At 69.7% G+C, this 45,157-nt stretch carries 38 protein-coding genes and 7 pseudogenes; 28 read left to right on the plus strand and 17 right to left on the minus strand.

The window, feature by feature from the left end:
* From ACFWVV_RS33250 to ACFWVV_RS33260, 3 genes and pseudogenes are all read left to right on the plus strand, one after another.
* Positions 1–197: pseudogene (locus ACFWVV_RS33250) on the plus strand (TetR/AcrR family transcriptional regulator); the annotation flags it as partial.
* 188 nt (positions 198–385) lie between these two features.
* Complete coding sequence (locus tag ACFWVV_RS33255) at positions 386–1,153, plus strand: MerR family transcriptional regulator (protein WP_384356835.1); 768 nt, start codon at positions 386–388, stop codon at positions 1,151–1,153.
* 211 nt (positions 1,154–1,364) lie between these two features.
* On the plus strand, positions 1,365–1,655 hold the full coding sequence (locus ACFWVV_RS33260; RefSeq protein WP_384356832.1) for a hypothetical protein: 291 nt from the start codon (positions 1,365–1,367) through the stop codon (positions 1,653–1,655).
* Positions 1,656–1,755: 100 nt separating this feature from the next.
* Here the strand turns inward: ACFWVV_RS33260 and ACFWVV_RS33265 are convergent, their stop codons facing one another.
* Positions 1,756–2,352 carry a TetR/AcrR family transcriptional regulator gene (locus ACFWVV_RS33265; RefSeq protein WP_384356829.1) on the minus strand — a complete coding sequence of 199 codons (597 nt, stop codon included), beginning with the start codon at positions 2,350–2,352 and terminating at the stop codon, positions 1,756–1,758.
* A gap of 175 nt (positions 2,353–2,527) precedes the next feature.
* On the opposite strand from ACFWVV_RS33265, the gene ACFWVV_RS33270 reads away from it, so the two are divergent.
* Entirely contained in the window at positions 2,528–3,490 is a 963-nt protein-coding gene (locus tag ACFWVV_RS33270; protein WP_384356826.1) for an alpha/beta hydrolase family protein, read from the plus strand.
* A gap of 406 nt (positions 3,491–3,896) precedes the next feature.
* Positions 3,897–4,418, plus strand: a complete 522-nt coding sequence (locus tag ACFWVV_RS33275; protein WP_384356823.1) for a hypothetical protein — start codon at positions 3,897–3,899, stop codon at positions 4,416–4,418.
* Positions 4,419–4,514: 96 nt separating this feature from the next.
* Here ACFWVV_RS33275 and ACFWVV_RS33280 read toward each other — a convergent pair whose 3' ends face one another.
* Positions 4,515–5,129, minus strand: coding sequence for an SMI1/KNR4 family protein (locus tag ACFWVV_RS33280; protein ID WP_384356820.1), 615 nt, complete (start codon positions 5,127–5,129; stop codon positions 4,515–4,517).
* A 442-nt stretch (positions 5,130–5,571) separates the two neighbouring features.
* On the opposite strand from ACFWVV_RS33280, the gene ACFWVV_RS33285 reads away from it, so the two are divergent.
* The 7 genes and pseudogenes from ACFWVV_RS33285 (at position 5,572) to ACFWVV_RS33315 (ending at position 12,843) form a co-directional block, all read left to right on the plus strand.
* Positions 5,572–5,889: a hypothetical protein gene (locus ACFWVV_RS33285; RefSeq protein ID WP_384356817.1), complete on the plus strand. Its 318-nt coding sequence runs from the start codon at positions 5,572–5,574 to the stop codon at positions 5,887–5,889.
* Between the two features lie 118 nt (positions 5,890–6,007).
* Positions 6,008–6,450 (plus strand): annotated as a pseudogene (locus tag ACFWVV_RS33290) (transposase family protein); the annotation flags it as partial.
* A gap of 286 nt (positions 6,451–6,736) precedes the next feature.
* Entirely contained in the window at positions 6,737–6,925 is a 189-nt protein-coding gene (locus ACFWVV_RS33295) for a hypothetical protein (protein ID WP_384356814.1), read from the plus strand.
* A 725-nt stretch (positions 6,926–7,650) separates the two neighbouring features.
* Positions 7,651–9,981, plus strand: a complete 2,331-nt coding sequence (locus ACFWVV_RS33300) for an ATP-binding cassette domain-containing protein (RefSeq protein ID WP_384356811.1) — start codon at positions 7,651–7,653, stop codon at positions 9,979–9,981.
* A 584-nt stretch (positions 9,982–10,565) separates the two neighbouring features.
* Entirely contained in the window at positions 10,566–10,901 is a 336-nt protein-coding gene (locus ACFWVV_RS33305; protein WP_384356808.1) for an ArsR/SmtB family transcription factor, read from the plus strand.
* Positions 10,901–11,689 (plus strand): cation transporter, encoded by a 789-nt coding sequence (locus ACFWVV_RS33310; RefSeq protein ID WP_384356805.1) that lies wholly within the window; start codon positions 10,901–10,903, stop codon positions 11,687–11,689. Before ACFWVV_RS33305 ends, ACFWVV_RS33310 begins: the two co-directional genes overlap by 1 nt.
* A 419-nt stretch (positions 11,690–12,108) precedes the next feature.
* Positions 12,109–12,843: a dienelactone hydrolase family protein gene (locus ACFWVV_RS33315; protein ID WP_384356802.1), complete on the plus strand. Its 735-nt coding sequence runs from the start codon at positions 12,109–12,111 to the stop codon at positions 12,841–12,843.
* 142 nt (positions 12,844–12,985) lie between these two features.
* Here ACFWVV_RS33315 and ACFWVV_RS33320 read toward each other — a convergent pair whose 3' ends face one another.
* A complete protein-coding gene (locus ACFWVV_RS33320) occupies positions 12,986–13,348 on the minus strand; it encodes a hypothetical protein (RefSeq protein ID WP_384356799.1) in 363 nt (120 codons plus the stop codon).
* A 219-nt stretch (positions 13,349–13,567) separates the two neighbouring features.
* Here ACFWVV_RS33320 and ACFWVV_RS33325 point away from each other — a divergent pair, with 219 nt between their 5' ends.
* Positions 13,568–14,434, plus strand: coding sequence for a GNAT family N-acetyltransferase (locus ACFWVV_RS33325; protein WP_384356796.1), 867 nt, complete (start codon positions 13,568–13,570; stop codon positions 14,432–14,434).
* 321 nt (positions 14,435–14,755) lie between these two features.
* Positions 14,756–15,715 carry an ATP-dependent DNA ligase gene (locus tag ACFWVV_RS33330; RefSeq protein WP_384356838.1) on the plus strand — a complete coding sequence of 320 codons (960 nt, stop codon included), beginning with the start codon at positions 14,756–14,758 and terminating at the stop codon, positions 15,713–15,715.
* Between the two features lie 185 nt (positions 15,716–15,900).
* Here ACFWVV_RS33330 and ACFWVV_RS33335 read toward each other — a convergent pair whose 3' ends face one another.
* On the minus strand, positions 15,901–16,701 hold the full coding sequence (locus ACFWVV_RS33335; RefSeq protein WP_384356793.1) for a DUF6585 family protein: 801 nt from the start codon (positions 16,699–16,701) through the stop codon (positions 15,901–15,903).
* Between the two features lie 314 nt (positions 16,702–17,015).
* Between ACFWVV_RS33335 and ACFWVV_RS33340 the strand changes: the two genes are divergently transcribed.
* Complete coding sequence (locus ACFWVV_RS33340) at positions 17,016–17,774, plus strand: MerR family transcriptional regulator (protein ID WP_384356790.1); 759 nt, start codon at positions 17,016–17,018, stop codon at positions 17,772–17,774.
* A 202-nt stretch (positions 17,775–17,976) separates the two neighbouring features.
* Positions 17,977–18,273, plus strand: a complete 297-nt coding sequence (locus tag ACFWVV_RS33345) for a hypothetical protein (protein WP_384356787.1) — start codon at positions 17,977–17,979, stop codon at positions 18,271–18,273.
* A gap of 491 nt (positions 18,274–18,764) precedes the next feature.
* Here the strand turns inward: ACFWVV_RS33345 and ACFWVV_RS33350 are convergent.
* From ACFWVV_RS33350 to ACFWVV_RS33360, 3 genes and pseudogenes are all read right to left on the minus strand, one after another.
* A pseudogene (locus ACFWVV_RS33350) lies at positions 18,765–18,959 on the minus strand (ATP-binding protein); the annotation flags it as partial.
* A 330-nt stretch (positions 18,960–19,289) separates the two neighbouring features.
* Positions 19,290–19,985 carry a DUF998 domain-containing protein gene (locus tag ACFWVV_RS33355; protein WP_384356784.1) on the minus strand — a complete coding sequence of 232 codons (696 nt, stop codon included), beginning with the start codon at positions 19,983–19,985 and terminating at the stop codon, positions 19,290–19,292.
* A gap of 521 nt (positions 19,986–20,506) precedes the next feature.
* Positions 20,507–21,271, minus strand: a complete 765-nt coding sequence (locus tag ACFWVV_RS33360; RefSeq protein WP_384356781.1) for a hypothetical protein — start codon at positions 21,269–21,271, stop codon at positions 20,507–20,509.
* A gap of 774 nt (positions 21,272–22,045) precedes the next feature.
* Here ACFWVV_RS33360 and ACFWVV_RS33365 point away from each other — a divergent pair.
* Positions 22,046–22,588, plus strand: coding sequence for a VOC family protein (locus ACFWVV_RS33365; protein WP_384356778.1), 543 nt, complete (start codon positions 22,046–22,048; stop codon positions 22,586–22,588).
* A 449-nt stretch (positions 22,589–23,037) separates the two neighbouring features.
* Complete coding sequence (locus ACFWVV_RS33370; RefSeq protein ID WP_384356775.1) at positions 23,038–23,904, plus strand: universal stress protein; 867 nt, start codon at positions 23,038–23,040, stop codon at positions 23,902–23,904.
* A 119-nt stretch (positions 23,905–24,023) separates the two neighbouring features.
* Here the strand turns inward: ACFWVV_RS33370 and ACFWVV_RS33375 are convergent, their stop codons facing one another.
* Entirely contained in the window at positions 24,024–26,408 is a 2,385-nt protein-coding gene (locus ACFWVV_RS33375; protein WP_384356772.1) for a phosphoketolase, read from the minus strand.
* A gap of 198 nt (positions 26,409–26,606) precedes the next feature.
* Positions 26,607–27,524, minus strand: a complete 918-nt coding sequence (locus ACFWVV_RS33380; RefSeq protein ID WP_384356769.1) for a universal stress protein — start codon at positions 27,522–27,524, stop codon at positions 26,607–26,609.
* Positions 27,525–27,903: 379 nt separating this feature from the next.
* Here ACFWVV_RS33380 and ACFWVV_RS33385 point away from each other — a divergent pair, with 379 nt between their 5' ends.
* Positions 27,904–29,649 (plus strand): GAF domain-containing protein, encoded by a 1,746-nt coding sequence (locus ACFWVV_RS33385; RefSeq protein WP_384356765.1) that lies wholly within the window; start codon positions 27,904–27,906, stop codon positions 29,647–29,649.
* A gap of 56 nt (positions 29,650–29,705) precedes the next feature.
* Here ACFWVV_RS33385 and ACFWVV_RS33390 read toward each other — a convergent pair whose 3' ends face one another.
* Together ACFWVV_RS33390 and ACFWVV_RS33395 are read right to left on the minus strand one after the other, a co-directional pair.
* Positions 29,706–30,404, minus strand: coding sequence for a response regulator (locus ACFWVV_RS33390; protein ID WP_384356762.1), 699 nt, complete (start codon positions 30,402–30,404; stop codon positions 29,706–29,708).
* A 409-nt stretch (positions 30,405–30,813) separates the two neighbouring features.
* The gene (locus tag ACFWVV_RS33395) at positions 30,814–31,434 is read right to left on the minus strand and encodes a hypothetical protein (RefSeq protein WP_384356759.1); all 621 of its coding nucleotides are present in this window, start codon (positions 31,432–31,434) and stop codon (positions 30,814–30,816) included.
* 819 nt (positions 31,435–32,253) lie between these two features.
* On the opposite strand from ACFWVV_RS33395, the gene ACFWVV_RS33400 reads away from it, so the two are divergent.
* The 6 genes from ACFWVV_RS33400 to ACFWVV_RS33425 all read left to right on the plus strand — a co-directional run bounded on the left by ACFWVV_RS33400 (position 32,254) and on the right by ACFWVV_RS33425 (position 38,640).
* The gene (locus ACFWVV_RS33400; RefSeq protein WP_384356756.1) at positions 32,254–32,442 is read left to right on the plus strand and encodes a hypothetical protein; all 189 of its coding nucleotides are present in this window, start codon (positions 32,254–32,256) and stop codon (positions 32,440–32,442) included.
* An 818-nt stretch (positions 32,443–33,260) separates the two neighbouring features.
* Positions 33,261–33,686 carry a hypothetical protein gene (locus tag ACFWVV_RS33405; RefSeq protein ID WP_384356753.1) on the plus strand — a complete coding sequence of 142 codons (426 nt, stop codon included), beginning with the start codon at positions 33,261–33,263 and terminating at the stop codon, positions 33,684–33,686.
* A gap of 549 nt (positions 33,687–34,235) precedes the next feature.
* Positions 34,236–34,688, plus strand: a complete 453-nt coding sequence (locus ACFWVV_RS33410) for a hypothetical protein (protein ID WP_384356750.1) — start codon at positions 34,236–34,238, stop codon at positions 34,686–34,688.
* Positions 34,689–34,951: 263 nt separating this feature from the next.
* Positions 34,952–35,488, plus strand: a complete 537-nt coding sequence (locus ACFWVV_RS33415; protein WP_384356747.1) for a hypothetical protein — start codon at positions 34,952–34,954, stop codon at positions 35,486–35,488.
* Between the two features lie 403 nt (positions 35,489–35,891).
* Positions 35,892–38,054 (plus strand): DUF3289 family protein, encoded by a 2,163-nt coding sequence (locus tag ACFWVV_RS33420; protein WP_384356744.1) that lies wholly within the window; start codon positions 35,892–35,894, stop codon positions 38,052–38,054.
* Positions 38,055–38,067: 13 nt separating this feature from the next.
* Positions 38,068–38,640: a hypothetical protein gene (locus ACFWVV_RS33425; protein ID WP_384356741.1), complete on the plus strand. Its 573-nt coding sequence runs from the start codon at positions 38,068–38,070 to the stop codon at positions 38,638–38,640.
* Between the two features lie 160 nt (positions 38,641–38,800).
* Here ACFWVV_RS33425 and ACFWVV_RS33430 read toward each other — a convergent pair.
* A pseudogene (locus tag ACFWVV_RS33430) lies at positions 38,801–39,025 on the minus strand (hypothetical protein); the annotation flags it as partial.
* Positions 39,026–39,076: 51 nt separating this feature from the next.
* On the opposite strand from ACFWVV_RS33430, the gene ACFWVV_RS33435 reads away from it, so the two are divergent.
* Positions 39,077–40,648: an immunity 49 family protein gene (locus ACFWVV_RS33435; RefSeq protein WP_384356738.1), complete on the plus strand. Its 1,572-nt coding sequence runs from the start codon at positions 39,077–39,079 to the stop codon at positions 40,646–40,648.
* A 237-nt stretch (positions 40,649–40,885) separates the two neighbouring features.
* Here ACFWVV_RS33435 and ACFWVV_RS33440 read toward each other — a convergent pair.
* From ACFWVV_RS33440 to ACFWVV_RS33455, 4 genes and pseudogenes are all read right to left on the minus strand, one after another.
* Positions 40,886–41,098 (minus strand): annotated as a pseudogene (locus ACFWVV_RS33440) (short-chain dehydrogenase); the annotation flags it as partial.
* A 125-nt stretch (positions 41,099–41,223) separates the two neighbouring features.
* The gene (locus tag ACFWVV_RS33445; protein WP_384356735.1) at positions 41,224–41,487 is read right to left on the minus strand and encodes an alpha/beta hydrolase; all 264 of its coding nucleotides are present in this window, start codon (positions 41,485–41,487) and stop codon (positions 41,224–41,226) included.
* A 75-nt stretch (positions 41,488–41,562) separates the two neighbouring features.
* Positions 41,563–42,609: a hypothetical protein gene (locus ACFWVV_RS33450; protein WP_384356732.1), complete on the minus strand. Its 1,047-nt coding sequence runs from the start codon at positions 42,607–42,609 to the stop codon at positions 41,563–41,565.
* A gap of 82 nt (positions 42,610–42,691) precedes the next feature.
* Positions 42,692–43,948, minus strand: a complete 1,257-nt coding sequence (locus tag ACFWVV_RS33455) for an aromatic acid exporter family protein (RefSeq protein ID WP_384356729.1) — start codon at positions 43,946–43,948, stop codon at positions 42,692–42,694.
* Between the two features lie 320 nt (positions 43,949–44,268).
* Between ACFWVV_RS33455 and ACFWVV_RS33460 the strand changes: the two genes are divergently transcribed.
* Both ACFWVV_RS33460 and ACFWVV_RS33465 read left to right on the plus strand, forming a co-directional pair.
* Positions 44,269–44,499: a hypothetical protein gene (locus ACFWVV_RS33460; RefSeq protein WP_384356726.1), complete on the plus strand. Its 231-nt coding sequence runs from the start codon at positions 44,269–44,271 to the stop codon at positions 44,497–44,499.
* A 266-nt stretch (positions 44,500–44,765) separates the two neighbouring features.
* Positions 44,766–44,909, plus strand: a pseudogene (locus ACFWVV_RS33465) (TetR/AcrR family transcriptional regulator); the annotation flags it as partial.
* A 51-nt stretch (positions 44,910–44,960) separates the two neighbouring features.
* On the opposite strand, the pseudogene ACFWVV_RS33470 reads toward ACFWVV_RS33465, so the two are convergent.
* Positions 44,961–45,157 (minus strand): annotated as a pseudogene (locus ACFWVV_RS33470) (TetR/AcrR family transcriptional regulator); the annotation flags it as partial.

The raw sequence follows: 45,157 nt of genomic DNA on the forward strand, positions 1-45,157 counted from the left end.
AGGAAGGCGCACTGCCCCCGGGAGACCACACCCGCCAGGTCAGGTTCCTTCTCACCGTCCTCAACGGCCTCTCCGTCGAACGCGCCCTGCCCACCCGCGAATCCGTCCTCGCCGCCGAGACCGAAACCCTCAACGCCGCCGTCGACCACATCCTCACCACCCGCCCCGTACCACCCGCCGGACCGCCCCGCCCGTGAACCGAACCAACCACCCCACAGCACCGGTTCACCCGGCGGGCAGGCGTGCGAGAGCACGGTGAGAAGGGCACTGACGCGTGGGAACCAGGGTGGTCGGCGGCGACCCGCGCGATGAGTACGTTGCCGCCAAGGAGTCCTTCACCGCGACCGCAGTGACACGGCACCAAACGACGAGGGAGACATCGACCATGGCATGGAGCACCCGGGAGATGGCGGAGTTGGCCGGTACCAGCCTCAGGGCCGTACGGCACTATCACGAGATCGGCTTACTCGAGGAGCCGGAGCGCCGCTCCAACGGATACAAGCAGTACGGCGTCAGCCATCTCGTCCGGCTCCTCCGGATAAAGCGCCTCACCACGCTGGGCTTTTCCCTCTCCCAGATCGCGGACATGCGTGACGGCCCGGATTCTGCACCGGACCCGCGTGATTTGCGGGCTCTCGACGCTGAGTTGGCCGCCACGATCGAACGGCTGGAACACGCCCGCGCCGAGGTTGGCGCCCTCATGCGCAGAACGGCCGCGAGCGATCTCCCTCTCCGCGTGGCGTTCGTGGACGAGAAGGCAGAGTTCCCTGACCCCGACCGCTCTTTCGTCACCGTCCTCGGTACGGTGCTCGGCCCCAGCGGCATGGGCGCCTACGCGGACTTGCTCGCTCAGCAGCCGCAGCCGGTCGCACGCGAACTCGACGAGCTTCCCGCCGATGCGGACGAGCAGGCGCGCCATAGTCTCGCTGAGCGTCTCGTGCCGTACGTCCAAGGTCTCCGGGTCAGGCACCCCGGGCTGAACGACCTCGCCTCGGACGCCCCGCGCGGCCGGCAGCACGCCGGTCGCACCATCGGCAAAGCCATTGCCGATCTCTACAATCCGGCTCAGATCGACGTCATGCGGCGTCTCCATGAGCTCCTGTCCGGTCCGGGCGGCCACGGTGACCGCCCTGACACCTCCACCGGCCCGTAACGGCCCTTCCGGGAGGCAGCCGGCGACCCGAATGAGCTGGGAACAGATGCCATGTCCGCTGTCGTCGATGCTGACCAGCCGGGCGCGGTTGCCGAACTTCTCGCGCGGCATCTTCCCGCCCCGGTGCGGGGTCGTCGTGCCCTCCAGGCGGCCCAGGCGTTCCGGCGGCCGCGTCCCTCGGTGCCCTGGGCACCGCCGCCGACCGGCCTACATGGCGACCGACGCGGCCGACGTGCTCGGCCGGATCGGGCCCGACGCCGCGTCCGCGCTGCCGCCTCGACCGGATGGGTCCGACCGCCTCGACCGGATGGGCCCGACGGCCGCACCCGCGCACCCGCGCACCCGCGCACCCGCGCACCCGCGCACCCGCGCACCCGCGCACCCGCGCACCCGCGCACCCGCGCACCCGCGCACCCGCGATGAACTGTCCCGGCCCCACGGCAGCTACTACGGAGCGCGTCCAGCGACCGCGAACTGCGGCGGCTGTGCCGGGCGGTCCTGAGCCGTTTGTCCTGACCGGGTCGGCCCGCCCGGCCGTACGTCCGGGCACCGTACGGACTGTCGGCGGGAAGGCTTGTCCGGCAGGGGCGACTGGGCCGCGATCAGGTCGGTCGAGGCTGCCGCAGTCCCTGCAGGAGCAGTTCGATCAAGCGGCGGGGGTCGTAGCGGGGGTCGTCGTCGCGCCCGATGCAGAGGTTGCCGATGCCGCGCATCAGTTCGTAGGGCTGGATGCCGGGCCTGATGTCGCCGGCCTCGACCGCGGCGTTCAGTAGTTGGGCGCTCACGGGCTCCAGGCGGTCGACAAAGTAGGTGTGCAGTGTGGCGAAGCGGTCGCTGTCGGACTGCAGGGCGTCGGCGAGTCCGTGTTTGGTGACCAGAAAGTCGACGAAGAGGTCGATCCACTGACGCAGTGCGTCGAACGGGGATTCCGCACTGGCCAGCAGGTTCGGGCCGGCCTCGGCGCATGCCTCGATCTGGTGGCGGTAGACGGCGGTGACGAGGTCCGCCCGGGTCGGGAAGTGGCGGTAGATCGTGGCCATCCCGACACCTGCCCGCGCGGCGATCTGGCGGATCGGCGCGTCGACTCCGGAGGTGGCGAACACCTCGGCGGCGGCGGTGAGCACGGTCTGCTGGTTGCGCAGCGCGTCGGTCCGCTTGCTTCGGGCCGCCGCCTTTCCCGTGGGGCTCTCGGTGGGCATCGCTCTTTTCCTTCCGGCACCGTTTGACAAAGCGGAGCACTGTTCCGGATAGTAAGTGGTGCGGTGCTCCACTTCAGGTTATCCGAAGCGGGGCCGCCCCTCACCTCCCTTGCCCCACCGCCTGCGCACCGGGCAGGCGGCCGGCAGGGGCCCGCAGAAAGGGAAACTGCGCATCATGAGCACATCCGAAGCCACCGCCGACACCTCGGGCTCGCCCGTCCCGGTCCTGTCCTACAGCCCGCTGGCGCTGTCCGTACCCGGACGTCCCGTGGACCTCGAGGTACGGGTCACCGCGCCCGTGACCGGCACGGACCTCCCGGTCATCCTTCTCTCCCATGGGCAGGGACCTTCGAACAACCTGTCCTCGCTGAACGGCTACGCGCCGCTCGTCAACTTCTGGGCGGCGCACGGGTTCGTGGTCATCCAACCCACCCACCTCACCTCCAGGACGCTGAGCCACCTGGTCGCTGACGCCCCCGGGGCGCCCTTCTTCTGGCGCTCGCGATCGCAGGACATGTCGCACGTCCTGGACCGGCTCGACGTGATCGAGAAGGCCGTGCCTCTGCTCGCCGGGCGGATCGCCCACACCAAAGTCGCCGTCGCCGGACACTCCTTCGGCGGTTTCACCTCCAGCCTCCTGCTCGGCGCCCGCGTCACCGACCCGGATACCGGGGAGGAAGTAAGCCTCATCGAGCCCCGGTTCAAGGCGGGTGTGCTGCTGGCCGCGCCCGGCAGGGGCGACGTCCTCAATGGACCCATGGGCGACATGCTGCCGGTCTTGGGGACCATCGACTTCTCCACGATGACCACGCCCGCGCTGGTCGTCGCCGGCGACGAGGACGACTCCCGGCACTTCACCGATATGGGTCCGGCCTGGCACGCCGACCCCTACACCCTCGCCCCGGGTCCCAAGTCCCTGCTCACCCTGTCCGGCGCGGGGCACGCGCTCGGCGGGATCCCCGGATACGACGCCGCCGAGACGACGGACGAGAGTCCCGAGCGGGTCGCTGCCGTCGCGCGCCTCACCGCTGCCTACCTCCGCACCGAGCTCTGCCCCGGCGACAACGCCTGGCAGACGGCACGCGACGCGCTGACCGGCTCCGGCCCCGGCTCGTTCGGACGAGTCGAAACCAAGTAGGCCGCCCGCCGGCACGTCCGGCACCGCACGGACGGTCCACGCCGTCGGGCGTGCCACCCGCGAGGTGACGAGTAGGGCAGATCGGCGGCAAAATCGGCTCCATGGAAGAGATAGACCCCCTCAGGACCCCCAACCGCAGTAACGACGAGGAAGAGTTGTGCCGTGTGTGTGGTGACGCCGGAGGCCCGTTTTTCGAAGACACCTGGCCGAGCTCGGCCATCCCTGAGATGTGGCGTTGACCCCCACCCGCGATATTCGGGTACCGGGTAGCGATGCTGCCGCACGTAGTGGTGCCTCGGCAGCCCGTACTCCAGTGAGAATTCCGGGAGCCCGGTCCGCGGGAAGTGGGCCCTGCCCGGTCCTCCCACGCTCACCCCGCCCTGCCCTGTCTCGTACGGTCTACTCCATGAACAGCGACGGTGTAGTGGTGGACGAGGCGGTCCGTGCGGCGTGGGACGCCTATCGCGTCCTGGAGAAGCGGACTCCTGCCAAGGAGCGCGAACAGGCGCAGCAGCGCGTGCAGGCCGCGATGGACTCTGTCGGGCAGGAGGAGGTCTCGCGGGGCACGGTGTTCCTGGTGGGGGTGCTGACCGGGTACCTGATTGCTGACCCGCCCGGCGACGGGGACAGGCTCGACCCGCTCAACGACCTGATCCCGGCGCTGATCCGTCGGCTGCCCTCCTTCCAGTTGGCCGATCCCGAGCAGGTACCGATGGCCACGGGGGTCCTCATGGCGGCGGCGATGGGCATGGACACCGTGGCCTGGCGCGACCGGTTCGGGAAGATCTCGCCGAAGGAGGCGATGGTGCACGGCTTCGTGCTGTGGCTGCTCGCTGATCTCTTCGACTCCCTGGCCGAGAAGCCGGGAACCATCGACGCGTTGATGCGCGAAACCTTCGCGGCCATGGGCACCGCTGAGCGGGACTGAACCGTGCTGCGCTTCAGCCGACGGCTTCGTCCTTGGTCCGCAGGAGGGCCTCTTCCTCTTCTGCGGCGATCTCCACCACGAGTTCGCTCGCGTCGCTCATGGCCCAGGGACGGCGTCGATCGGCACCCCGTACCTGCCGATTCTCCGCTCCTCCGGCGGTTCCGGATCATCGACGGAGCGCCACTGTCGAAAGTCGCTTCGCTCGGTGGGGCGGAGGTATCTGCCGACGGGCTCCCCGCTCTCCAGCGCCTCCGCAGTGTGGTGCAGGAGTGAGGTGATCGACTGCCACATCGGGTGGGAGGTGACGCTGACGGACTGGCCTTCCTTGTCGTGATCTCGTACGCGTGGATCAACCGGATCACCGGCTTCCAGATACAGCACACCTCCACCCCCGTCGCTCGCGAACGGCACGTAATGCGGGAAGTACGACGCCCACTGGCCCTGACCGTAAACGTCGACTTTCGACTCCCATTGAGTCAGGATCGCGGCCGTACCGAGGATGCTGTAGAAGGGCGCGAGGGTGAAGTCGCCACTGCCGTTGTGCCCGCGCAGGAGTTCACAGATCTCCGGGGGAAGCTGCAGACCCAAGCTCTCTTCAACCTGTGCCAGCTCCTCAGGTGCGGCCGGCGGGGCAAGCTCCTGGGCCATGTCGTGGTCCCGCGCCCAGTTCTCAATGCGCCACCAGGAATGACTTATGGAGTAGATCGTCACTGATGTCCATTCCTCACGTGCCCCCGCGGACCAGGTGGCACCACAGGGTACGAGCCCGGACCCACGTTGAGGGGCCCCCTGAACGGAACCGTTGCCGGTGCGGCCGACGGCTTCGGCGATTCATAACTCTGCCCGCGGAACCCGCGTGCATGATCGCGGCGTTCCGCGCTGGTGGATACACCTGGAGTCGAGCTGGTCCCCGCTCGGAAAGCAGCCGGCCTCGTAGTTCGAAGGCAGATCACCGCCGCAGTCAGCTATCGCAAACCCGCAGCTGAACACCTGGACTCCGTGTCCCGGCGCAAGGAAACGTGGACCAAGGCTTGGAAGCCCCAGCACTCACTCTGCACCGCAGTCATGACAGCAGTATTCCAGTGGTGCGCGAAGGCAGGGCTCAGGCTGCTGGGGTACGCGTCTGCTCCGCAGGTTGCGCCATACTCCACGAATGACTTCACCGATAGGCCCCGTGGTCCTTTTCGATGACGACTACTACATGTACGTCCTCCAGGACATAGCGTTCGCCGAGGCATGGTGGGAGATGCCCGACGAGTACGCCTGTGGGTTCGACGCGCTTGCCAGACCGTTGCGCATGACGGGCGAGCCGCACCGGGTCACCCTTGAGCTCCGCGGTGATGAACCGGCCGAGGCAGACCTGCGTCGTCTCGTCGCCGACCACTACCGGCGGTTCCTGCGGGGGCAGACGCCACCCCGAGCAACCGATCTCTCAGAGTTCATTGCGGGGCTGCCTGTCGAGGGCTCGTAACGCGAATCTGTTTCTTCTGGGGCATCGCTTGCCGAAGTAGATGCTGCCGACGCCAGGATGGGGCTGCCACCGGCCCAAGTGGAAGCGTGAGGACGGCGCACGCTGTTCGGGGGCGTCGTTGGTCGTCCATCCTGCCGCGCTCGACCTGCCGCATGCACTCGTGGAGTGGGTGTCCATGCTGATCCTCACCTGTGAAGGCGACCGACGCCGCAAGCTTCGTCCGTCCCGGCGCGCGCCATGGCGGCACTGGCGTACCTGCGCGAACACACCGCTCTGGCGAAGATCGCCGCCGGGTTCGGGAGGAGCGAGTCCACCGCCCATGCCTACACCAGCGCGGTCAGCCACCTGCTCGCCGAGCGCGCACCGGGTCTGCTGAAGACGCTGCGCGAGCACGATCCCGACCTCGCCCACCAGGGCGCCGGCCCGTGGCTGACCAATAGCACCGAACGCGGGCCCCTGCAGGAACTCACCCCTACCGAGAAGACGCACAGTCAAGCCCTGGCCGCAGCGCGAGCGCCCACCGAACGCGGGGCCGCGAGGTTGAAGTCCTGGCGAATCTTCCCTGCGGAGGGCATCGCTGCTGCGGCCCGGGTAAGCGGCCCGGCCCGGTTCGGACTCACCGGCGCACGTCCGGCCGAGGTACTCGACAGGCCAGGTCCCCCGCCACCGCAGGCCCCTGGGTGAGCCATGCCCCCTGACAGGCGATCGTGACCGATCAACGAAGAGCCTGACTGCTCGATCGGTCTCGTCGCCGCTGCCGATCCCGCTGCCTCGGAACCCGGGTACCGGAAGGCTTGACGCCGACCGCGTGCCGCCGTCCCATGGATACGACTGGAGGAGGTACAAGGTGGCCGACGAGGACAGCGACACCGAAGACCGGGGCGGCGATCGTCCGCGGAGCTCCGGGTCCTCGGGATTCGAGGACCGTTTCTGGCTGGTGGTACTCGCGCTGATAGTGGCGGTTCTCTTCCTGATCGGTCTCACGAGCGCGGACACTGGGCCGGCGAACCCGGGCGTGTACCCCGGTTGGCACTGAACGGACGAGGCAGTCGGCACGAGCGGCCCGCCACCTGAGGGAGGCGGCGCCTCCACCGGGTGAGGAGCTCTCCCTGACGGCCTCCTTTTTGCATGCCGCCGCCGAGTGCGGCCGACCCCTCGCGCGAAGCCGGCGGCCACGCAGAAGTCGTCATCGGCTTCGTACGGAGCGTACGGCCCGCACACCCGGCTTCCTGCTCCGAGCGGCCGCGCGCTTCAGGTCTGGTCGCGCCGGGAGCCCGTTTCGCAGTACGTCTTTGACCAGCGCACGCAGTTCGAGGGGGACGTGAAGCGAGTCAAGGAATTCATCGAGCCCCTCGGACTCCTACGCGGGTGTTCCCGCGCCGGGCGCGACATGGCATGCCGCGCACCTGGAACCCCGCTGGACCGCCGCCAGACCGGGCACCGCCGCGACGGGCGGGGGTCGGCGCGGCACCTGTCAGTCCCGGCGGGCCGTACGCCCCCATGGGCGGCTCAGCGCAGGACGGCCCGCCCGGGCGAGCGGACGAAATGCACGCGGAGGTGCGGTAGGGCGATTCCTGGCCTACATGCCCACTATCGTTGCCCTCCGGGGCAGTGGTACCTGCGTAACTCACCAGGCCGGATCGCAGGCGCCGTCGGCGCCGTCCCGACCGGCGGTCGGCACGCTGAGAGGAGCTACGTAACAGGAGCTGCGCAACAGGTACGTGAGTACGGGAGCGGCAGGTGCGGGAGAGGAGGATGTCCGTGCGTAAGGACAGGCAGCACATGGTGGTGACGGGGGCCCGTGCCAACAATCTGAAGGGGGTGAATCTTCGGATTCCTCTGGGTCTCCTGACCGTAGTTACCGGAGTCTCCGGTTCCGGAAAGTCGTCCGTCGTCTTCGGCACGATCGCGAGGGAGTCACAGCGGCAACTCAACGAAGTCTTCCCCGCGTTCATCCGCAACCGTCTCCCCCGTTACGAGCGGCCCGAGTTCGATCTGATCGAGAACCTGGCCCCTGCGATCGTCGTGGACCAGAAGCCGGTGGGCGGCGGCTCCCGCTCGACCGTCGGCACGATGACCGAGGTGAACCCGGTCCTGCGGGTGCTGTTCTCCCGGTACGGGGAGCCCAGCGCCGGGCCGTCCCACTTCTACTCCTTCAACGACCCGCAAGGCATGTGCCCGTACTGCGACGGCCTCGGCGAAACCCTCCAGCTCGACGTCGGCAAGCTGCTGGACCTCGACAAGTCCCTGAACGAGGGAGCGATCCGGCACGCCAACTTCGCGGTGGGCACCAACTACTGGAAGCGGTACGCGCAGATCAGCCGGTACGAGGAGGACCGTGCCCGGGAGAAGGGTACGGAGCCCGTGTTCGACCCGGACAAGCCGCTGTCGCAGTACACGACGAAAGAGATGGACCTCTTGCTGTACGGGGAGGGCTTCCGGACGATCCGCCCCGACGCCCTCGGCAACGTGGCCATCAACGACTACGAGGGGATCGTGCCCCGCGTCACCCGGCGGTTCGTGAAGCCGGGCCTGGAGGCGCTCAAGGACAAGGAGCGCAGGGCCACCGAACAGGTCGTCACCGAGCGGACCTGCCCCGAGTGCCGGGGCGCCCGGCTGGCGCGCGCAGCCCTGGAGTCGCGCATCGACGGCCACAACATCGCCGCCTACTGCGCGATGGAGATCGGTGACCTGATCACCACCCTGGAGGAGGTGGAGCACCGGTGGCCGGGTCCGGTCGTGCCCGCCGCGCTCGCCTCGCTGCGCCGCATCGCGTCCGTCGGCCTGGGCTACCTCACCCTGAACCGGCCCACCCGGACCCTGTCCGGCGGAGAGGGGCAGCGGCTGAAGGCGGTGCGCCACCTGGGGTCGGCGCTGACCGGGATGACGTACATCTTCGACGAGCCGAGTGTGGGGCTGCACGCCCATGACGTGGACCGGCTCAACCGGCTGCTGCTGGACCTGCGGGACAAGGGCAACACCGTTCTCATCGTCGAGCACCACCGTGAGGTCATCGCCATCGCGGACCACGTCGTCGACGTGGGTCCCGGCGCGGGCACCGAGGGCGGCGAGATCGTGTTCACCGGCTCCGTCGAGGAGTTGGCCGTCAGCAGGACGCTCACCGGCCGGCACTTCCGGATCCAGCCCCCGCTCAAGCAGGAACCGCGCACCTCCACCGGGAAGCTGCCGGTGCGCGGCGCCGACCTGCACAATCTGAAGGGCTTCGACATCGACTTCCCCACCGGGGTGCTGACCGTGGTCACGGGCGTCGCCGGATCAGGGAAGTCGACCCTGGTCAGGCATGTCCTGACCGCCCAGCATCCGCAGGCGATCGTGCTCGACCAGTCAGCGGTCGGCATGAACCCCCGGTCCACCCCGGCCACGTACACCGGTATCTGGGACACGGTCCGCAAGCTGTTCGCGAAGGAGCACGGGCTGGACGCGAGCATGTTCAGCTTCAATTCCAAGGGGGCCTGCCCGCAGTGCAAGGGGCGCGGCACCCTGACCACCGACCTGGCCTTCATGGACCCCGTCACCACCGTCTGCGAACTGTGCGGCGGGACCCGGTTCCGGCACGAGGTGCTGGAGCACCGGCTCAACGGCCGCAGCATCGCCGAGGTGCTGGACCTGACGGTGACCGAGGCCCGCGTCTTCTTCGACGACCCCGCCATCGTGCGCCGCCTGGACCCGCTGGCCGAGGTGGGCCTGGGCCATCTGACGCTGGGCCGTTCACTGTCGATGCTGTCCGGCGGTGAGCGGCAGCGCGTCAAACTCGCCGACCGCCTCCATGAACGCGGCAGCGTGTACGTGTTCGACGAACCGACCACCGGGCTGCACATGGCAGACGTCGGCAACCTGCTGTCCCTGCTGGACCGGCTGGTGGACTCGGGCAACACGGTCATCGCCGTCGAGCACGACCTGGACGTCGCCAAGCACGCCGACTGGATCGTGGACATCGGCCCCGGTGCGGGTGAACACGGTGGGCAGGTCGTCTTCACCGGCACGCCCGCCGACATGGCGGACGGTTCCCGCACCACGACCGCCCGGTACCTGCGGGCATCGCTTCCTGGCGCGGACACGGCCAGGGCGTAGCGATCGGGGCGGGGCCGGACACGGAGGGCTGCGTGCGTCACCCGGACACCCGGTCACCGAGGAGCGGTACCACCGGTGGCGGGCGTAGGTCTGTCGCCACTCCTCCGGCACAGCATCGGTCTGGAAGTACTTCCCTCACTCTGGCGGTGGCCGAGGTCCCGGCACATGGCCGGGGTCGTGGTGGTGACGGCTCTCCAATCGACGGCTGTCCAGTCGTACGAAGAAGCGGCGACAGCTGCGGAAAGCAGCGAGCTCGAAGGCGAGGGCGGTACTGGCGCGGGGGTAGCCCCGGGGTGTGACCGCGGTGGCGGCGGCGACCGGCCTTCCGCTGCGCCTCGCGCAGGTCCGTCGACGGCGCACTCCCGTATCCCCGCAGGACAAGGGCCCGGCGCAGGGTGAAGGCCCTCCGCATAGAGGCCTCCGGGGGTCCCGGGGCGAGAAGCCTGAGAACGTCGCCGGTACTTCAAGCCGTTTCCGGCGGCCATCGCGGAGCCGACCAGCCTTCGCGCCCCCGGAAATGGGCGGCACTGACCGGTTAACAGTACACAGATATCTGAATTCAGCATTTCGTGTACTGTCGTGATGTGCTGACTGTTGCTTCCGACATCGAGGTGCTGGCCCGGTTCGGCCGCGCGCTCGCCGATCCGATCCGCTGCCGCATCCTGCTCGCTCTAGGGGAGGCGCCCGCCTACCCCGCCGAACTCGCCGACGCCATCGGCGTCTCCCGCACCCGGCTGTCGAACCATCTGGCGTGTCTGCGCGACTGCGGTCTGGTCGTCACGACCCCGGACGGACGCCGCACCCGCTACGAGCTCGCCGACGAACGCCTGGGGCGTGCACTGCACGACCTGCGTGGTGCGATGGTCGCCGTCGAGGCGGACAGGACCTGCCCGGACGCCGCGGAAGAGGGATGCTGCTGATGACCACGCTATCCCTGGGCCCTTCCCCGGCCCGCCGTGACGCTCTCGCCCGCCGCATACGCCTACTGGTCGCCGCGACCATCGCCTACAACGTCGTCGAAGCGGTCGTCGCGCTCACCGCCGGCACCCTCGCCTCCTCGACCGCGTTGACCGGCTTCGGCCTCGACTCGGTCGTCGAGGTCTCCTCCGCCGCCGCGGTCGCCTGGCAGTTCTCCGCCCGCGACCACTCCCTGCGCGAGGCACGGGAGAAGACCACCCTGCGGATCATCGCCGTCTCCTTCTTCGCCCTGGCCGCCTACGTCGCCTTCGACGCGGTCCGCACCCTGACCGGCACGGGCCAAGCCGAGGTTTCCGTCCCCGGCATCGTCATTGCCGCCCTGTCGCTGGCAGTCATGCCGTTCCTGTCTGCCGCGCAGCGCCGCGCGGGACGGGAGCTCGGCTCGGCCAGTGCGGTCGCCGATTCCAAGCAGACCCTGCTGTGCACCTATCTCTCCGCCGTGCTCCTGGCGGGTCTCGTCCTCAACGCCGTCCTCGGCTGGTCGTGGGCCGACCCGGTCGCCGCGCTCGTCATCGCCGCCATCGCGGTGAAGGAAGGGCGCAACGCCTGGCACGGCAAGGGCTGTTGCGCCCCCGCCGTCCCGGCATCGTCCTCCGTCCCCGTATCGCCCCCCGTCCCCGTATCGCCCCCCGTCCCCGTATCGCCCCCCGTTCCCGCAGCTGAGGCCGATGCGTGCGGCTGCCACCCCGGATGCGTCTGCTGCACCCCGGGCGCGGGGAGCGGGCGGTGAACGCCTGGGCGGGGGCGGCGCTCGCCCTCCGTCCCACCTGATCGGAACGGTCTTCGGGACGACCAGCGCCCGTCCGAGCTCGTGGTGACGCTCGACGACAGTCCTGCTCCCGAGGACGAGGCGGTGCTCGCCGATCCGGTCGGTTTCGCGCTCCTTATCGACCTGCCGGATCCGGAACGTAGTGCCTGCCCAGGCAGTCTCCGCCACGCGGCCGCGGTCCTACCGGTGGGCTATGCTCTGTGGCCATGACTACCGGGACGGCATCGCGCCACACACGGATTGGCTACCCGGCACTCCTCTGAGCGCCGTACGGGCCTGTGCGGGCCCGCTGTTCGATCGAGAATCTTGCGCTGCCGCGCGGGCTCCGCCTCCGTCGTGTTGATCACAAGCTCTACACATCAACCACGACAGGAGACTTCATGCCTCTCAAGACGCTGCAGATTCCCACCAGGGACGGCCATGCCGACGCCTTCGCTGCCCTGCCCGACCACGGCGGGCAGCACCCGGGTGTACTGATGTACGCAGACGGCTTCGGCATCCGGCCCGTACTGAGGGATATGGCCCGCGAACTGGCCGGGCACGGGTACTACGTGCTTGTCCCCCACCTCTTCTACCGACACGGCCCCGCACCGGTGATCGACCTTCCCGAGCACATCGGTGAAGAGGTCCGGCCCGCGATCATGGCCCAGTTGATGCCGTTGATCGAGGCGCACACCACCGAACGCGTCCTGAGTGACGCCGACGCCTACCTCAGATTCCTGACCACCCGGCCCGAGGTCGCCGCCGGACCGGTCGCGGTGACCGGCTACTGCATAGGCGGGCTCCTGGCGACGCGTACCGCAGCGGCTCACCCCGGCCAGGTGGCGGCTGTCGCCTCGTTCCACGGACCCGTGGGCGCGGACGGGCCTGCCGCCCTCGCCGGCATCACCGCCCAGGCCCACTTCGGCCACGCCGAAAGCGACTTGACCCCCGAGGCCTTGGACGAACTCAACCGGGCACTGGACGCCGCGAAGGTCGACTACACCTCCGAAATCTATCCCGGCACCGTCCACGGGTTCACCATGTCCGACACCGACGCCTTCCACCCGGCCGGGTTGCAGCGCCACTGGGACCGCCTGCTCCCCCTTCTCGACCGCGCACTGGCCAGCAGTTGAGGCGTTGGAGCGGAAACCGGACCTGAAGGAGCACCGGCCTCGCTGAAGCCCTGGTTCCGGAGTCGCCTCGGCCGCACCCCAGCCCGAGGCGCATCTCGATCTCCGCCTCGGCCGCCCTCGGCCGCCCTCGCCGCCCAGCAGGTCACCCGGTACTTCGATGCGATGGGTCAATGGTGTGGCTGTCGTCATCGTCCGGGACCGCTGTGTCACCCTCCGCGTGGTGGAGCGGCAGCGTCGGCAGCAGCGATGCCGGTAGCAGGGGCAGGGCGAGGGCGGCGAGTCCGGCGAGGACCGTCAGGGTGAGTCCCGTCGCCGGAGCCGGCATTCCCTGGGCATGTCCCGTAGTTGGGGTCCCGGCGGACGCGGGCTTCAGCCTCATCATGCCGACGGCTACGGTGATTCCGAGGGACGGACCGACGTTCATGGCGGTCTGTTCGAGTCCACCGATCACTCCGGCGTATCCGGGCGGCGCCTCACCCACGACGGTTGCGGTGGCGGTGACCATGACAGTGGCAAACCCCGCGCCGAGGGCGGCACATGCCACGCCGATGGACGTCCACGGGCCCGCCGAACCGAGCTGGGCCAGGACCCTGTCCGGCAGCCCGTCCCGTACCTCCCGTACCGCGCTCCTGGCCGAGCACGCCGCCGCGGGCCTCCGGGCCGGCGGCCACCGGGGAGTAAAACCAGGTGCGGCCGGTCGCCGCGGTGGTGTGGGATGCGGGACATGAGGATCGTTCTGAACGAGCTCGGCGTCGATGGGTTGGCCGGGGTCCTGGATTCCCTGCGCGCATGGCAGGACGACCGCACGCCGTTGCAACTCCATCCGGGAGATCTCGGCTGGGCCTGGACGCTGGGTGCGGAGAGGCTGGCCCCAGCCGTCCGCACCTGGAGCGTGGACGGGCGGATCGTCGCCGTCGGGTACCTGGACGCCCCCGATGTGCTGCGCCTGACGACCGCACCGGATCTGCGGCAGGACGGTGAGCTGGCGCGCCGGCTGCTGGCGGACCTCGATGATCCGCTGCGCGGGGTCCTGCCGCCCGGGAAGGTCGGCCTGGAAATCCCCGACGGCGCCCTGCTCCGCGACGTTCTCCTGGAGGCGGGCTGGATCCTGGACGAGCCGTGGACGCCGCTGCGCCACGACCTCGCCGAGCCGGTGAAGGACTCCGGCCTGCGGATCGAGGTAGCCGGTCCGGAGACGGCGGGGGTGCGGACCGCAGTGCATCGCTCGGCGTTCGGCAGCCCGGCGTTCACCGAGGAGGTGTGGCACGTCCTCGCGGCGGGGCCGGTCTATGCCGGCGCCCGCTGCCTGATCGGTTACGACGACCAGGACAACGCGGTGGCCGCTGCGACAGTCTGGTCGGCCGGGCCCGGGAAACCCGGTCTGCTGGAGCCGGTGGGCGTGCACGCCGACCACCGCGGCCGCGGCTACGGGACGGCGATCAGCGTCGCCGCGGCGGCGGCGCTGCGTGAACTGGGTGCATCAAGCGCACTCGTCGCCACCCCGACCTCGAACGCCGCCGCAGTCGCCGCCTACAGGGCAGCTGGATACGAGCCGTCGTCCGAACGGCTGGACGTCAGTCGAACCGCCTGAGAATGATCCAGACAGCGGTATCGGACAGACCGCGTCGCCGACCCCCGCTGGACCCGAACGTCCTTGGAGGACAGGGAGTACGGATCGCCACCGACCTCCTCGCCTATACCGACGGATCCCGGGAATGACCGAGCCCCATGACAGCCCTCCCGGCTCCGGCACTTGGATCTCAGCACGTGCGACGTGCGCTCGAACCAGAGCGGAGGGCTGCGTTCGCACAGGAGGATCAAGCTGACGTCCCGTCGTGCGAACCGGGGGCCGAACGGAGGAGATCCCCGGCCTGCGCGTGTGCATGACCCGGGCAGCGGCCAGGCCTGGGGCATGGTCACCCTGCCGCGGTTCGCCCCGATGCTCGCCACTCCCGGCTCGTTCCCCGCCCTGCGGGAGGAGCACCTGTGGAGCGCCGAGGCGAAGTACGACGGGCAGCGCGCGGTGGTGTACCTGCCGGGTGACGGCACCGTGATGCTGCGCGCGCGATCCGGTGCCCCGATCACAGCCGCCTATCCCGAACTCGGACCTCTGGGCCACGCTCTGGGGAAGGAGGCGGCCGTGCTGGACGGCGAGATCGTTGCCCTCGACGCCCAGGGCCGGCCGGACTTCGAACGCCTGCAATCACGAATGGGGCTCGCCGGCGCTCCGGCCAAGGCTGCCCGCCTGGCCGCACAGAATCCCGTCCACCTGATCCTGTTCGATGTCATGTACCTGGGCGGCCGTGAGGTGACCCCCCTCCTCTACACCGAGCGCCGCCGGATCCTGGGGGATCTCGCGCTGCGCGGGGCGCACTGGTCGACCCCGGCCGCGGTGACCGGGCATGCCCGGGAAGCCTTCGCGCTGACCCGTGAGCACGGCTGGGAGGGGCTCATCCTGAAACGGACGGACTCACGGTACGAACCGGGCGTGCGCTCCCGCTCGTGGGTCAAGCTGCGTCACCAGCGGACCGCGGACTGTGTGATCGGCGGCTGGGTGCCGGTGCGGGGCACGTCCTCGCGCCTGCCGGGTGCGGTCCTGGTCGGCGAACCGCTGGAGGGCGGCGGTCTGCGGTACGCGGGGAGCGTCGGCACCGGCTGGTCGGAGCGCGAGCGCACCGAGCTGGCGCGTCTGCTGGCGGTGGCCGCCATCGCAGACTGCCCCTTCACCACGCTCCCGCCCGTGCCCGCGGCCCGATGGGTGCTGCCGCGACTGGTCGGCGAAGTCCGCTACGCCACCCGCACCCGCGCCGGACTCCTGCGCCACCCCGTCTGGCACCGCCTGCGCCCCGACCTGGCACCCGAACATCTCTGACGCCCCCCACCCCCGGCACACCTCTGCCGCCCAGGGACGGCCCGGCGCCCGTCTTACGAATGTGGCATTCTCTCGTGGCCGGGCCGGGCCGGGCCGAGTTGAGTTGGGCCGGGTTGAGTTGAGTTGGGCCGGGTGGGGACAGCCACTGCGGCACTGCCGTTGCCGGGGCGCCGGCCTTCGCCGGATCAGACCGGATCGCCTGGTCGCGGTCCCTTCCGGACCGCCTGCTCGCGCATCATTGCGGCGAGGGCCAGGAAGATCGAAAGATTCTGGACCATCTCCACGGGGAGCCTGGCCCACGGCTTTCCGTCGCCGTGCCGACGGATCTCCAGCCAGCCTTGTTCCACCGTGACCCGGCCGACCTCGCGCCAGCCGAGCCGGTGGTCGAGGTACCCGACACCGGCGGGATCGAGGTGGGCCCCGAAAAAGTCGACCTGTTCGCCCGCCTTCAACCGGTCCCAGTCCTGCGGCAGCCGTACGCGCGTGAATTCCTTGTCCAGCTCGTCGATGAACCGCGCGGCCCCCTTGTACGCGTCGTTCACCGTGATCTCGGCACCCTCACGGGGACGCACCCGGAGTTCGTGTGTGGTGGCGCTGGTGATCCCGTTCGTCACTGTGGTGCTGCGCCGCCGGACGCCGTCGATCTCGTCCCATGAGTATGCTTCGGGCACCTGCCCGGCGATCTCCCGGACGATGCCGTGCTGGTAGTGGCCCACCCAGACCTGTGCCTGCCGTCTCGTGAGTGCGAGGAAGAGCAGATACCCGGCTGCGGCGACGATGGCAGTTCCCAGGATGAGCAGCGGCAGCCCGTAGTACCAGGCGCCCTGGCTCCGCCGGCCCTCCACCGCGGCCGAAACCCCCAGAGAGAGCACCGGCAGTCCGACCAGTGCCGGCAGCAGCACCACGATCCACGGGAAGCGCTTGGGCTCGGTCCACACCAGTCCCTGGCGCGACCCGAGTTCGAAGTCCCGCGCGACTCTGTGCATGGTGGGTGGAACAGGGGTGGAACCACGATCCGACACAAGCCCCCCAAGGCCAGACAGCGGAGGGCCATTATCGGGGAGAGGAGCCCGTACGGGAAGGGCGTCCCGTCCCGGCACACCGGTTGTGCGAACGTTCGCCACACAGTCGCTGACCGTCGATGGCCACTGTCGTCCACCTCGGGTCTGGAATACGACCGGCGTCGCGGCCACTGCGAAGAACATGGGCTACGAGGTTGAAGTTGCCGTTGCGGCAGCTCCTACCGTCGTGACCAGGGCCGGAGAAACCGGCCCGGCGACACACACGTGCAGGAGTGGCGATGGACTGGCCGATCTCAGAGGTGGCCCGGATGTCGGGCGTGACCGCCCGGACACTGCGCCACTACGACGAGACCGGCCTGCTGCCGCCGTCCCGGATCGGCGCCAACGGGCACCGCTACTACGAGGAGCACCAGCTTCTGCTGCTGCAACAGATTCTCGTGCTGCGGGCGCTGGGCGTCGGGCTGCCGGAGATCGGCCGGATTCTGGCCGAGCAGGTCGACGAGGTGGACGCCCTGCGCGAACACCACCGGCGACTGCTCGCGGAGCGGGACCGGCTCGATGCCCTGGCCGGCACCGTCTCCCGCACGATCGCCGAACTTGAGCAGTCCAGGAAGGACGGCAACCCCATGACCATCCACCGACCGGAGAACCTGTTCGAGGGTGTCCAGCCCTCCCAGTACGCGGAGAACATGCGCGACTTCCCGGAGCTCGCCGAGGAGGTCGGACGGCGCGCCGCCGCGATGAGCCAGGCCGACGCCGACGCCGGGCACCGTGAGCGCACCGCGCAGATGATCCGGCTGGCCGAACTCATGGCCGCGGGCCACCCGGCCGACGCCGAACCGGTGCAGGCCGAGATCGACGCCCAGTACCGGGCGCTGACCCAGCTGCGTGCCGTCTCCGTCGAGGAGTACCGCGCCATCGGACGCGCATGCGTGGACAACGACGCCTGGCGCACCGCCTACGAGGCGATCGCTCCGGGTCTGTCCGCGTATCAGCGCGACGCCATCGAGGCCTACGCCACCACCGGGCTGGACTGAGACACGGCGCAACCGCCATCGACGGGCCGGACCGCGATGGCGGTTGCGCCGTGTCACGGTGGGCCGACGATGTGCGCCCCGAGGACCGCTGCGGCCGCCCCGACAGGGTGCTGCCCGTTCTCGGGCTCCGGCTCACTTTCCGTGGAGGGCTGACTGAGTGTGCGGTCAGTGGTGTGTAGTGGGATGGCCGGACTCTGCTGCCGTGACCTGGGAGTCCGCCTTGATGCCCGTGTATTCGTCGTTGACTCATGCCTTGGTTGAGGCTCTGGTCGATGTCCTGTGGTTCGTCGAGCGCAGTGAAGATGAACAGATGGATCCGGACGACGCAGTCAAGGTCATGGAGGGCGTCGCCCACTTGGTCAGCAAGCTGTCGAGCGATCAGCAAAACAAATTGATCAACCTGCTTGGAACGATGGCCGATGCCGAGTCCGACCCGGCGCGGCGCGAGTTTCTGGAGGGGTTCCCGGAAGGTTTCGGGCTCCTTGAGGGTGGGGTCTGACCTGTGCTTTACGAAGAGAGCAGGACGCATTTGCGGAGAAGGACGAAGCCGGCCCGGCCGAACATCTGGTGTTCGAGCATCTTGATTCGGTTGACGTGGCCTTCGACGACGCCTGAGCTCCAGGGCAGGGTGAGGCCGGCGATGACCGCACCGCGGTGACGGTCGATGCCTGCGGCGAGGCCGGGGGGCGTCTCGCTCCACGGTGCACCGGACCGGGGCGCGGGCGGAGAGGAAGGCACCGGGCAGCTGGTCAAGTGGAAGCTCGAAGGGGAGGGTGTGGTGGGCTGGCCCCTTCGGTTCTCCGTGAGTTGTGTGCGGACCGCCCGCCGGGTCGCGCCGGGGGAAATAATGCGGCTACTTGTCAGCCCTGCAGTAGTGGGGATGCGGAGGCGGGAGTCCCGGGTGCCGCCGGGGTCCTCCGCGAGCATGATGGACATGATGACCCGCTTGCCGACGGGCTCCCGCTGGAGCGTGAAGGTCTGGCAGAGGGCCACTACGATCTCCAAGCCGTGCTGACCGATCCGCGTCGGGTCCGGCGGCAGTACCAGCGGCAGCGTGGTGCTGCTGTCCCACACGGTGACCTGGACGGCTCCGTCCTCGACCGTCAAGGACAGCAGACACGGCCCGGGCGCGTACGTGCGGGCGTTGGTCACCAACTCGCTCACCGCGAGCTGCACCATGCCCATCGCCCGAATGAGACACCGCCAGCCCGTGCTCGGCCGGGACGGACCCGAGGAACTCACGCACGAGAGCACGCGCCTCAGCGATCTCCGCACTGCCCTCGAACGCGGCGGACACGGCTATCGGACGGGATGCCAGGGGGGGTGTGCAGGGGTTGGAAAGAGGGCGGAGGTATGGACCTGCCGGAGGTTCGTCCGCCGGACCGGGAGCCCCGTGCGGACGGATGCCGGTGCGGCGGGCTGCGTGCCCTGACCTGGCCGTCAGCCGTTGGCCGGGGTATGACCGTGACTCGAGGGAGCTCTTCGGGAGGCTGCCGTGAGTCCGACAGGGGCCCATCACTGCGCGGGCGGCTGCGGGTGGTCTGTCAGGACGGCCAACAGGACGAGGAGCTGCCAGGAAATGAAGGAGTACACGGCGAGCCGTTCCCACGCGCCGTCGTCGAGGAGCACGGGAGCGCCGGTGGTCATGTTGACGACGAGCATGGCCGCGGCCGCGACGCCGAGGGAACCCAGTGTGAGACCTGACTTCCGTATCCAGCCTGCCCGCGGGCAGGTGCGGAGCACGTACGAGGCGGCGAGGACGGCGGTGTTTCCGCCGAGGATGGCCATGGCCGCGCCGATGACGTGCGGCAGGGGCGTGCCGTCGTCGGACAGGGGTGGGGCGGAGGGGAACAGGGCAACGAGGGCGAGGCCCGATCCGTGGACGAGGGACAGCCACACAAAAACCGACCGCCCGCGGCCCGGGGTGAAGGCGTGGCTCGCGCACAGGGCCGCGAGGACGAACAGCAGCCCCTGATGGGCGAATCCGAGGTTCATCACGGGAGCCAGCGGCGAGGAGCCCGCACGCGGTGACGGCGGCGCGTGCCCCAGGGGCGCTTCGCCCATGGCACCGAGGTCACTGATGTAATCATGCAGGTAGCTGTAGTCCGCGACCGCGCGTGCGGTGATCGCCTCGGAGAGCAGGTACCAGAGGCCTCCCAGTGCCCACAGCACACCGGCGAACATCAGGAGCTGGCGGGCCGATCGGTCCATGGCGCTCCTCACGAAATCTTCTCGCCCCACCGTCCGCCTGGCGGCAACCGGCCCCCGAGTGAGCGCTTGGCTGTGAGCGGACAGTGTGACAGTTCTTGCTCCAGGAGACCGCCGGACGTCTGGCTGCCCGTGTCGGGTTACTGGTCCGATGGTGTGATCAGCAGCGATCCATGCGTGACGGAGCGCAGCGGATGAGCTGCTTACTGGCAGGCGCGTACAGGTTCGGAGGCGCGCCGTCGACTTGAGCAACTCCGCAACTCCGCAACGCCGGTAGGGAGGCCGGGGCCCGTACGGAGAGCGGTCCTTCACGGCTGTCTGAGGCCCGGGCGGCCTGGCCGCCGTGATCTTCCACGACCACCACGGCGGCACGAAGATCCGGGAGATCCGGGAGATCGAGCGCAAGTACCACGTGTCGTGGCGGACGGTCCGCGTTCGCGGGCACGTGACGTACACGCGACGGAAGTGCCCCGCAGTTCCCCTCCCTCACCAGGGAGGGAGGGGAACTGCGGGGCCCGGGCCGTTCAGGCCCGTGTGGTGGGCTGTCTGCGTAGCCGCACGAGCCCGTGGTTCCCACACCCCGCACTCGACATCGCCCAGCCGAGGACTTCGGTCAGCCAGGCCAGTGCCTCGATCGACCACTCGCGGACCGTGCAGTCGACCTGGCCGAGGAACTCCAGCGGTACGTAGGGAGATCCTCGGAATTCGACCGGCCCCGGGGCGGGGCGGTCACTTACTGCCAGTACGGCTGCGCCACCGAGCCATGTTTGAGCCGTCGCGGCCACACAGGCCACGTCCGCACTCTCGCCACCCTGGCCGGCCGAGGCGTACAGCTCGATGCCGGTCACTTCCGACCGGTCCGGGTCGGAGAACTCGAACCAGTCGCGGTCATGGGCGAACTCCATCGGGTCACGGGGGAACCGGCCCAGCGGGATGAGGAAGTCACCCTCATCGATCCGCGGTGTGCCGACCTTCCTGAGAACCCGGTCGAGCACGGCCCCGATCGGCTGCAGCGGAAGTCTGCCCGGTGCCGATTCGGCAGTGTCGACCTGCAGCCAGATCAGTTCGGGTGCGTCGGAGCTTCCGGTCCACGAGTCGCCCGCGTCGTGATGGCTCCAGCTGACCCGGGGTGATTCCCTCGCCCCGTGGAACTCCGTCAGGCCCTGCATGACGCCCTGTCTGACGATCAGGCTGAACGCGTCGTCGTCCCGGCCGTCCGCGTACAGCCGGTCGGCCCACCCGTGAAGTTCGATCGAGCCCGTGAGGCTGACGATCAGTGTCGAATCCATACCGGTCAAAGGAATCACCTACCGACTGGGCCCGGGGCAGGCAGGGGTCCGACTGCGGCGCCACGGCCGAAGACCGAACCCCGCTCCGGCAGTGAGTTCTGGCACGTCAAGTGGTTGTTCCATCTGCTCATCCTGCCGTTGCACAAGTTCGGCCGCACGCACATATGCGCGCCGGCTCCGCGCTCTGATTCTCTGGACCGGAGCGACGAGCGGCGCTGGTCCCGGTGACGTTGATTCTCGGGTTCTGGCTCACATTCCGTGAATCCCCCGCTGAGTGACGTTCGTCGGGCGGACAGCACCTCGGGAAGCTGCCTGAAAATGATCCGTCCCCAGTGCGGTGGGGCTGACAGTTCGGCCCGTGGAAGACGTGCTGCTCCGGCTGGAAGAGTTGCTGTTCCCGTCAATCGCAGGTGTGGCCGTGCTGTCGGTCGACGTGAACGATGAGGCGGTACGCATCGAGGCCCGAAGTACGGTGGCCGGGTCCGGGACGCCCCGTTGGACGGGTTCCACAGGGTTTGGTCGCCCAAGTCGTAGTACTGGCTCACCTCAGCCTCTCACTGCTGGTCATAGGGGGGCGACATTACGGACCGTCAGCCCTCCACGGAAAGTGAGCCAGAGCCAGAAGTCGCGAACAAGTCCCTGAGCGCGAGGTGGGCGAGAGAAGGAAGCACGACGAGGATGGTGCGGGTCTCGTGTGTGATCTGGGTCAGTGGCTGTCCTAATTGAGTTCTAGGGTCGTCACATCGCGCAGGACCACACGAGAGGACGAGACCGATGAGTCACACCGCACCTGAGGGTTACACGAGCGTTGCACCGTGGGTGGTCACCGACGACACCGGCGCACTGCTCGACTTCATCACCGCTGCGTTCAACGGCGAGGAACTCGCACGGGTGCCGGTCGAGGACGGCACCGTCGGCCATGGCGAGATCCGCGTCGGCGACACCGTTGTGCTGGCTTTCGACCGGCGGCCCGACTGGCCGGTGATGCCCTCGCTGCTGCGTGTCTACGTCGCGGATGCGGACGCCGCCATGGCGGCTGCGGTCTCGCACGGGGCGCAGGTGATCACCGAGGCCGCTGACAGCGCGTGGGGGGACCGCGGCGGCCGGGTGCGGGATCCGTTCGGCAACATCTGGTGGGTGATGAGCCGGGTCGAGGACGTCTCACCGGACCACGCCTGGGAGCGCATGTCCGAGCCGAAGTACACCGAAGCCATGCGCATGGCCCAGGAGACTCTGGATGCCGCATTGAGTGGCCGGAGGTCAGGGGTGGCAAGCGCCCCGCAGCGCCCGGCCCACGAAGATCGGCTTCCGACCTGACCGCATACGACGGGAGTTGAGACCGGCCGGGGTGCCTGGCTGTGACGAAGGTATTGGTATACGGGTTCTCGACCGGAATCGCCTGCGGCGACGGGTGCTTCGTGTGCTGGTCCACCGTCGTCAGTCATCTGTCTGCCCATGCACTCTGAGTCGCCTGGCCGGTCGACTCGTCGTTGCCAGAAAGACGGAGCCAGTCGGCACACGTGAGGCAAGTGCCCGACCCGGTCAACGGCCGGACACCGCGGCCTCCCCCGCACGCCGCCCGCTCGCCGGCCGTCCCCCCTCCACAAGGCACCAGTGGGCCCATGGGGCCCACTGCTTTGGCCCGCTCGGCCCAAGCGCCAACCGCCGACGCGTTGCGAGGCTTTGCGTGACCACGTGACCACGTGGTCACGTGGTCACGTCCGTCCGCTGGAGTACCAGCGGCAGCGTCAGCACCGGGAGGCAGCATGTCCGGCACCATCACCGTAGGACTCGACGGAACCGATCACGCACTGTCAGCAGCAGACTGGGCGGCCGAGGAAGCGATCCTCCGGGGCGGGAGCCTGCGGCTGGTGCACGCCTGGGCGTGGCGTCCCGCCGACGTGGCATACGTCGGAGACCGCCCGGCGGAGGAGCGCGGAATACGCAACGTGCTCAACGAGGCCCAGGCCCGCGTGGCCAGGAAGTATCCGAATCTGGGCGTCACCACCGAGCTGCTCGTCGGCGACCCGGTTCCCACTCTCCTCACCGAAGCCGCCCGTGCCGGGATGCTGGTCATGGGTTCACGCGGACGCGGCGCTCTGGCCGGATTTCTGGTCGGGTCCGTCTCGCTGCAAGTACTTCGCCAGGCGGACGGACCGGTTGTCATGGTCAGGGAACCCAGTTCTTCCGTGCCCGCGCGGCACCCGGAGGTCGTGGTCGGCGTTCAGGAGCTCGGGCATGTCGGCGCTCCCCTCCTGGAGTTCGCCTTCGCTGCCGCGGCAGAACGCCGCGCGTCCCTGAGGGTCGTCCATGCCTGGAGCGTTCCCACAGCCCTCGCTTGGAGTCCCGGTGTGCTGTACCTGGTGGAGGAGGCGGACGGCCTGGCCCAGATCAACAAGGAGGTCCTGGCGGACACCCTCAGGCCGTGGCAGGAGAAGTATCCCCAGGTGGAGGTCATCGAGCAGTTCGAAATCGGCTCGGCCGCCGAGGTCCTGCTCTCCCACAGCGACCGCGCGTCCCTCATGGTCGTCGGGCGCCGCAAGCAAGAGAAGGGACTGCGCCGCATCGGGGCTGTCACCCATGCCGTCCTGCACCACGCGTCCGCCCCCGTAGCGGTCGTACCGCACGACTGACGGCAACGGCGCCCGACGGCGCCCCTCCGCATCATCCACCGGAGGGGCGCCCGGCCCGGTGCTCCCCCGACGCGGGCCCGTCGGCCGGCCCGCCCGCGCCGGTGTCCGCGCGCCGGGTCTCAGCCGGTCCAGGACCAGTCGACGACCTCCGGAAGGTCCGTGCCGTGCTCCCGGATCCAGCTGTGGTGCCGCATACGGATGTCCTCCCACTGCTGCCTGAGCGCCGCGGCCCGCACCGCGAGACCAGGAACCCGGTCGATGACGTCCATCGCGAGCCGGTAGCGGTCCAGGTCGTTGCGGACCACCATGTCGAAGGGTGTGGTCGTGGTGCCCTCCTCCTTGTAGCCGCGGACGTGCAGCTGGGCGTGGCCCGTGCGGCGGTAGGCGAGGCGGTGGATGAGCCAGGGATAGCCGTGGTAAGCGAAGACGACCGGCTTGTCGGTGGTGAACAGGGCGTCGTACTCGGCGTCCGGCATGCCGTGCGGATGTTCCGCCGCGGGCAGGAGGCGGGCCAGGTCGACCACGTTCACCACGCGCACGCCCAGCTCGGGCAGATGACGGCGCAGCAACTGCGCCGCTGCCAGCACTTCGAGTGTGGGCACGTCTCCCGCGCAGGCCAGTACGACGTCCGGTGTGCGGTCCTGGTTCTCCGTGCCGGCCCACTCCCAGATGCCCGCGCCGCGCGCGCAGTGGCCGCGGGCCTCCTGAAGGGTCAGCCAGTCGAAGCAGGGCTGCTTGCCCGCGACGACCACGTTGACGTAGTCCCGCGAGCGCAGCACGTGGTCGGCGACGGAGAGCAGGGTGTTGGTGTCCGGGGGCAGGTAGACCCGTACGACCTCGGGCGACTTGTTCAGGACGTGGTCGACGAAGCCGGGGTCCTGGTGGGAGAAGCCGTTGCTGTCCTGGCGCCAGACGTGCGAGGTCAGCAGGTAGTTCAGGGAGGCGATGGGGCGGCGCCAGGGCAGCCGGCGGGTGGTGCGCAGCCACTTGATGTGCTGGTTGACCATCGAGTCGACGAGGTGCGCGAAGGCTTCGTAGCAGGAGAAGAGACCGTGCCTGCCGGTGAGGAGGTAGCCCTCCAGCCAGCCCTGGCAGGTGTGTTCGGAGAGGATCTCCATGACGCGGCCGTGCCGGTCGAGGTGTTCGTCGACCGGAAGGGTCTGTTCCTGCCAGGCTTTCCCGGTTGCTCCGTAGACGGAGTCGAGCCTGTTGGACGCGGTCTCGTCCGGGCCGACGAGGCGGAAGTCGCGCCGCTCGGCGGTGTTCTCCATGAGTACTTCCAGGAGGTCGCCCAGGACCCGGGTGGGCTCGTGCGTCGTCGCACCCGGTTTGTCGACCTGCACCGCGAACTGTTCCAGCGGCGGCACCGGGAGTGCGCGCAGCAGGAGCCCGCCGTTGGCGTGTGTGCTCGCGCCGAGCCGGAGCGCTCCCTGCGGTACACCTTCCAGGACCTGCGTACGGGGCCTGCCCCGGTCGTCGAAGAGTTCCTCGGGCCGGTAGGAGCGCATCCACTGTTCCAGCTGGGCCAGGTGCTCGGGGTTCTCGCGTACGCCCGGCAGCGGCACCTGGTGGGCGCGCCAGGTCCCCTCGACGGGGAGGCCGTCGACTTCTGCGGGTCCGGTCCAGCCCTTGGGGGTGCGCAGCACGATCATCGGCCAGCGGCGGCGTTCGGTGGCCCCTTCGTCACGGGCGGCGCGCTGAATGTTGTTGATCATGGCGAGCGCGGTGTCCATGGCGTGCGCCATCGCGCTGTGCACCTGGAGCGGGTCGTCGCCCTCGACGTGCAGGGGGTCGTGGCCCAGCCCGCGGAGCAGGTCGTCGAGTTCGTACGAGGGGAGCCTGGCGAGCAGCGTCGGGTTGGCGATCTTGTATCCGTTGAGGTGCAGGATCGGCAGGACCGCGCCGTCGTGCACGGGGTCGAGGAACTTGTTGGAGTGCCAGGACGCCGCCAGCGGCCCCGTCTCGGCCTCGCCGTCGCCGATCACGCAGGCGACGAGGAGGTCCGGGTTGTCGAAGGCGGCGCCGTAGGCGTGCGAGAGCGCGTAGCCGAGTTCGCCGCCCTCGTGGATCGAGCCGGGGGTCTCGGGTGCCACGTGGCTGGGCACGCCTCCCGGGAAGGAGAACTGGCGGAACAGCCGTGCCATTCCCTTCGCGTCCCGGCTCACTTCGGGATACGTCTGCGAATAGGTGCCCTCCAGCCAGGAGTTGGCGAGGACGGCGGGTCCCCCGTGTCCGGGGCCCCACACGCAGAGGGTGTCCTTGTCGCCGGCCTTGATGAGCCGGTTGAGGTGGGTGTGCACCAGGTTGAGGCCCGGTGACGTCCCCCAGTGGCCGAGCAGCCGGGGCTTGATGTGCTCGGGGCGCAGGGGCTCGGACAGCAGGGGGTTGGACATCAGATAGATCTGGCCGACCGCGAGGTAGTTCGCCGCCCTCCAGTGCGCGTCGAGCGCTGCCAGCTCCTGCGGGTCGAGGTAGGCGGCGGACTCCTGATCGGGCTTCGGCATCGCGTAGTCCCTTCATTGGCGGTGGACACGTGGGACCGCCGGGCACGCGGGACAACGGCGCGGCTGACGGGGCCAGTGTCTCGACCCTGAGCCTAGGGCCGCCCTCCCGCTCGGAACGAGGGGCCGATCGGCCCTTCTCGGTTCCGGGAACTCCGCTCTGCTCGCTGTGCGGCACCTGGGTGCACCGGACGCGAGGGGTCAGTACGTGGCCGAGCCGCCCTCGGGGGGGACCACGATCAGGGGGCAGGTGGCCCGGTGCAGGAGCACGTGGCTGACCGAGCCGACGAGCATGCCCCGGAAACCTCCGAGTCCCCGTGATCCGACCACCAGGCACCGGGCGTGTGCTGCGGCACGTGCGAGGGCACGCGCCGGGTGCCCGTACTCCACCTGGTGCTCGATCTCCACCTGGGGGTATTTCTCGGCGCAGCCCGTGGTCGCTTGCGCGAGTTCGGCCCGGGACCGGTTCTCGACGTCGTCGTCCTCGACGCCCGCCAGCCGGCCGGAGTGGTGGTGGCGGACCACCACCGCCTTCAGACGCGACCCGGTCAGCGCCGCCTCCTCGAAGGCGAACATCATGGCTTCCTGGGCATTGGCCGAACCGTCGACGCCGACCACGACCACGTGCGAACCGGCGCCCGTCGGCCGGGGCCCACGTATCACCGCCACCGGACATCCCGCGTGCGAGGTCAGGGTGACGCCCAGCGGGGAGACCGAGAGCACCTGCTCCGCCATGTTCAACGGCCTGGCTCCCACCACCAACAGACTTGCTTCCGGGCCCTGTTGGACCAGCACGCGGGCACGTGGTCCGTCAGAAGTGCGTGCCACGATCTCCAGGGCCGGGTGGTTCTTGTGCACGAGCTCCGCCGCCTCGCGCAGCAGCATCTCCCCCGCCGCACGGAAGCGCCCGCTCCAGGTGCGCTGAGGGTGCGCCCCGTGCGGTTGCGGTTCCGCTCCGGGAGGCCACTCGAGGGCGTGCACCAGGCGCAAAGGCAGGTTGCGCAGCAATGCTTGCTCCGCGGCCCAGGCAACACCGGTCCTGCTTGCCTCGGACCGGCTCACCCCGGCGACGACGGGCTTCGGGCCATGCGTGCTGGTGGTGGCGTGAACGGTGGTCATTGCGGGACTCGCCTTCAGTGGGCAGCGACTGCTTCCGGCCGTCCTCAGCCTGCTGCCGACGAATCTCCAGGACGAGGGGCCAACAGGTACCCGCAGGGGGCCGAAGGTCCCGCAGGAGCGCGCTGTGCACGGGGACTTCGCTTCGCCGCCCTCACGACCGGTGCGTGATCGTCCCGCCGACGGCCGCTCGCGCCGCCGCGCTGCCGTACCGTCGCGCGGGCCACGCCGCCGCGCCGCCGTGCCGAGGCGTGGGCCGCACCTGCGGGATGCACCCGCACTTCGGCCCCTCCGACTGCGCTGTCGGGGACCCCGAACAGTACGGTGAAGGCAGAGGGCCTGGTTCGATCCGCTTTGTCAGCAGTGTCGGTCGGAGGAAGCCATGAGCGGGGATGGACACGACGGTTCCGGGGAGCATGTGCCCAGGCTGCGGCTCGACGAACTGCTGGGTGAGCTGCAGGTGCGCATCGACGCGGTCCGGGGCACCCGGGACCGACTGCACAGCCTGCTGGAGGCCGTGTTGTCGGTCGGTCGGGAACTCGACCTGCCACAGGTGCTGCGCAGCATCGTCGAGGCCGCGGTGGTGCTGGTGGACGCCGAGTACGGAGCGCTGGGCATCGTGGGCGAAGACCGGACTCTGTCCGACTTCCTGACCGTCGGCATCGACGAGGCGGCGCAGTCGGAGATCGGGGCTTCGCCCAGCGGACACGGACTCCTCGGGGAGTTGATACGGCACCCGGAGCCGCTACGGCTGGCGGAGCTGTCGGATCATCCGGCTTCGTCCGGTTTTCCGGCGCACCACGCGCCGATGCATTCCTTCCTCGGTGTACCCATCCGGGTGCGCGACGAGGTGTTCGGGAACCTCTACCTCACCGAGAAGCGCAGCGGCAGGACCTTCGACGCCGAGGACGAGTCCGTCCTGTCGACCCTGGCGGTGGCCGCCGGCGTGGCCATCGAGAACGCACGGCTGTACGAGGAGACCAGGTCGCGCGAACGGTGGCAGCGGGCCAGCGGGACTGTCACCAGCATGCTCCTGGCCGGTGCGCCGAGCGCCGAGGTGATGGAGCTGATCCTCGACGAGGCCCGGAGAATCGTCTGCGCCGACATGGGGCTGATCGCTGAGCGCGTGCCGGGCGAGGAGACGCTGCGGCCTGCCCTCGCGGTCGGACTGGGCAGAGAGGAACGCAGCGGCCTGGTGCTGCCCACGGGGCACGGTTTCGTCGCAACCGCCCTCGGGGCGGCGGATCCTGTGGTCAGCGCCGACATCCAGCACGATTCCCGCACGGGCGGAGGCGAAGCTCACTGGGCAGGGCTGGGCCCCGTGGTCGCGGTGCCGCTCGGCGTCGGCGGGAAGCCGCGGGGGGTACTGCTGCTGGGACGTGCGCCGGGCGGTACCCCCTTCGGCGAGGTGGACACCGGGCCGCTGCTCGGTTTCGCAGACCAGGCGGCGCTGGCGCTGGAGCTGGCCGAGCGGAGGCGGGAAGCCGAACAGATCACGCTGCTCCAGGACCGGGACCGCATCGCCCGTGACCTCCACGACCTGGCCATCCAGCGGCTCTTCGCCGCCGGTATGACCTTGCAGAGCACCCAGCGCTTCGTGGATCACCCCGAGGGTACGGAACGGCTGACACGGACCGTCGACGATCTCGACGACACCATCAGGATCATTCGGTCCACGATCTTCGGCCTGCGCACCCACGGCGGGGGCGGACGGGAGAGCGACGGCTTGCGCAGCCGGGTGTCCGAGGTGGTCATCGCCTCCGCCACGTCCCTCGGATTCCCGCCCGCGCTGCGCATCGAGGGGCTCGTCGAAACCGACGCCCCCGGCAGCATCGCCGATCACGCGGTCGCGGTGCTCGGCGAGGCGCTCAGCAACACGGCCCGCCACTCCGGAGCACGGGCGGTGGACGTGCACCTCCGGTGCGCCCGTGGCGACCTGAGCCTCACGGTGACGGACGACGGCTGCGGGGTGCCGGAGGGCGCCGGGCTCAGCGGCCTGAAGAACATCGAGGAGCGCGCCGTCACCCTCGGCGGAACGCTGACACTCGGCGAACGGCCGGAGGGCGGCGGCACGCGGCTGGTGTGGCGGGTTCCCGTGAGCGAGGACGGGGCCACGCGCGAAAGTTGACCGCCCGGCGCCCGTTCCCGCAGCAGGCCGGAGGGCAGGTGAGCCGGAGCGGACTTCTACGCCGAGCGGTCGGTGGAGCCGCGCTGTTCGAGGTGGGTGGCCAGAACTGCCGCCTGGACGCGGCGCTGGACGCCCAGCTTGGCCAGCAGCCGGGAGATGTGGTTCTTCACCGTCTTCTCCGACAGGTAGAGGTCCTTGCCGATCTCGCGGTTGGTGAGCCCTTCGCCGATCAGCGCCAGTATGTCCCGCTCTCGGGGTGACAGGCTCGCAAGCTCGGGTGCAAGAGCCGGGCCGGACGAAGGGCCCGCGCGCAGGGAGCGCATCAGACGGGCTGTCGTCGACGGATCGAGCAGCGACGCGCCGGAAGCGACCGTGCGGACCGCCGCGACCAGGTCGGAGCCCCTGAGCTGCTTGAGCACATAGCCTGCCGCCCCGGCCATGATCGCGTCGAGCAGGGCTTCCTCGTCGTCGAACGACGTCAGCATCAGACAAGCCAGCTCCGGCATCCGGCTGCGCAGTTCGCGGCAGACACTGATCCCGTCACCGTCCGGCAGGCGTACGTCGAGAACGGCCACGTCCGGACGCAGCGCCGGCCCGCGCACCAATGCCTGCTCGACACTGCCCGCATCGCCTACCACCGAAATGTCCGGCTCGGAGTCCAGCAGGTCGGTGAGTCCGAGCCGTACGACCTCGTGGTCGTCCAGCAGAAATACCCGGATCGGGTTCTGTTCCGTGAAGATACGCGCCTCGGCCATGACGACCCCTCATTCACTGGTGCCTACGGACCACATGCCGCCTGTGATGACGACCCTCGTCCCTCTGAACCGTACGCACCAGTGCCGACCGGGCCCGTCCTCCGAGTGCAAGCGGCCGACGCCTGCCGACCTCCTGCGAGCGCGTGGGGGCGCGGCCTTGTCCGGGACAGCCGGCCCGGAGCGCTTGCCACCCCGGCGCGAGCACCGCGGAGCTGGTGGGCGGGGCCGGGTGGTGTTCAGCACGCACACTGCCCGGCTGACGGGTTGTCAGCCGGGCACGTTCCGGGCGGTGGACGGTGCGCGTCCGGGTCAGCGTGGGTTGGCTGCCCTCAGCGCTCCGGTTGTCTCTGTCGGGTCGTTCAGCAGATGCCGCTGTCAGGTCGCTCAGCAGCTGCCTCTGTCAGGTCATTCAGCAGGGGAGAGTGGACTTTCCCGCCGCACCGGTGGCGCCGGTGGTGCCGTCCGAGGTGGACGTGGCGGCGGTGCCGTTGCCGCCGGGCTTGCCGGGGCAAACCGGGCTGGCCGCACCGCCGGCGCCGCCCTGGCCGCCCTTGTAGCCGCCTCCGGCTGTCGCGGCGCCTCCGTTGCCGCCCTTGCCGCCGGCGATACCGACGCCGGCGTCGCCGACACCGCCTACACCGCCCTGGCCGCCCTTGCCGCCCAGTGAGGCACCGCCGCCGGTACCTCCGGCCCCGCCGTTGCCATTGGCGCCACCCGCGCCGCCCGTTCCGCCGGCGCCGCCGACGCTCGCCGTGCCGGTGGCGTTGCCGCCGTTGCCCCCGTTGCCGCCGTTGCCGTTGGCACCGGCAGCGCCACCGGTGCCGCCGAGGCCACCGAGCCCACCGCTGGTCCCGACACCGTTGACGCCGTTGGCACCGGGCAGTCCCAGGAGCCCCAGTGCGGAGTGGGCCCGGGCACTGCCTCCACCGGACTGGGCGGAAGCGAGAGCCGGAGTGAAGGTCAGGCCGGCGACGGCGATCGAAGCGATCAGGAAGGTCCGTGCGGTGGCCGTAGTGCGCAGGAAGCGCATGGGATACATCCTTCGTTTTGCCGCCGGGGAAAATCCCCGGCTGACAGGTATCAACGTAGGCACACCCACCACGCTCCGCGCCCCAAGAATACTTAATTGTCTTTAAATAGACTGATCCCTCAATCTTTGGCCTTAAATTCCAAAAGGTTACTCTTAGCCGTTTTTTTGGTATTCAGCAGCTTTCGCCAGGATTGGTGTTTCGAGACCCCTTGGTGGGGAACGGCGCATTTCTCTGCACCGTGCCGGGTTCGCAAGAGATCCGGGATAGTGCGGCTCATGCGCACCGGCCGGCAGTTCGCGGGGCCAGGAACGGGCGGGAGCCGTCGCGGTGCGACAGCGCCCACCCGTCTGCTGGGCCGGGGACAGGGCCGCAGATTGCGCCTCACACCCAGAACGGGCCTTCGTGCGGGAACGATGATGCAGCGGGGCAGGCCGACAGAGGGCCGGCGGGGGTGCCCGACTGCAGTAACCAAATCCGGCCCCGGCGCCACCCCTACGGTTGACCGATCCGCGAAACCCCCCAGTGAGGGTCCGCTCCGCGCAGCGCAGCACCCCGCCTGCGGGCCTGTAGCGGAGCGATTACCCGCAGACCACCCCGCCCCACCGGCCCCGCAGCACGGGAGCGCTGCGTCTTCCGGCCGCGTAACGGTGGCGCGACGTCGCCGGACACCCGGGCGAGACGCGGAGGCTGTAATTCCATGACGCTGTGAGGGGAATTGCCGGATTCTCCCGACGGGCACGGTCAGGGAGTCGCGAAGGGGAGGAAGGTAAAAGCGGTGGCCGCCCCCGGCCGCCGCCCTGGCGCAAGGAGGTCTTGGGATGCATGCTCTGCCCTCACAGCGCCGGCACAGGGCGATCGAGGAAATCGTGATCGCCGTCCGGGAGGGGCACGAGCACCGGATCGCGGTGCTGCTGGAGAAGTTCACCGAGGACGCCGACCTTCCCTCCCTCCTCGCCCTGCGCCAGGCTCTCGAAATCAGCCGGCAACTCCCGCCCCCAGCCCGGTAGGACGGGGCGGCGGGAGTGCAGAAACCGGGCTGCGGTGTCCCGGCCCTTGCAGGAGGGGGCCGGGACACCGCGCAGCACGTACCCGTTGCCGGTGTGCGGTTACCTGCCCCGGGGTGGCGGCAGCCGTACCGGAACAGCCATACCGGAGAGTGGCATGTACGCCTGGTGCCGCGCAGGTTGACGCCGTGTTGCGAAGTGGGGCCGGGTGGTGGCTGCAGCTGAGGGCGGATTCCGGCCGCCGCCGGGTTCGCTGCGGCGGCGGCCGGGCGCGAGGGCCCTCCGGTGGGCCTGTGCCTCGCGCAAATGCCCTCGCGTGCAGGCACGGGACAGCGGGAGGTGCCCCGGCCCGCGGTGAGGGCGGGGCTGGGTCCGCGCACAGGATGGCAGCGGCTCCAGCTGGCCTCAGCGGGGTGTTGCGGCCCGGGGGCTGGGAGCCGATGAGTGCGGGCGTAGCCCGACGTCTGTCACCCAGGGTAGAAAACAAGGAACGGCAGCGGAAGCACGCGGGCAGGCTTGGCCAGTTCCCGCCCATGCGGCCCATATCATGCCAGGCGCCCTCGGCCCGTCTGCGTAGGGAGCAGCCCCCTTCACGAACGTCTCCTGCGCCCCCGTGGTGACGAGTTGGTGCGGTCGAGGTCGATGGCCTGGTCGGTGGGGCGAGGACGCAGGTCCTTCCGACGGCGCTGTTCCCAACGCCCCTGGGTGCCTGGTCTCCACTCGTTGCTTCTTCACCGGCCGGCTTCGCTTTTCTTGATCAATTTCAGGTAGGGTCCGGCTCGCCTGAAGAACAGACAGAACGACCGTGGGGGAACGGGACGATGAAGCGCTGGGCGAAGTGGGTGGCGGTCGGAGCGGTGGGGGTGCCGCTGGCACTCAGCGTGGTCGCCTGCGCCGCGGGACAGTCCCTGGAGGACGCCGCGAAGGGTACGTGGGACTGCACGATCGCCGCGGGCGGCCGCGGCATCTCCGCGACGGTGGCCGTCGGAGACGGGACCTACCGGGTGAGCGACGGCGGCCGCGACGGCAGCTCCGGGACGTGGCAGCTCTCCGGCGGGAAGCTGGAGGTCAAGGGCGACGACGGCCCGTACCACGTCAGCGGTGTGCCCGGAGAGACGAAAGAGCTGATGGGCATGGAGTTCGGCGAAGGCGGTGGCGAGAAGCTGTCGCCGTGGAGCGTGGGATGGAAGGGCGACACCGTCACCTTCCCGTACCACGGCGCCAAGGTCACCTGCCAGAAAATGTAGGTCTGAGGGACCAGGTGCCGCGGTGACCGGTGCCGGGGCGCGAGGTTGGCCGCCGTGGGCCGTGGCCACGTCCCCGAGCCCGAGCCCGTCCTGATGTGTTCGTCGACGACTGCTACGTGCCAGGGCAGGGTCCGACGATGACCGTGAGTGCGTGTCGCGGCCGATCCCGGTGGAGAGCCGGCGCGTCCCGAGACAAGTGGGACGACCCAGGCTGGTCGAGCGCACCGACGGAAGTGGTGTCCTACCTCCGTGGACGTCGGCTTTCCGCCTGGCGCGCAGCGCTGCCACCCGCGTACGACTGCCGCGCGTGAGCAACACGCGGAGGAACTCATAAGATCGTCGGGCTCAACGCTTACCGCCGGAGGGGGAACAGTGCTGCGGACCAGGAGGACAGTTCAGGATCTTTGCTGGGTTGCCATGGTTGCGTTCCTGTTCGGGTGCGGTTCCGGGGCGGACGCCGGGGAGCACAGCCCCGCCCCGAGCGACACGCCTTCGGCACAAACCACCAGACTCCTGGGACAGGCACAAGTACGGGCGGCGCTACCGGACTTGACTGATGTCCCGCCGGGCTGGGAGAAATCCGGCACGCTTCGTGTCCAGGGGGCTCACGTCGAAGACGGCGGCATGTTGGCCTTGGCCGCCCAGGGTTACGCTGCGACCGATCTCGAAGGCGTTGTCGGGTTCGGAATCCAGTCCTTCCAGACCCGGGCCCAGGCCATCGACAGGTACACGCAGAAGAAGTCCCAGATGGCAGGCGCCCAATTCGGGCCTGCACAGATCCCGGACGTGGACGCAGCGTTCACGGCCTCCTACTGCCTGGGCAAGAAGCACTGCAGTACCTCGATCAACCTCCGGGTGGACTCCGTGTACGCCTACGTGAACATCAACACGGATGGTCCGGCCGCAGCCGATGCCAGGATCCTGAACTCTGTCACCCGCATGTTCGTCCAGCGCATCCGGCAGGCCCAGGATGGTCTGTCACCCTCGGCAAAGGCGGCGTGATGCCGCAAGCAGCTCACTTCCCGCGATCGCTCCGGAGAACGTTGAGCCAGAACCCACCCCCGTGAACGAAGCCTTCCGTACAGGACACGTTCGGGTGTGCGGGGTAGTCGGCTGCCGTGTGCACCGGCCCGCCGACCATCGGCAACAGCCACCACCGGGCTCTCTGGCCACCCCTCCCCCACGCCACCCCCCAGCGCGCCGCCGCACACTGGCAATTCACGTAGCAAGCAGCGCAAAACCTCACCGGAGGAGACACCGGCACGATGTCCGCCACACACGCACTCTCGCGCGCGCTCACCGAGTTCGCACGGTCCTTTGGCGGCCGCGAGGGCCAGGGACTACGTCCGCTTCACCTCTCCCTCCTGGAAGGCACTGCCCCCGAAACAGCGCACACGGTGCTGGAAGAGGTCATCCGGGAGGTGGCACCTGACGCGACTTCGACGGACATTGATCTCATTTCTGACCTCCCCTGGCCTGCGGTTGCCCAGGCCGCCCTCACCGCCATTGCCGGTGCGACGGGCGCTCGGGAAGGGGAGACCGCCGTTGTCCTGGACCTGGCGGACGAACGGCAGCGCGAATGGTTCATCACCCTCGTGCCCCACACCATCTCAGCGGAGATCTGGGGGCCGACGGGATCAGGTATCTCCTTCTCGGCGAGTGACACCGGATCGGCGGTCGGGTGGGAGTTGCCCGCTGAGCGGTGGGAGGGGGTCCGCACGCGGCTGCGGCACCGAGGCATCGATCCCGACACCGCGACACAAAGTGCCACCAAGGCTGCCCCTGCCGGAGACCCACAGTAATTCGAAGCAGCGCAAGCCCTCCAGCACAGGTCACCCGCTCACCACCTCCTACCCCCACCGAGGGCCGGCCTGGCCGCACACGCTCAGGCGCGCACCGTGCCCACCACGGTGACCAAGCCGCCGGACAGGACCACGTGTGTACGACTCGAAGGTCGGATTGCTCGGGAGGAGCACGTCACCGCCGTTGGCCGCGAGCTCCTCCTCGGTCGCCAGGCTGGTGCCCAGCCAGAGCAAGAACACAAGCGGAACAGGGCTTACCAATCTCCCCAACACCTCGATTCCGCCTCCACCACACCTTGGGGGCCATCCCCCATCTCTGCTAGCTTCCCCGTTTGACTCCGAACTGCCGTGACACAAAGGCAGCTACGGGACATCAGGCATGTCTTCAGACATGGGAGGCCCCATGAACAGAAGCGCCACCGTGCCCCTCGGCGCGGCCTTACTCCTTCTCCTCGGCACGGCCGTGCCCGCCGTCGCGGGATCCCCCGGCGACGCCGCGGCCGCCGACGGGGCAACGCTGTACAGCGACAACACGGTCGACGTCTCCTACCGCCAGGTCGCCCCCGGCGACGCGGCGTGGAGCCAGGTCCCGGCCGCCCTACGCGGCAGAGCGACGGAGGGCTCGTACGTCGCCCGGCTCCAACTCGAGAACGTCTCCGATCACCCCGTCTCCAAATGGTCGCTGACCTTCGAACTCTCCGACCGCATCACGGAGACCGCAGCCGCGAAGCTCGCCGCCCCCCAGGACGCGCGCACGACGCTCCAGGGCGTCGGCCCCACGAACACCCTCCAGCCGGGCAGGACCGAGACCGTCTGGTACCGCGCCGAGCCCGGCGCCGAGACCGACACCCCGACCTGGGCGTCCTTCGCCAAGCACGGCATCTCGCCGACGAAGGACACCGACGGCGACCGCCTCCCCGACGACCTGGAGGTGCGCGCCAAGCTCGACCCCAAGTCCGAGGACACCGACGGCGACGGCCTCTCCGACTTCGCCGAGCTCGGCTACCGCTTCAGCAGCCCGCTCAAGGCCGACACCGACGGCGACGGCACCAAGGACGGCGCCGAGGACCCCGACAAGGACGGCCTCACGTCCGCCCGCGAGCTCAACCTCCGCACCACGCCCACCCGCGCCGACACCGACCAGGACGGCCTGACGGACGCCCGCGAGCTGAAGCTCCGCACGGAGCCCACCAAGACCGACACCGACGGCGACGGCGTCCAGGACGGCGAGGAGATGAGGCTCAACGCCTCCCCCCGCGCCAAGAACTCCGCCTTCGACGTGACCCGCCGCGCGGACGGCGGCACCACCGCCGCCGAGGCCACGCTCAAGGGCCTGCGCGCCAAACAGGTCGGCGGCTTCCAGGTCGCCGAACTCCCCGCCGCCCAAAGGGAGTTCCCGGGGTCCACTCCGGGCTACCTCGGCGGCTTCCAGGTCTCCGCCCCCGCGGACAGCGCCGCAAGGCTCACCTTCCGCCTCGACCCCGACCGTACGGAGGGCACCGCACCGGCCCTCTACCGCTACGACGAGAAGGCCCGCCACCTCGTCAAGCAGTCGGGGCAGCAGCGCAGCGGCAACACGATCACGGCCACCGCCGACGGCTCCGCCAAGTACGTCGTCCTCGACAGCCACGCCTTCGACAAGGCAGGCCCCACGGCCCCCGGCAAGCGAATCCTCTCCGACGGCCCCGGCGGCGGAGAGCCGGGTGACCCGGGCGACCTGCCCCCGACCGACCTGCTGATCCATCAATCAGCCTTCCGCGAGGGCCGCCGCAAGGCCCCCGACCCCCAGCACCCGCCTGTCCCGGCCGATCCGCGCGTCGCCGACGACCTCACCTTCAACGACTACAACTTCGACGAACTCACCGACCTCGGCTGGGCGTTCTGGGTCGCCCGCATCACGCCCGAGTCCTTGATGTGGGCCGAGTTCAACGACATCATGAACTTCGGCAAGCTCGGCGCCGACGCCGACTACGCCCAGTCCGTCGACGACCTCCGCGACGCCTTCCGCTACGGCCGCGGCGGCCAGAGCGCGGGCACGGTCACCGTCGACGACAACTTCGACCCCGGCCGCTACCTGTACCGCGGCTCCGGCACGGCCCTCTCCCGCGCCGTCGGTGCCTCGCCGCAGGAGAAGACGTACACCGACAAGGCCAGCCAGATCATCAAGCAGTCCCTCGTCGACAACAAGGGCCGCACCGATCAGCTCAATGTCCAGGAGGACCTGTCGAAGAACTTCCTCTTCCAGGAGTTCCTCCGCCAGGACGTGAAGTACCCGGTGTACGACTTCTCGCTCTGGGACGCCAACCAGCGCGCCCTCTCCATCGCGATCCACCAGTTCCACGGCCACACGATCGCGCTGAAGGACTACAAGGTCGAGGACAACTCCTTCTCCGGCAAGCTCGTCTTCCACTCCTACGACCACTTCGGTCTCGACCCGGACGACGAGATCACGGAGTACGGGTTCATCGACTGGTTTACGCTCCAGCACTATGACCGGTTCGACGGGAAGTACCCCCCGCCGATCGCGCAGGCGGACATCGAGATCCCCATCAGCGGCACGTTCTGACCTCACCGACCTGATGCCGAACAGGCGCTCACCGGGCCGGGTCCTGGTCGTCACGCTGCTCGTCGTGACGGCCGGGTACCTGGTCTGGCGGGTCGCCGTCCTCGCGGGCCTGGAAGCCCACTTCGGCAGCGGGTTCGACGAGCAGCGCTTCAACCGGCTGCAGCAGGAGTACGACCGCCGCGAGGACGCCTTCGCCAGGGCCGACGCCCGGATGCGGAAGCTGATCGCGGAACACCCCCGCGCCGAACGCATCGACTGGAGCCAGTACCGGACCTGCGTGCGCGAGCCCGGCCGCCCCTCCGACACCTGCACGACGACGCCCCTGCGCGACCAGAAGGTGTACGACGCCCTCCGGGGCGTCAGCGTGATCCTCTACCAGTCCAAGGACGAGGGCCGCACGTTCTACCGCTTCTACCACGAGGACCCCCCGCGCTACACGATCATGCGTGCTCCCGAGGACACCGCGGAGGAGGCCGAGGAGTACGCGGACGCCCACGGCTTCCGCTCCACCCGCCCCCTCGGGCCCGGCTGGACGATCCTCGGCCCGATCGACGACATCGGCCGTGAGGAGAAGCAGTTCCCGTAGGAGGGCTCGCGGAACGCTTCGCCGGGAAGAAGCAGGAAAGCAGCAGGGAAGCAGCAGCCACGAGAGGAGGCGCCCCATCGCCGAAGTGGCGAGCGGGCCGACGGATACGGGCGGGCTCGCTGCCGTGCTGAACAGGTGACCCCGCGGGTGAACGGCGATGTCAGGCGGTCGTGGCCGCGCGGATTCCGGCGGAGTCGACGATCTGCTCAAAGCGCACGATCTGCTCGAAGCGCACGGTCTGCCGGAAGCGCATGACCTGCTCGAAGCGCACGGCCTTCCCGCCGCGCACGACGAAGCAGTGCGCGACGCGCATGTCCATCGACTTGTCCGTAGCCTTGTTGACCGGGCCGTAGCGGCCCAGCACGACGACCCGTTCACCGTCGACGGGGATCGGCACACGAGCGGGCGCGTAAAGGCCATGTGTAGGGTCGGCCAGATGGAACAGCACGGTCCGAACCACACACCCGATCCCGAACTGCCCCTGCTCACCGGCGAGCAGGCCGCACATCTGCGCGAGGATGCCGGCGGCGGGGAAAGCGCGCAGGAACTGCTGCACGGCGTGCACGCCCGGCTGCTGCCGCACAACGCCCTTACCCCCGAGGCAGGCGCCGCCCTGGGTTACGCGCGCCTGATCGCCGATGATCTGGTCTTCGCCTACGCCCTCGACCGGCCTCGATCCGTTCGGATGCTCACCGACCAGGACGTCGAACGAGTGGGTGACCCGCAGGCGTTGGCCGACGCCGCGCGCAGCAATCTGATGGACGTGCCCGTCGAGCACGAGGAGATACCCCTCGAAGGGGGTGCGGTCCTCCAGTCCGTCTACGGTGACTCACCGTTCGTCGCGAGCAAGGCGCTGTACCTGTCACAGCTGCACCACCGGCTCACCGGCGCGAGCCTGCCGCAGGCCGGCGCACTGGTCGTCGTCCCCACCCGGCACCTGCTCGCCTACCACCCGCTCGCCGACGCGACGGTGGCCGAGGCGATCAACTCCCTTGCCGCCTACGCGCTCGGCGCGTACGAGGACGGGCCGGGCTCACTGTCCCCGCGCGTGTACTGGTGGCACGAGGGCCGGCTGACCTGCCTCACGCGCTTCGACGAACAAAGCAGGACCTTCTCCCTGCAGCCACCGCCGGAGCTGATGGCGCGACTGCGCACCCTCGTCCGCCTCGACGAGGCCGGACGGATCACTCGCAGCACTGCACCGGCAGCCGCTGACGTGCCCCGGCTGCTGAGCGCTGCGGGCGAAGCGCTCGACCGGCTACCGCAGGAGACGACCGGGCTCCACGCGGCCTTCACGCAGCTCGTGGAGTTGGCGCATGCGCACTGCGCCCAGGACCCCCGCGCCTCGACGGTCGAGACCTGGGACGCCTGGGCCACCGCGGTGCAGCTCGGCTCCGCGCTGTTCACCGGCTCCGAGCCACAGACCTGCGCGCTCGGCGAGAACCTGGAGCGTCCGCTGCCCGCCTTCCCGGCGCAGCCGCCCGCCGACGCCCGCGCTTGGCTCGATGCCTTCTACCTCGCCGTGATCTGTCGTCAGCAGTCGCGGATCCAGCGTCTGGCCCGGGTTCCGATGGAGGTACTGCGCCAGGACGGCTGCGCCGACGCGTACCTGCTGCACTGGATCGACGCCCTGCAGACGTACGTGCGGCCCGACAGCTCCATGGACGAGGTGGTGGGAAAGCTGTCCGCGGCGATGCAGACGTCCTACGGCGACGCGCTGAGCCACGCGCCGGTGGAGTTCGTCGACGCTGTCGAGTACCAGCCGGTGGCCCTCCTCCACCGGCTGCTCGCCCGTGATCCCGAGGCTTTCGCCAAGACGCTCGACGAGGCTCTCACCGGGCATGCGGCCTACTGGGGCGCTTCCACGGCCCCGCGCGCCCGCGTCGCACTGGGTCCGCTGGCGATGGCGAGCCTGGCACACGACTTCGGCTTCCCCCTCGCACCGGAGCAGCAGTATCTGCCGGAGTACCTCCGCAACGGCGAACGTGTCGAGGTAATCCCGGAGTGACAGTTGGCCGGCGCCGCCCCCGGCGGCGCCGGCTGCGCGGACATGACGGAATCGAAGTGCCCGAGTCGCACGTAGTCGCGCCGCTGTGCTGTGCACCTCCTCGAAGGCGGCCCTCACGGTGTTCCGCTGTGACCGTTGATGTCGGTCACGGGGCGGAGATCAGCTCTCCCGTCAGTTCAGTTCATGCGTTACACGACCTGCGGACACCGGCGTCCGCGCCGGGGCCGAGGGGGAGCGTCAGCTCGCGACCGGCTGGAGTGCTGCGGACAGGCTCTGCTTGACGTACCGGCTGGTCTCGTCGGCGAGGATCTCGGGCAGGCCGGTCTCGATGCCGCGCAGAGCGTGGGCCGCGGCATCGGCGGCGGCGGTCTTCTGATCGGCGGGCACGTCGGCGGCCATCTCGGTGTCCATGTAGCCGACGTGCAGCGCCGAGACGGTGCCCCTCGGCGAGTGGCTGCGACCAGTGTCTTCGCGCCGTTCCAGAGCCCGGCCCTTGTCCGGGGCACCCCGCCCTGACCGGGGCCTCTCCCCCACGCCCGGACGAGGTCTCCCCCGGACGCCCCGGCCGTGCCGACTCAGGCGAGGTGCTTGCTGAAGAACTCGACCAGCTTCGCGACGGCAGCAGTCACGTACGGGTCGCGGTCGTACAGGTCGACGTGGGTGGCGCCCTCGACGAGGAACAGCTCGGCATCCCCGGGGCTGCCGGCGACCGCCTTCTCCGAGAACCCACGGGTCACCGCCTCGGTGCCGGCAATCATGAGCAGCGGGCGCGGCGCGATCCTGGCGACGTCGGCGAAGGAATCGAACTGGTCGAGCAGGTCCACGCTGCGCACGACCATGTCACCCGTGGATCGCCACCCGGCGGCGAGCGCGGGGCCTGCCGGCGCGCCCGGCGGCGAGCGCCGGCCCCTGGCCTACCAGTCTCCGTCCTCCACCGGCTCGCCCTGTGCGTCCTTGAGCGGCCGGACCTGCTGCGGTGCGGGCGCATGCCACGGCTCGTGGTCGTCCCCGATCCAGTCGCCGACCGGCTTGACGTCCTGGAGCGGTTCGGCGGGCGACAGGTCGTGGGCGTCCTGGTCGTAGTAGTCGTACCAGGGCAGGCCCGCGCGCGTGTACGCGGCCCGGTCCACCGGGGAGGGCGGCGGGGCCTCGCCGGTGATGCGGCGCCACTCCGGCGGCGTCACCAGATGCACAAAGACCCGGCCCGCCGGCCGCTCGGCCCAGTCCGACGGCGGCCGCTCGTCACGGTAGACCTCCTGGCGCATGGTCCCCCCGACGCCGAGTCCCATGGCCGGTGCCACCGGGGCCGCGCTGGGAGCGGCCGGGGCGGCACCGAAGGCGGCCGGGGCGGCCATCGCCATCGGCGCGCCGTAGGCACCGCTTGACCGCGCCGCACGGCGCGCGAGTTCGGCACGGCGTCGTTCCTCCTCCCGCCAGCGCGCCAGCTCGGCGTCGTTCAGCGTGAAGGTCTGCAACTGGACCCCGCCCCACACCTCCTCACCGGTGACCTGGCCCTCGACCGTCGCCCCCATGCCGAGCGGCACGGCGACGAACTGACGGACCGTGCCCGTCCCGGAGTTGATGCCGTCCAACCAGGGCTGGCGCGGCAGCACGACGTAGTTCTGCGGATCGCGTGAGAGCCGGCCGCACCACGGCTTACCGGAGACCGCGCACACCTTGCCGACCCCGACCTGGAGCGCGGCCGGCTCCCTGGTACCGGCGAAACTCAGCCACATCGCCTCGCGCAGATACACCGGCAGCATCACACCGCCGCGTGCCCGCCACGCCTCGGGCACGGTGTCGGCGTAGTCGGCGATCCGGCGGACCGGGAACTCGCCGAGCCCCGGTGGCAGCGGATGGGTGCCCGTCTCGGGCAGCCGCAGGGTCCGGATGAAGCGCACCGACGCACCGCCTGGCAGCAACAGCCGGTTCCCATCGATCCGCACGCTCAGTTCGGTCATTCCTGCGCCCCCTGCTTCCGGCTCCTGCTCGTCCTGCGGTGGTCGCCCGATCTGCACCCGGCCGGGGCGGCCTCCGTCGTCCTCAACGAGTACGCCGCGCGGCCCCGTCCCGGTTCCACTTCCGCCGCCGGGACCTCATCCGGTCGCGGAACCCGGTCAGCCGCGGCATGCGTTCACGCTGCTCACGCGTGTGCCGGTCCAGTTCCTCCAGGAGCCGGCGCGAACGGTGCTCGGTGTCCATCTCGTCGATCATGCGGTTGACCTCGGTCAGCACCGCGCCCTGCAACTGCCACTGCCGCGGGTCGCGCCGGACGTCGTCGAGGAGCAGTCCGGCCAGCTTGTCCCGGGTGACCGCGGCCTGCCGCAGCTCGGCGGAGAGCCGCTCCTCGGCGGACTCGGCGTCATCGCTGGCGCTGGTGGTGACCAGTACCGCGAAGCTGACCACGGCGTCGGCGATCTCGGACAGGAGCTGCTCGATCGTGGCACCCGTCTCGGGCGGGAACAGCGGCTCCGGTTCCCGTTCCTTCGCGAGGTCGGTGAAAGTGCGGGCCAGCACCCGCATGACCACCGTGCAGATCTCCAGAGTGTCCAGGCCGGAACGCAGCACCACCCGGTGCAACAGCCCCTCGCGCACGCGGGGGTTGAGCCGCAGACTGTCCTCGGCCTGCCGGAGGTCCTCGTCCACCTCGCCGATCTCGTGGTCGAGGCGGCGGGCCTCGTGCAGCCGGGCCGCCGCCTCGTGGAACGCCGTGCTGCCCGCGGCCTCCTCGCCCATCCTCAGCATCAGCTGCCGCACCCGCCTGGCCAGTCTCTCGATCGACTCGCCCGCCTGCTCCACCCACACCGGGGGCGCGAGCACGAAGTTGAAGGCGAGACCGACGATCGCACCGATCAGCGTCTCCACGACCCGCGCCCATGCCAGGGCCCCGTGCGCGGTCACGCCGAGCACCAGCATCGCGCTGATCGCCACCTCGGCCACGAACTCGTGCACCCGCACCAGGTGTCCGACGGCCAACGCCGCGACGATCACCAGCGCCAGACTCCACCAGCTCAGTCCGACCAGCTGGCTGAAGGCGATGGCGACCAGGACACCGGCCACCACGGCGTTCACCCTGCGGATGCTCATCTTGAGCGTCGCGTACAAGGTGACCTGGACGACCAGCAGAGCGGTGAGGGGCGCGGTGAGCGGCGCCGCCGACTTGTCGGGGGTCAGCCGCACCGCGATCACATAGGCGATCGACGCCGCGGCGGCCGAGCGCAGCGCCTGAACGACCATGGGGTCCCGGAGCCACTTCACCCGCCGCAGAGCCGCTGCGGCACTCTCACGTACATCGTGCATCCTCGGGCTTTTCCCCTTCCCCGAGCGCCTCGAACGTATCCGGACAGGACGGTAACGAGGCAAAGGTTAACGAGAGGGGCCTCACGCCCCGCACGCCGCCGTGCATCCGCAAGCGTCAGGCACCCGGCCGTCGGGCGTTCGCCTGCCCCGCATGGGAGTTGGGTGCCTACGAGGCAGGCCGGCTACATCGGTGCGTGATCGGCTCGTCCGTTCGCTTGTCCTGCAAACGGGTGGTGAGGCACTCGGGGGCACGGCCCGGGGCAACACCTTGTGGGGACCCGCGGCCTCCGAGCCGTCACCTCCGCCAGAAAGGGAACGTCATGCGCCGTATGGCCGCCACCGTCGCACTCCTGGGATTCCTCTCGTTCAGCGGGATCCTCACCGGCGCCCCCGCCCTTGCCGTCTCCACACCCGCCCCTGCCGCCAACTGCACCCGCGACGGGTACTGCAACTTCCAAGACTGCTTCGACAAGTGCGCTGAGCAGGGGAAGCCGTTCGTCTACTGTGACGCACAGGGCAGGTGCCACTGCGACCCTCCCCCCACGGTCTAATTGGATCTCAGCATGTGCGGGGTGCGAGGACTCCGCCGCAGACGTGACGGGGGCGAGCGGTGCGGTTTCGCGGTCCGCGCGCCGCGCCGCTCTGCCGACCGCGAGGAACTCAGCGACGCCGTCTTCGCGAGCGAAGTGCGACGCCCTCTTCGAGCGAAGTGCAGCGCATGGTGACGCCGACGGAGGACCGCACTGTCCGGGCGGGCCCCCGGGAGTCCCTCGTGCTCTTCTCCTCCATGAGTGCGTAGCACTTCGCCAGGACCCGAGGGCTGCGCGAAGCCCTGCTGGGTGGCGCACACGGCAGGGACCTGCTGGCAGCCCCCCTCGAACGCCTCCACCCCGCCATCGGCGCGCTCATCACCCGCGCCCAGCAGTCGGGCTGCCTGCGCGACGACGTCGAGCCGACCGAAGAGGTAATTCTTCGCAGTGGGGGACCGGTGCGGTGGGGTGGTTGGTCCGGTTCACGGGCGGGGCGGTCCGGCGGGTGGTACGGGGCCGGTGGTGAGGATGTGGTCGACGGCGGCGTTGAGGGTTTCGGTCTCGGCGGCGAGGACGGATTCGCCGGTGGGCAGGGCGCGTTCGACGGAGAGGCCGTTGAGGACGGTGAGAAGGAACCTGACCTGGCGGGTGTGGTCTCCCGGGGGCAGTGCGCCTTCCT

It is taken from the genome of Streptomyces sp. NPDC058663 (assembly GCF_042716745.1).
GTDB lineage: Bacteria > Actinomycetota > Actinomycetes > Streptomycetales > Streptomycetaceae > Streptomyces.

What these genes read in the sequence shown, in the direction of transcription:
- ACFWVV_RS33255 (WP_384356835.1), top strand. Translation starts at nt 386, where the DNA reads ATGGCATGGAGCACCCGGGAGATGGCGGAGTTGGCCGGTACCAGCCTC.
- ACFWVV_RS33260 (WP_384356832.1), top strand. Translation starts at nt 1,365, where the DNA reads ATGGCGACCGACGCGGCCGACGTGCTCGGCCGGATCGGGCCCGACGCC.
- ACFWVV_RS33265 (WP_384356829.1), bottom strand. Translation starts at nt 2,352, where the DNA reads ATGCCCACCGAGAGCCCCACGGGAAAGGCGGCGGCCCGAAGCAAGCGG.
- ACFWVV_RS33270 (WP_384356826.1), top strand. Translation starts at nt 2,528, where the DNA reads ATGAGCACATCCGAAGCCACCGCCGACACCTCGGGCTCGCCCGTCCCG.
- ACFWVV_RS33275 (WP_384356823.1), top strand. Translation starts at nt 3,897, where the DNA reads ATGAACAGCGACGGTGTAGTGGTGGACGAGGCGGTCCGTGCGGCGTGG.
- ACFWVV_RS33285 (WP_384356817.1), top strand. Translation starts at nt 5,572, where the DNA reads ATGACTTCACCGATAGGCCCCGTGGTCCTTTTCGATGACGACTACTAC.
- ACFWVV_RS33310 (WP_384356805.1), top strand. Translation starts at nt 10,901, where the DNA reads ATGACCACGCTATCCCTGGGCCCTTCCCCGGCCCGCCGTGACGCTCTC.
- ACFWVV_RS33315 (WP_384356802.1), top strand. Translation starts at nt 12,109, where the DNA reads ATGCCTCTCAAGACGCTGCAGATTCCCACCAGGGACGGCCATGCCGAC.
- ACFWVV_RS33320 (WP_384356799.1), bottom strand. Translation starts at nt 13,348, where the DNA reads ATGGTCACCGCCACCGCAACCGTCGTGGGTGAGGCGCCGCCCGGATAC.
- ACFWVV_RS33325 (WP_384356796.1), top strand. Translation starts at nt 13,568, where the DNA reads ATGAGGATCGTTCTGAACGAGCTCGGCGTCGATGGGTTGGCCGGGGTC.
- ACFWVV_RS33330 (WP_384356838.1), top strand. Translation starts at nt 14,756, where the DNA reads ATGGTCACCCTGCCGCGGTTCGCCCCGATGCTCGCCACTCCCGGCTCG.
- ACFWVV_RS33335 (WP_384356793.1), bottom strand. Translation starts at nt 16,701, where the DNA reads ATGCACAGAGTCGCGCGGGACTTCGAACTCGGGTCGCGCCAGGGACTG.
- ACFWVV_RS33340 (WP_384356790.1), top strand. Translation starts at nt 17,016, where the DNA reads ATGGACTGGCCGATCTCAGAGGTGGCCCGGATGTCGGGCGTGACCGCC.
- ACFWVV_RS33355 (WP_384356784.1), bottom strand. Translation starts at nt 19,985, where the DNA reads ATGGACCGATCGGCCCGCCAGCTCCTGATGTTCGCCGGTGTGCTGTGG.
- ACFWVV_RS33360 (WP_384356781.1), bottom strand. Translation starts at nt 21,271, where the DNA reads ATGGATTCGACACTGATCGTCAGCCTCACGGGCTCGATCGAACTTCAC.
- ACFWVV_RS33365 (WP_384356778.1), top strand. Translation starts at nt 22,046, where the DNA reads ATGAGTCACACCGCACCTGAGGGTTACACGAGCGTTGCACCGTGGGTG.
- ACFWVV_RS33370 (WP_384356775.1), top strand. Translation starts at nt 23,038, where the DNA reads ATGTCCGGCACCATCACCGTAGGACTCGACGGAACCGATCACGCACTG.
- ACFWVV_RS33375 (WP_384356772.1), bottom strand. Translation starts at nt 26,408, where the DNA reads ATGCCGAAGCCCGATCAGGAGTCCGCCGCCTACCTCGACCCGCAGGAG.
- ACFWVV_RS33380 (WP_384356769.1), bottom strand. Translation starts at nt 27,524, where the DNA reads ATGACCACCGTTCACGCCACCACCAGCACGCATGGCCCGAAGCCCGTC.
- ACFWVV_RS33385 (WP_384356765.1), top strand. Translation starts at nt 27,904, where the DNA reads ATGAGCGGGGATGGACACGACGGTTCCGGGGAGCATGTGCCCAGGCTG.
- ACFWVV_RS33390 (WP_384356762.1), bottom strand. Translation starts at nt 30,404, where the DNA reads ATGGCCGAGGCGCGTATCTTCACGGAACAGAACCCGATCCGGGTATTT.
- ACFWVV_RS33395 (WP_384356759.1), bottom strand. Translation starts at nt 31,434, where the DNA reads ATGCGCTTCCTGCGCACTACGGCCACCGCACGGACCTTCCTGATCGCT.
- ACFWVV_RS33400 (WP_384356756.1), top strand. Translation starts at nt 32,254, where the DNA reads ATGCATGCTCTGCCCTCACAGCGCCGGCACAGGGCGATCGAGGAAATC.
- ACFWVV_RS33405 (WP_384356753.1), top strand. Translation starts at nt 33,261, where the DNA reads ATGAAGCGCTGGGCGAAGTGGGTGGCGGTCGGAGCGGTGGGGGTGCCG.
- ACFWVV_RS33415 (WP_384356747.1), top strand. Translation starts at nt 34,952, where the DNA reads ATGTCCGCCACACACGCACTCTCGCGCGCGCTCACCGAGTTCGCACGG.
- ACFWVV_RS33420 (WP_384356744.1), top strand. Translation starts at nt 35,892, where the DNA reads ATGAACAGAAGCGCCACCGTGCCCCTCGGCGCGGCCTTACTCCTTCTC.
- ACFWVV_RS33425 (WP_384356741.1), top strand. Translation starts at nt 38,068, where the DNA reads ATGCCGAACAGGCGCTCACCGGGCCGGGTCCTGGTCGTCACGCTGCTC.
- ACFWVV_RS33435 (WP_384356738.1), top strand. Translation starts at nt 39,077, where the DNA reads ATGGAACAGCACGGTCCGAACCACACACCCGATCCCGAACTGCCCCTG.
- ACFWVV_RS33445 (WP_384356735.1), bottom strand. Translation starts at nt 41,487, where the DNA reads ATGGTCGTGCGCAGCGTGGACCTGCTCGACCAGTTCGATTCCTTCGCC.
- ACFWVV_RS33450 (WP_384356732.1), bottom strand. Translation starts at nt 42,609, where the DNA reads ATGACCGAACTGAGCGTGCGGATCGATGGGAACCGGCTGTTGCTGCCA.
- ACFWVV_RS33455 (WP_384356729.1), bottom strand. Translation starts at nt 43,948, where the DNA reads ATGCACGATGTACGTGAGAGTGCCGCAGCGGCTCTGCGGCGGGTGAAG.
- ACFWVV_RS33460 (WP_384356726.1), top strand. Translation starts at nt 44,269, where the DNA reads ATGCGCCGTATGGCCGCCACCGTCGCACTCCTGGGATTCCTCTCGTTC.